This is a genomic window from Catenibacillus scindens (assembly GCF_014202115.1).
Taxonomy (GTDB): domain Bacteria; phylum Bacillota; class Clostridia; order Lachnospirales; family Lachnospiraceae; genus Catenibacillus; species Catenibacillus scindens.
On record NZ_JACHFW010000005.1, the window covers coordinates 1 to 57671 of the forward strand.

At 48.5% G+C, this 57671-nt stretch carries 52 protein-coding genes, 2 pseudogenes and 1 riboswitch (1 of these 55 running past the window's edge); of the genes and pseudogenes, 12 read left to right on the plus strand and 42 right to left on the minus strand.

Features of this window, described 5'->3' with window-relative positions:
- Positions 1-693 (minus strand): ClpP family protease (locus HNP82_RS07460; protein WP_183772957.1); only part of this gene is annotated, 693 nt, incomplete at its 3' end.
- A gap of 175 nt (positions 694-868) precedes the next feature.
- On the opposite strand from HNP82_RS07460, the gene HNP82_RS07465 reads away from it, so the two are divergent.
- Positions 869-1924, plus strand: a complete 1056-nt coding sequence (locus HNP82_RS07465) for an alpha/beta hydrolase (protein ID WP_183772958.1) — start codon at positions 869-871, stop codon at positions 1922-1924.
- A 620-nt stretch (positions 1925-2544) separates the two neighbouring features.
- Here the strand turns inward: HNP82_RS07465 and HNP82_RS07470 are convergent.
- The 10 genes and pseudogenes from HNP82_RS07470 to HNP82_RS07510 form a co-directional block, all read right to left on the minus strand.
- Positions 2545-3525, minus strand: a complete 981-nt coding sequence (locus HNP82_RS07470) for a ketopantoate reductase family protein (protein ID WP_183772960.1) — start codon at positions 3523-3525, stop codon at positions 2545-2547.
- A 213-nt stretch (positions 3526-3738) separates the two neighbouring features.
- The gene (spoIIID, locus tag HNP82_RS07475; RefSeq protein ID WP_183772961.1) at positions 3739-3999 is read right to left on the minus strand and encodes a sporulation transcriptional regulator SpoIIID; all 261 of its coding nucleotides are present in this window, start codon (positions 3997-3999) and stop codon (positions 3739-3741) included.
- A gap of 60 nt (positions 4000-4059) precedes the next feature.
- Positions 4060-5682, minus strand: a complete 1623-nt coding sequence (locus tag HNP82_RS07480) for a GDSL-type esterase/lipase family protein (protein WP_183772962.1) — start codon at positions 5680-5682, stop codon at positions 4060-4062.
- An 8-nt stretch (positions 5683-5690) separates the two neighbouring features.
- Complete coding sequence (locus tag HNP82_RS07485) at positions 5691-6344, minus strand: SDR family NAD(P)-dependent oxidoreductase (protein WP_183772963.1); 654 nt, start codon at positions 6342-6344, stop codon at positions 5691-5693.
- Positions 6344-7123 (minus strand): VUT family protein, encoded by a 780-nt coding sequence (locus tag HNP82_RS07490; protein WP_183772964.1) that lies wholly within the window; start codon positions 7121-7123, stop codon positions 6344-6346. The genes HNP82_RS07485 and HNP82_RS07490 overlap by 1 nt, the downstream gene beginning before the upstream one ends.
- 371 nt (positions 7124-7494) lie before the next feature.
- The gene (locus HNP82_RS07495) at positions 7495-7731 is read right to left on the minus strand and encodes a nucleotidyltransferase family protein (protein WP_243164699.1); all 237 of its coding nucleotides are present in this window, start codon (positions 7729-7731) and stop codon (positions 7495-7497) included.
- 3 nt (positions 7732-7734) lie between these two features.
- A pseudogene (locus tag HNP82_RS18610) lies at positions 7735-7988 on the minus strand (DUF1349 domain-containing protein); the annotation flags it as partial.
- Positions 7989-8008: 20 nt separating this feature from the next.
- Positions 8009-10444 carry a glycoside hydrolase family 2 protein gene (locus tag HNP82_RS07500; RefSeq protein WP_330599487.1) on the minus strand — a complete coding sequence of 812 codons (2436 nt, stop codon included), beginning with the start codon at positions 10442-10444 and terminating at the stop codon, positions 8009-8011.
- A 35-nt stretch (positions 10445-10479) separates the two neighbouring features.
- Positions 10480-11379: a 4-hydroxy-tetrahydrodipicolinate synthase gene (gene dapA, locus HNP82_RS07505; RefSeq protein WP_183772966.1), complete on the minus strand. Its 900-nt coding sequence runs from the start codon at positions 11377-11379 to the stop codon at positions 10480-10482.
- A 127-nt stretch (positions 11380-11506) separates the two neighbouring features.
- A riboswitch (Lysine riboswitch) is annotated at positions 11507-11678 on the minus strand.
- 62 nt (positions 11679-11740) lie between these two features.
- Positions 11741-12367, minus strand: a complete 627-nt coding sequence (locus HNP82_RS07510; protein ID WP_183772967.1) for a single-stranded DNA-binding protein — start codon at positions 12365-12367, stop codon at positions 11741-11743.
- Between the two features lie 545 nt (positions 12368-12912).
- On the opposite strand from HNP82_RS07510, the gene typA reads away from it, so the two are divergent.
- Positions 12913-14739: a translational GTPase TypA gene (gene typA, locus HNP82_RS07515; RefSeq protein WP_183772968.1), complete on the plus strand. Its 1827-nt coding sequence runs from the start codon at positions 12913-12915 to the stop codon at positions 14737-14739.
- Positions 14740-14792: 53 nt separating this feature from the next.
- On the opposite strand, the gene HNP82_RS07520 is transcribed toward typA, so the two are convergent.
- The 17 genes and pseudogenes from HNP82_RS07520 to acpP all read right to left on the minus strand — a co-directional run bounded on the left by HNP82_RS07520 (position 14793) and on the right by acpP (position 33891).
- A complete protein-coding gene (locus HNP82_RS07520; protein WP_183772969.1) occupies positions 14793-16931 on the minus strand; it encodes an RNA degradosome polyphosphate kinase in 2139 nt (712 codons plus the stop codon).
- A 14-nt stretch (positions 16932-16945) separates the two neighbouring features.
- Complete coding sequence (locus HNP82_RS07525) at positions 16946-18484, minus strand: Ppx/GppA phosphatase family protein (RefSeq protein ID WP_183772970.1); 1539 nt, start codon at positions 18482-18484, stop codon at positions 16946-16948.
- Positions 18485-18489: 5 nt separating this feature from the next.
- Complete coding sequence (locus HNP82_RS07530; protein ID WP_330599488.1) at positions 18490-19812, minus strand: ATP-binding protein; 1323 nt, start codon at positions 19810-19812, stop codon at positions 18490-18492.
- A gap of 38 nt (positions 19813-19850) precedes the next feature.
- Positions 19851-21044, minus strand: a complete 1194-nt coding sequence (locus HNP82_RS07535) for a bifunctional chorismate mutase/prephenate dehydratase (protein WP_183772972.1) — start codon at positions 21042-21044, stop codon at positions 19851-19853.
- Entirely contained in the window at positions 21037-22026 is a 990-nt protein-coding gene (add, locus tag HNP82_RS07540; RefSeq protein ID WP_183772973.1) for an adenosine deaminase, read from the minus strand. Before add ends, HNP82_RS07535 begins: the two co-directional genes overlap by 8 nt.
- A 13-nt stretch (positions 22027-22039) precedes the next feature.
- Positions 22040-23242 (minus strand): class I SAM-dependent rRNA methyltransferase, encoded by a 1203-nt coding sequence (locus tag HNP82_RS07545; protein WP_183772974.1) that lies wholly within the window; start codon positions 23240-23242, stop codon positions 22040-22042.
- Positions 23243-23523: 281 nt separating this feature from the next.
- Positions 23524-24444: a magnesium transporter CorA family protein gene (locus HNP82_RS07550; RefSeq protein ID WP_183772976.1), complete on the minus strand. Its 921-nt coding sequence runs from the start codon at positions 24442-24444 to the stop codon at positions 23524-23526.
- Positions 24445-24538: 94 nt separating this feature from the next.
- Positions 24539-25642: an NAD(P)H-dependent flavin oxidoreductase gene (locus HNP82_RS07555; protein WP_183772977.1), complete on the minus strand. Its 1104-nt coding sequence runs from the start codon at positions 25640-25642 to the stop codon at positions 24539-24541.
- Positions 25620-27310, minus strand: a pseudogene (locus tag HNP82_RS18615) (acetyl-CoA carboxylase carboxyltransferase subunit alpha). The gene HNP82_RS07555 and the pseudogene HNP82_RS18615 overlap by 23 nt, the downstream one beginning before the upstream one ends.
- Before the next feature lie 30 nt (positions 27311-27340).
- Complete coding sequence (locus HNP82_RS07570; protein ID WP_183772981.1) at positions 27341-28681, minus strand: acetyl-CoA carboxylase biotin carboxylase subunit; 1341 nt, start codon at positions 28679-28681, stop codon at positions 27341-27343.
- A gap of 16 nt (positions 28682-28697) precedes the next feature.
- Positions 28698-29126 carry a 3-hydroxyacyl-ACP dehydratase FabZ gene (fabZ, locus tag HNP82_RS07575; RefSeq protein WP_183772982.1) on the minus strand — a complete coding sequence of 143 codons (429 nt, stop codon included), beginning with the start codon at positions 29124-29126 and terminating at the stop codon, positions 28698-28700.
- 13 nt (positions 29127-29139) lie between these two features.
- Positions 29140-29643 carry an acetyl-CoA carboxylase biotin carboxyl carrier protein gene (gene accB, locus HNP82_RS07580; protein WP_183772983.1) on the minus strand — a complete coding sequence of 168 codons (504 nt, stop codon included), beginning with the start codon at positions 29641-29643 and terminating at the stop codon, positions 29140-29142.
- Between the two features lie 27 nt (positions 29644-29670).
- A complete protein-coding gene (fabF, locus tag HNP82_RS07585; protein ID WP_183772984.1) occupies positions 29671-30906 on the minus strand; it encodes a beta-ketoacyl-ACP synthase II in 1236 nt (411 codons plus the stop codon).
- Positions 30907-30917: 11 nt separating this feature from the next.
- Positions 30918-31661 (minus strand): 3-oxoacyl-[acyl-carrier-protein] reductase, encoded by a 744-nt coding sequence (gene fabG, locus HNP82_RS07590; protein ID WP_183772985.1) that lies wholly within the window; start codon positions 31659-31661, stop codon positions 30918-30920.
- Entirely contained in the window at positions 31655-32575 is a 921-nt protein-coding gene (fabD, locus tag HNP82_RS07595) for an ACP S-malonyltransferase (RefSeq protein ID WP_183772986.1), read from the minus strand. Before fabD ends, fabG begins: the two co-directional genes overlap by 7 nt.
- 137 nt (positions 32576-32712) lie before the next feature.
- Entirely contained in the window at positions 32713-33654 is a 942-nt protein-coding gene (fabK, locus tag HNP82_RS07600) for an enoyl-[acyl-carrier-protein] reductase FabK (RefSeq protein WP_183772988.1), read from the minus strand.
- Positions 33655-33657: 3 nt separating this feature from the next.
- A complete protein-coding gene (gene acpP / locus HNP82_RS07605; protein ID WP_183772989.1) occupies positions 33658-33891 on the minus strand; it encodes an acyl carrier protein in 234 nt (77 codons plus the stop codon).
- 498 nt (positions 33892-34389) lie between these two features.
- Here acpP and HNP82_RS07610 point away from each other — a divergent pair, with 498 nt between their 5' ends.
- Together HNP82_RS07610 and HNP82_RS07615 are read left to right on the plus strand one after the other, a co-directional pair.
- Positions 34390-34782 carry a hypothetical protein gene (locus HNP82_RS07610; RefSeq protein WP_183772990.1) on the plus strand — a complete coding sequence of 131 codons (393 nt, stop codon included), beginning with the start codon at positions 34390-34392 and terminating at the stop codon, positions 34780-34782.
- A 222-nt stretch (positions 34783-35004) separates the two neighbouring features.
- Positions 35005-35925, plus strand: a complete 921-nt coding sequence (locus HNP82_RS07615) for a S1 RNA-binding domain-containing protein (RefSeq protein ID WP_183772991.1) — start codon at positions 35005-35007, stop codon at positions 35923-35925.
- Positions 35926-36011: 86 nt separating this feature from the next.
- Here HNP82_RS07615 and HNP82_RS07620 read toward each other — a convergent pair whose 3' ends face one another.
- From HNP82_RS07620 to HNP82_RS07660, 9 genes are all read right to left on the minus strand, one after another.
- Entirely contained in the window at positions 36012-36722 is a 711-nt protein-coding gene (locus HNP82_RS07620) for a peptidylprolyl isomerase (RefSeq protein ID WP_183772993.1), read from the minus strand.
- Between the two features lie 49 nt (positions 36723-36771).
- A complete protein-coding gene (locus HNP82_RS07625) occupies positions 36772-37512 on the minus strand; it encodes a phosphatase (protein WP_183772994.1) in 741 nt (246 codons plus the stop codon).
- Positions 37509-39377 carry an ATP-dependent nuclease gene (locus tag HNP82_RS07630; protein ID WP_183772995.1) on the minus strand — a complete coding sequence of 623 codons (1869 nt, stop codon included), beginning with the start codon at positions 39375-39377 and terminating at the stop codon, positions 37509-37511. The genes HNP82_RS07625 and HNP82_RS07630 overlap by 4 nt, the downstream gene beginning before the upstream one ends.
- Before the next feature lie 191 nt (positions 39378-39568).
- On the minus strand, positions 39569-40504 hold the full coding sequence (locus HNP82_RS07635) for a transketolase family protein (protein WP_183772997.1): 936 nt from the start codon (positions 40502-40504) through the stop codon (positions 39569-39571).
- Positions 40492-41328: a transketolase gene (locus tag HNP82_RS07640; protein ID WP_183772999.1), complete on the minus strand. Its 837-nt coding sequence runs from the start codon at positions 41326-41328 to the stop codon at positions 40492-40494. Before HNP82_RS07640 ends, HNP82_RS07635 begins: the two co-directional genes overlap by 13 nt.
- Before the next feature lie 36 nt (positions 41329-41364).
- Positions 41365-42018 carry a fructose-6-phosphate aldolase gene (fsa, locus tag HNP82_RS07645; protein ID WP_183773000.1) on the minus strand — a complete coding sequence of 218 codons (654 nt, stop codon included), beginning with the start codon at positions 42016-42018 and terminating at the stop codon, positions 41365-41367.
- A 96-nt stretch (positions 42019-42114) separates the two neighbouring features.
- Entirely contained in the window at positions 42115-42813 is a 699-nt protein-coding gene (locus HNP82_RS07650) for an L-ribulose-5-phosphate 4-epimerase (RefSeq protein WP_183773002.1), read from the minus strand.
- 93 nt (positions 42814-42906) lie between these two features.
- Positions 42907-44514 carry a xylulokinase gene (locus tag HNP82_RS07655; protein WP_183773004.1) on the minus strand — a complete coding sequence of 536 codons (1608 nt, stop codon included), beginning with the start codon at positions 44512-44514 and terminating at the stop codon, positions 42907-42909.
- Positions 44515-44891: 377 nt separating this feature from the next.
- A complete protein-coding gene (locus HNP82_RS07660) occupies positions 44892-45647 on the minus strand; it encodes a beta-L-arabinofuranosidase domain-containing protein (RefSeq protein ID WP_183773332.1) in 756 nt (251 codons plus the stop codon).
- On the opposite strand from HNP82_RS07660, the gene HNP82_RS07665 reads away from it, so the two are divergent.
- Both HNP82_RS07665 and HNP82_RS07670 read left to right on the plus strand, forming a co-directional pair.
- Positions 45607-46194, plus strand: a complete 588-nt coding sequence (locus HNP82_RS07665; protein WP_207720582.1) for a YesL family protein — start codon at positions 45607-45609, stop codon at positions 46192-46194. The genes HNP82_RS07660 and HNP82_RS07665 overlap by 41 nt on opposite strands.
- Positions 46195-46345: 151 nt before the next feature.
- Positions 46346-47134, plus strand: coding sequence for a MurR/RpiR family transcriptional regulator (locus HNP82_RS07670; RefSeq protein WP_183773008.1), 789 nt, complete (start codon positions 46346-46348; stop codon positions 47132-47134).
- A 53-nt stretch (positions 47135-47187) separates the two neighbouring features.
- Here HNP82_RS07670 and HNP82_RS07675 read toward each other — a convergent pair whose 3' ends face one another.
- Positions 47188-48255: a Gfo/Idh/MocA family protein gene (locus HNP82_RS07675; RefSeq protein ID WP_183773010.1), complete on the minus strand. Its 1068-nt coding sequence runs from the start codon at positions 48253-48255 to the stop codon at positions 47188-47190.
- A 200-nt stretch (positions 48256-48455) separates the two neighbouring features.
- Here HNP82_RS07675 and HNP82_RS07680 point away from each other — a divergent pair, with 200 nt between their 5' ends.
- The 5 genes from HNP82_RS07680 to hydF all read left to right on the plus strand — a co-directional run bounded on the left by HNP82_RS07680 (position 48456) and on the right by hydF (position 53901).
- Positions 48456-49457: an ABC transporter substrate-binding protein gene (locus HNP82_RS07680; protein ID WP_183773012.1), complete on the plus strand. Its 1002-nt coding sequence runs from the start codon at positions 48456-48458 to the stop codon at positions 49455-49457.
- A 330-nt stretch (positions 49458-49787) separates the two neighbouring features.
- Complete coding sequence (locus HNP82_RS07685) at positions 49788-50066, plus strand: TM1266 family iron-only hydrogenase system putative regulator (RefSeq protein ID WP_183773014.1); 279 nt, start codon at positions 49788-49790, stop codon at positions 50064-50066.
- Between the two features lie 2 nt (positions 50067-50068).
- Positions 50069-51169 carry a [FeFe] hydrogenase H-cluster radical SAM maturase HydE gene (gene hydE, locus HNP82_RS07690; protein WP_183773015.1) on the plus strand — a complete coding sequence of 367 codons (1101 nt, stop codon included), beginning with the start codon at positions 50069-50071 and terminating at the stop codon, positions 51167-51169.
- 28 nt (positions 51170-51197) lie between these two features.
- Positions 51198-52622, plus strand: a complete 1425-nt coding sequence (hydG, locus tag HNP82_RS07695; RefSeq protein ID WP_183773016.1) for a [FeFe] hydrogenase H-cluster radical SAM maturase HydG — start codon at positions 51198-51200, stop codon at positions 52620-52622.
- An 85-nt stretch (positions 52623-52707) separates the two neighbouring features.
- The gene (gene hydF, locus HNP82_RS07700; RefSeq protein ID WP_183773017.1) at positions 52708-53901 is read left to right on the plus strand and encodes a [FeFe] hydrogenase H-cluster maturation GTPase HydF; all 1194 of its coding nucleotides are present in this window, start codon (positions 52708-52710) and stop codon (positions 53899-53901) included.
- Positions 53902-54064: 163 nt separating this feature from the next.
- On the opposite strand, the gene nrdR is transcribed toward hydF, so the two are convergent.
- Together nrdR and HNP82_RS07710 are read right to left on the minus strand one after the other, a co-directional pair.
- Positions 54065-54544, minus strand: coding sequence for a transcriptional regulator NrdR (gene nrdR / locus HNP82_RS07705; RefSeq protein WP_183773018.1), 480 nt, complete (start codon positions 54542-54544; stop codon positions 54065-54067).
- A gap of 110 nt (positions 54545-54654) precedes the next feature.
- Positions 54655-54933, minus strand: coding sequence for a YlmC/YmxH family sporulation protein (locus HNP82_RS07710; RefSeq protein WP_183773019.1), 279 nt, complete (start codon positions 54931-54933; stop codon positions 54655-54657).
- 579 nt (positions 54934-55512) lie between these two features.
- Here HNP82_RS07710 and hisA point away from each other — a divergent pair.
- On the plus strand, positions 55513-56307 hold the full coding sequence (gene hisA / locus HNP82_RS07715) for a phosphoribosylformimino-5-aminoimidazole carboxamide ribotide isomerase (protein ID WP_183773020.1): 795 nt from the start codon (positions 55513-55515) through the stop codon (positions 56305-56307).
- Between the two features lie 19 nt (positions 56308-56326).
- On the opposite strand, the gene sigG is transcribed toward hisA, so the two are convergent.
- Both sigG and ptsP read right to left on the minus strand, forming a co-directional pair.
- Positions 56327-57112: an RNA polymerase sporulation sigma factor SigG gene (sigG, locus tag HNP82_RS07720; protein ID WP_183773022.1), complete on the minus strand. Its 786-nt coding sequence runs from the start codon at positions 57110-57112 to the stop codon at positions 56327-56329.
- Positions 57113-57429: 317 nt separating this feature from the next.
- Positions 57430-57671, minus strand: partial view of a phosphoenolpyruvate--protein phosphotransferase gene (gene ptsP, locus HNP82_RS07725; RefSeq protein WP_183773024.1) — the end only. 1414 nt of this gene lie beyond the right edge of the window; 242 of the gene's 1656 nt are visible here — the last part of the coding sequence; its start codon lies off the right edge, out of view; its stop codon occupies positions 57430-57432.

The following is a 57671-nucleotide window of genomic DNA, read 5'->3' on the forward strand; positions in this document are numbered from 1 at the left end:
ATCAATGAGTCCTTCCGCCACCGCCTGCTCACCCACAAGGATCGTTCCCACATCTTTTGTCAGTACCCCTGTCTCCATCATCAGTGTCTCGATCCTCTGAGACGTCATCCTGCTGTGTTCTGTAATAAAACCTACGATCCGGTCCTGGATCTTTTTAAAATAGTCATAAGTCTGGGGAACACCGATAATCATTCCGTTCATCCGGACCGGATGGATAAGCATGGTTCCGGTTTTAACAATAAAAGAATAATCTGTGGATACAGCCAGTGGAACGCCGATGGAATGACTGCCTCCAAGAACCAGGGACACTGTAGGCTTTGTCAGGGAAGCGATCATTTCCGCGATGGCAAGTCCCGCCTCAACATCACCGCCCACAGTATTGAGAAGCACCAAAATCCCGTCAATCTCCTCGCTGTCCTCAATGGCAGCCAGGGCGGGAAGCACATGCTCATACTTTGTCGTTTTTGTCTGAGGAGAGGATATCTCATGCCCCTCAATCTCACCGATAATGCTTAACAGGTGGATTTTATGTTTTTTATTATTCTGATCCAAAAGCACCTGCCCCTGCTTTTCAATGCGCTCATCCTTCGCTTTCTGCTCCTGAGCTTTTTCCTCCGGCCCGCTCTGATCCTGGTTTTGCCCGACGGGGTATTCATTTCCAGTAAACTCTCCCATAGATTTTTTCGTTTTCATATACACATTCCTCACTTTCTATACTGATACCACTATGCGTCAATTCGGCAGAAATATTCATAATCAAACCATAGAAAAATCAGAAGAATGTGCTATACTATATAGAAAGATGATGCCGGAGCAACGTATTCTCCGGAGCAACATAAAAGAAAGTATCCTCAAAGGAGAATCGGTTATGAAAGCAAAAAAAATCTTACAGCGGGCCGGTATGTTAGGTCTAAGTGTTACCGCGCTGATAAACGCGGTGTGTACTTATATTTTTTTCCAGGCTTTTGGCCGTAAAAAGGAACGTTCATTTCGCTTACATTCTAAAAAATCATCCTCTTTGCAGGAAAAGAAATACGACGCCAGGCTTTCCTCACGCAAAACCTGGCTTTCCCACCAGCCTTTCGAGGAAGTGTTTTTAAACGCCTATGACGGGCTTCGCCTTTATGGACGGCTTTACAGTCCCCAGGACCCCCAGGCAAGTGAGAAAGATTGCGCCCAGAGTTCATCTTCCCGGAAGTCATCAAAGGAACCTGCGACAATTTTGCTGTGTATCCACGGCTACCACTCCGATGGCATTAACGATTTTGCCATATTTACACCGTTTTATAAGAAAAAAAACCTGACTTTCTGCCTGGTAGATGACCGGGCCCACGGCCGCAGTGATGGCCACTATATCGGTTTTAGTTTCCACGACCGTTACGATTGTCTCACATGGGCGAACTATCTTGCCAATAGATTCGGCCCGGACTGCCGGATTTTCCTCCACGGTCTTTCCATGGGCGCCGCCACTGTGCTTTCATGCAGCAACTCGGATCATCTCCCCTCTCAGGTGAAAGGGATCATCTCCGACGCCGCCTTTTCCAGCGGCTGGGATCAAGTAGCCCACGTAATGAGAGTCCGGCTCCACATACCTGTATTTCCTATGCTTTTATTCTATGACAAAATATGCCGGGCCATTGGCGGATATAGCCTGAAATATATCCGTCCTGTGGATTGCGTCCGTCATTCCCGTGTTCCCATTCTCTTTATTCACGGGGACGCCGACAATTTTGTTCCAACATCCATGGCCTACAAATTGTACAACGCCTGCAGCGGCCCCAAACAGCTTCTTATCGTCCCTGGCGCCGCCCATATTATGTCTTATATCACTGATCCGAAAGCTTACCAGAGAGCTTTTACTTCCTTTATAAAAAAATGTATCCATAACTCTCCCCACAAGGGCATAGAGTCCGGCGCCAAATAACCGGGGTATAACCTCCCTCTTCATCTGGCCGGACTTTTGCTGCAGTTGCCCAGGTGAACATTCACAGTCTTTTGCGCACCGCAGGAAAAAAATCTGTTGTCCTTGCCATTCCCAGAAAGCTGCGCTATAATAGAAAAGGCAGGTCAGTTCCGGGAGGAGTGCGCCGCAAAAAGCGGGCGTATAGCCGGTGTCTAAGCTCACTTAAAGATTATTCTTAGAAACACGCGGCTGCTGAGCTGTCTTTTTATGTATTTGGAATTTTATAACGATTCATCTCTATTTCAAGCTTCCCATGCAGGAAAAGATGTGTAATCTATGCCATTACCAAAAGATCCATCTTATACGATCAAAGATATTTATAATCTACCTGACGGCCAGCGCTCAGAACTGATCGACGGCGTAATGTATGATATGGGCGCCGCCAAGTTATATGCATCAAAAATTAGTTTCGCAATTAACCAAAGTCATTGGAAACTATATCAATAATCATAATGGTTCTTGTGAGGTGCTTCCGGCGTCCGTGAATACTGCATCGCAGATCTTTTGAACTAAACAGGAAGCCGGCTCCTGGGGCAGCAGGGGCCGGCTTTTTACACTGTAAGATGTACTAACTGCTCTTTTTACTGTTTTTGAAAACGGCAGCGCAGTGTTTCGGCGATCTTTTCGTATATAGGGAGGGTAATTCCCGCCTTTTTCGCCATCTCAGGTACCGCATATACAAGTCCCTGAATCTCACTTGGTTTTTGATTCCACAGATCTCTCTGCATGGAAGCGCAGGCATCGGGAAGGAGACTGTCGATCAGGCCGAGATTGATCTGTACAATATCTTCCGGCAGGGAGATGTCCATCGCTCTGCCAAGAGCGGCGATCTCTTCTACAAGGGCTGAGAAAGTCTCTCTTTCCTTTCCCGGCGTTTGCACAGCGCCAATACGGACATCATAAAAGGCTCCGCAGGCCGCCATGGGAGATATCAAAGAAAACTTCTGCAGTCCATCTTTGGAAATGTTGTCTGACCAAATCCCTTCGATTCCACACTCCACCAAATCACCGGCGACTTTTCCTAATATTGGCCGTTCATCTTTCTTATCCCTGACTCCATAGACAACTCTGAAAATATCCCCTTTCTGCACAACACATCCGGGACTTTCAATTTCCGCAGCGATATAAATGCAGCCATCGGTCACTAGGGGGCCGGGCAGACGCTCAGACAGCAGCCGCCCGGTTCCGTAAACGTTGAGAATAGGGATAATGACCGTGTGTTCATCGGAAATCTTTTGTAAAAAAGGAACCAGCGCCTCCAGTGAATAAAATTTAACGCACACAAATATAATATCCGGTTTTTTCAGAATTCCCCGTTCCGCTTTCCTCAGATATTCTTCTTCATCAAAAACCATGACCGGGGTTATTGTAAAATTTCCCCTGCTTGTGGTTTTCATAGACAATCCGCCGTGCGCCATTGCTTCCTTATGTCTGCCTCTGGCAATAAAGTACACATCTTTGCCTCCATATGCCAGGAAGGCGCCAATACTTCCTCCGCATCCTCCGGCGCCGATGATCATGTACTGAAGATTTGCATCCTCTGATGTTGACTGTTTTATCATCAGTGTCCTTATCCCCTTCCTTGTTTACTTATTTTTTTGTGCTTCTCCCTACGCCAGGTCAAATCCCCCACTGCAAGCAACAGGGCAGCGAACTAGCAGCGCCCCAAGGGGCGGGGTATTTGCTCTTCGCTCTGCTACGGTCAGTGCTAAACATGTGCCACTGGCACACAGCGTCCGCTTGGCTCACTGCCTGCAGGAATAAAAATCTGTTTATTATATTCTTGCCGACTGATGCAGATATTTTTCCCGGGTAGCCAGCCCGCCCCGTATATGCCGCTCGGATTTGTTTACGTCCAGCACGATCCGCACCTGCCTGGCCAAAGATGGATTAATGGTATTTAATCGTTCGGTGACGTCCTTATGTACCGTTGACTTGCTGATCCCGAACTTTTTCGCAGTCTGACGCACTGTGGCATTATGGTCTATAATGTAATTGGCAATATCTACTGCCCGCTCTTCGATATACTCTTTCATTGAGCCGCCTCTGAGAACGTTTTTTACATCATATTAAATGCGCAGGACGATTATGACTTTTTATATTTCTTGAACTTTCCTCCCTATGACCGATATCTCTATCCGGTCCTTTTCCCTGATCATAAATCCGGCCATCCAGCGAACCATCTCAGGCGGCTGAAAATAAAGGGAGGAACAGGATGTGTGAACATCTGATTTCTTTTTCCCGGCGGAAACAAAAACGGATGTAGGGCCATCGGCGCCGCCGATCACAGCGGCAGATGCCGCCGAAGGAGACGCTCCATCCTGCCCCGCCGATCTTATCACCGGGCGGTCGCCATCCTCCATATCCCGGATGATCAGCTCCCCGCCATCCACCTCCGGTTCCACCATATAGGACAACATTTCGTAATATGTGGGATAATTTATGGCTGCCGGAACGGTACCAACCTCTTTATTGAAAGTCCTTTCATCTTCATCTTTGAGAATATTTTCATCCAGCTTTTTGATGTCCCTGCCCCGGATCGTCAGCGAATATACATGACCGGTAGTCGGATGGAGCAGCAAGATTACCTGGCCCTCCTGTGGATTTTCAATAGATGCTGTGGGAACAAACACCGGAGTACATTCCATGGACAGATGAAGAGTCTCTATTTCTTCCACCGGTCCAAACGCCCAGGAAAATGAATGCCGGCAGATGGTCCATCCCCACAGAGGGTCAAGACCATAGTGATCCAGAACCCTCTCTGCCTCCGCTTCTTTTGCCTCCATGCCCTGAAGGCACTGAGACGGTATCCATGATATGCCGCAGCCATGGTCATTTTTCAGCATCTTCCCATTAACAGTCACCTTTGGAAGTATATCTGTCCTCAGGGGATGCTCTCTTTCCATTTGTTCCTGCTCCTGCCGTGAATAAGAGTGTTCCTGTTCATGGATGAGATCCCACCGCTGAATATAATCGGTAATATCCTCCGGGTCCGCCCTTTTGCATAAATCCATGACCAGACCTTCCCGGCAAAGATAAACCGCAGGGATATACCAAAACTCTCCCTCCCAGGAAAAATTCTTTTTCACAGGAATCTCCCGGCCAGCATCCCCTTTTGCTTTCCAGAAGCTGCCGTCAAAAGTAACCTTCCAGAGATCCGGTTCCATGCCGTTTCTCCCTTTCTGATTTTTTAAAAACCTGCAAAGCTGTTCCCCAAAAATCCGGTGTCCGGCTTCCGTAAAATGCACGCCGTCAAAAGCCAAGACAATATTCCAGGCGCCTCCATCGACAAACATGACACCGGTCCGGCGGGCCAAAGTCTCATAATCTTTCCCCAGCTTTTGAGAGTTTCTTATGATTTCCGTGTCATCCACCCATGTTCCCGACTCCATTGGCGGCGGAGCGATCAGCAGTATTTTGTCATGGGGCAGATGGATACTCCCGATAAAACGCTCCATTTTTTCTGTCACCGCCTCATGGGACATCCCGCCTAAAAGATCGTTAGTCCCAAGCATAAGGATCACAAGATCTGTATCCTGTGGGAGGGCTGCTTCCCCCATGGGAATCCTCCGGCCATTGAGTCCCCGGTTTTCCACCTGCCATCCCGTTTTATCCGCCACAATATCCACCCAACGGTTTTTGGGCGTGTACCGGTCCCCCAGATAGGATCTGGGATCATAACCGTATGTATTAGAATCGCCGTAGCATATCACTTTCATTTATATTTTCAGTCTTTCCAGATAAAATTATGTTTAATAGATTCTCCACCGTCCACAATAATGCTTTGTCCGGTACAAAAAGTATTGATCACCGTGAGAAAATAGGCCCACTGGGCAATCTCCTCTGTGGAGGCCCATTTTTTCAGAGGCGTCTCCTCCATGATCTGAGCCCACAGTGTTTCATCATTGATCACGCACTCATTGAGAGGCGTGAGGACGCCGCCGGGGTCTAAACTGTTGCATGTAGCGCCAAATGGGGCGATCCGCATGGCCGTGTTTTTTGTATATGCCAGAACGCCGCCTTTGCTGGCACAGTACATAGGAAATTCCGAGCCTGTATGGGCGCTGGCTGATCCGATGTTTAAAATCGACCGTATCTGACCCTGAATCCCGTACTTTTCAGTAATATAGATCAGGGCTTTCAGGTTAATATCAATATCATCCTCATTTTGAGTCCCGGCATTGTTAATGAGAATCTGAACCCCATCAATATCCGGCAGATGATCGTGATCCCGGATATCCACCTGGTAATGGGTATAACTGCCGTGCTTAATGGACGCTTCCTGCCGGTCAATGCCAATGACCTGATGATCTTCATTGAGGAACTTTTCGGCGATCGCCTGGCCTATACCCTGGGAAGTCCCTGTAATAAGTACTTTCATTAATTATATTCCTCCTCCATATAGGTGAGATATTCCTGTCCCACATGGCGCTCTTTCCACTTTGTGACAACTTTGTAGCCCAAAGGTGAAAATACAATTTCCATGATCAGTTCCGCTGCCGCCCCGGTAATGGCACAGGTCACGCACTGAAGGATTGTCCAGTGAAAACCGTCCCAAAAAACAGGCGCAAAAATAACAAACACAATGACAGAAAAAATAAGATTGTCAATAAACTGTCCGATAAAAGTGGATATATAGGTCCGGACCGCAAAGGCCAGCCTTCCATCGGGATTTTTGTGAAAAGCCCTGCCAATGGTCCAGTTAAGAAAATTGTTGATGACCGCCGATACAAGAAAGGCCACGGTACTACCCAAAAGGATAAACCATGTGCCGCCAAGGATTCCATTGAGAGCGGTATAGTCGTCGGCATCGGATGGGATAATGCTGGCGATGTAAAAAATCAGGCAGGTCATAAGGTTGATAGCTGCCGCCAGAATGGCAATGGTGCTGGAAGCTTTAGGACCGAAATGTTTTGTGATCATATCCATACACATAAATGACAGCCATGATATGAGTATGCCGCCGTCCAGAGCGATCCAGGACGTCTGGACAAGGGTTTTGTTGGCAAGCAGATTCATACAGATAACGCTGACAACAAATAGGGAAACAACTGTTGCCGGAATACATCTGAGCAGAAGGGCTGTTTCTTCTTTTTCTTTTTTCAGCCATATTCTGAAAGTATTGACTGAAGATAATGATGGTGAATACAGGTTGTTCATAATTTTCCTCCAATTAGCAGTTTTTTCACCACCAGCAACTGCCTTTTAATGGAGTAATTTTATTTCATAGGAGCGCAGTTTCCTGCGAAGTCAAATGGACATGCAGGCATGTCCTTGGCTCGTTGTCCGCAAAAATAAAAAGGGCTCTGCAAAACGCAAAGCCGCTATCCTTTCACCATATATGAACAGCAGTCCTGGTTTTGTTTAACGACAGGATGGTACAAACGAACTGTCGGTATCTGAAAAATACTTTGCCATTATACAGCATAATTTTCATAACTGCAATACTTTTTCGCAATGATTATGATACAATAATAAATCATGATGCTGCTGAGGTCAAATTCAAAGCCAGTTTTTATCAATCTCTTCTTTTAAGTCACAGAACATTTGATAAAAATGCTTTTTTGATAAATTACTTTCCCTTCCCGCTGAATCGACGATTTTAGCTCCGGCTGCATATCCTGATCCAGATTTACAATATCACTTGTTTTTCTATAATCTCCCCTGGCCCGTGAACCAAACAGGAGAACCTTTTTCACACGATACTTTTGTGCCAATTCCCGAATTTCCCCCAAAACGTCAGGGCGGATTCCCGTTGTTTTTTCCAATGTTTCATCCGGCTGCTGTCCGTCATGGGCCTTCCACTGGCACTGTGCCAGCTCCATATTTGAAAACACTGCCGTAAATGATGAATTTTCCGGGGAACAGGCATAAATGCCAAACCGGATCTTTCCGCCGGTATGGCCGTGGCAGCCCAGTCTGAGTAGCCGCCGTTAGGCACAACGCTCCCCTGATGACTAAAGCTGTCATTTTCATATTCCACTGAAGCCTTCAGCCAGTTTTCACTGTCCACAAAGGGCAAAATGTGCCGGCATCCGGGTCCACTTAAATCTTGTTAAATCCATCATTGACACCTTCGCCCTTTTTTACTGTAAAAGCCACCAGCTTTTCTTCCATGCCCTCCATCTTCACATAGAGCCTCCCGGTTCCGGCAGCGCCCACAGTGCGGACATAGCATCCGCCCCAACCACCGCACAGGGATGTCTGGGCCGGACCGCACAGCTCAATGGGGCCCTCGGTTCTCAGGGAAATGCCATTCTGGCAGTAATTTAAAACATTGCCGCAGGTATCCCTGGCAGAAAAGTTCACAGTGGCCATATCCCATGCCGGACCGTCTACAAGAACTTTTGTATCCGAATGAATATCCAGGATCATTCCCTCAAACGGCAAGCGTTCACGGACAGCAATAACCTGTCCTCCTCTGACAGCCTCAAAACGCCATGTCCGGTGCTTTTCTCCCCAGCCGCCGATATATTTTCCAAATAGTTCCCTCATTTTCCCCTGGTCGATATGCTTCACTGCCAAAAGCCAGGCCATTTTCAGGCGGAGCTTTTTAGGCAGTCCGTCGGGGCCGTACTTAACCACACCGTAAAGACAGTCCTTGACCATACGGGCAGTTTTTTGATCATAGCCCTCTTTCCGCTCAAGAAGGCTTCCTACAGTATCTTCAATGATCACCGGTGGGTGCTTCATTCCGCCATAAGCGGGGCTCGGACCATAACTTCCAACATACTCATCGTTTTTATAGAGGCGGACAAAATCTCCGTTGGTAAAGACAATCACCTTTCCAAGCTGTCCCGCCGGATGGTCACCGATATCCATAGAGCTGGACACTTCAAGAACCGGCGTCTTATTCTGCTGGGAGGCGTAGACAGCCGCCGCAAGTTTAGGATTGCGGAACATATCCATAACGCCGTGGTAACACACCCGGTCGCCGCTGCCAAAATCCCGGTGAGTATTATAATCAAACATACACCATCCGAAACTTCCGGCAATGTCTCTGTTTTTTCCCACGTCGGCAAGAACCCTGGCGTGACGCAGGGCATGTTCTGTCCGGTGTTCCTCACAGTCATAATTTTTCGTGGGGAACATATGACCGCAATATTCCGTGATCATATACCCTTTGGACATGTCCGAAGTGACATTTTTCTTTGCCTCACATCCGGCATTGTGACCACTGTGGACAAAATCATTATATGTATAAACATCTTCCAGCAAGCGGCTGTTTTTAATACAGCGCACGCCACCGGTGGGCCTTGAGGGGTCAAGACTGCGGGCGATGGCGTTTGTCCTCTCGTAAAACTCATCATCGTCTGCGCTTTCATTTATGCGTACGCCCCACATAAAAATACTGGGGTGGTTGCGGTACTGGGTGACCATCTCCCGGACATTTTCCATCGCCTGATTTTTCCAAGCCTCATCCCCGATATGCTGCCAGCCGGGGATCTCAGTAAAAACAAGAAGGCCCAGTTCATCACACCGGTCAATAAAATCCTGGCTTTGCGGATAATGGCTTGTGCGAACCGCGTTGCATCCCAGCTTTCTCTTTAAAATATCCGCATCCAGGCGCTGACCTCTTGCCGGCACTCCATAGCCCATATAGGGCCAGCTCTGATGACGGTTCAGTCCCCGCAGTTTACACCGCTTACCATTTAAGAAAAATCCCTGATCGGTAAAGGCAACTGTACGAAATCCAAAGCGTACATTCAAAGAGTCCACCACCGCTCCATCTCTAACCATCTCAAGGGACAACGTATAGAGCCATGGCTGAGACAATGTCCATGGTTTAATGTTTTCCGGTTTCAGGACAATTTTATCCGCAAAGGGCCTCTCGCTGATCGCAGCCGCCTCTTTCTTTTCCCGGTCAAGGACGTGTCCCCGGATCACCGTGTTTTCCGTATGGACTCCCCTAATCTGGATTTCCATCATACCGTCCATTTCAGCCCGGACAAATACATCTTTAAAATGGCTGTTTTCCCGGACAAGAAGCCACACCTGCCGATACAGGCCGCCAAAGGTCAGATAGTCGATCTGGCCGCCAAAGGGCGGCACATTCAGACTCTCCCGGCTGTCCAGCCGAACGGCAACTGTGTTTTGGCCGCCAAAAACTACAGCGTCGGTAATATCCGCCTCAAAGGCGGTGTAACCGCAGCCGTGGCGGCAGATTTCCTGGCCGTTGCAGTAAACCGTCGCCTCATGAGCGGCCCCCTCGAAGAAAAGGGTAATATTTTTTCCTTCCCATTCCTTTTTAATATCTAAATGGCGCATATATGTGCTGACCATCTGATAATCGTCCTCATTACAGTAATTTCTTGGAAAAAGCTGTACTGAGTGAGGCAGACGGACTTTTTCAAAATTTTCCCACTGATCTCCGGGAAGGGTCATCAGTTCTGTATCAAAATAGCGGGTAAAAAACCAGTCGTCATTTAATGAATATTTCATGATCATCCCCTCTTTCCAGTAACCGGATAAGGCTGTCACACAAGAAATTTTATCCTCATGCGGCAGCCCATTTTTTATAATGATTTCTTTAATTCAATTCCGAAATCTTCCATTGCTTTAGCAAGTGTCTGAACATGAGCCTCCTCCATAGGCGTCAGCGGCAAACGCAGAGAACCTACTTCCTTGCCCATTAAATTCATGGCGGCTTTCACCGGGATCGGATTCACCTCGCTAAACAGCGCGTTAATGAGAGGGATGGCTCTCAACTGCATCTGGCAGCTCTTTGCCACATCCCCGTTCATGTAGCTCTCAACAATGTCATGGGTATACTGAGGAGCCACATTGGACAACACCGAAATCACTCCAATGCCTCCCAAGGACAGAAGAGGAACGATCTGATCATCATTGCCTGAATACAGATCCACACAGCCATCGGCCAGATGCATCAGCTTTGCAATCTGGGAAATATTTCCTGAGGCTTCCTTCACGGCTACAATATTGTCGCAGGTCTTTGCCAGTGTCACGATGGTTTCCGGGGCAATATTAACCCCTGTGCGGCTCTGGATATTATATAAGATCAGCGGCAGGTCTGTGTTTTTTGCAATCTCTGAATAGTGAGCGATCAGACCTTTCTGTGTAGCTTTATTGTAGTACGGGGAGACAAGCAGCGCCGCGTCAGCGCCGGCAGCCTGAGCTTCCTGTGTGAGATAAACTGCTGTCTTTGTATCATTGGAGCCGGTTCCGGCAATCACTGGAACTCTCTTTTTGGCAGCGGATACAGCCACACGGATACACTCTACATGTTCCGGCTCTGTCAGTGTGGAAGACTCTCCCGTTGTACCGCAGATAATAATGGCATCTGTTCCGTTTTCAATCTGCTCGTCAATAAGCTGTTCAAGCTTTTCATAATTCACACTTAAATCTTCATTCATAGGTGTAATAATCGCTACACCGGCGCCCTTAAAAATAGCCATATGCTTCCTCCTTGTTTATCGCAACTGTTTCCGGCAGTTTAAAATTGGAATGTAAAAAGAAGGGCCGGCAGCGTGCCGACCCTGGAAAGTTACATACTCTCATCCGCTATGGCGGATCACTTTCAATCTGTTAAGCAGCACTCCATCTTGCGATGACAGTCACCCAGCTATTCACTGTGTGCCCAGAAACGCCACCTCAGGCATGTACGTTTCTTCGGCATCGTACCCTTTCACGGAGGTTCATCTATGCCTGCCATATCCGCCCCGCTACTGATGCAAAATGCGCCTCTACTTATTCTTTTTATAAGCTATTTTTAGATTAGCATGTTTCTAAATGTATGTCAACGCCTTTTTGCCATTGTTACTCGGCGCACTCGATCTTGCTCACTGAAATCTCGTAGGCAGTGCGCTTCTCTACGGTGTCCGCGTCAATCTTTTTTTGATAAGTGCGGCTCTGTATCCGTCCCCACAGATGTATATGCTCTCCTACCTTAAATTTTCCGGCAAACCGGGCATTTCTGCCCCAGCAGATACATGGAAGATAATCCGACTTTCCATAGGGGCGGTTCACCGCCAGCAAAAGGTCTGCAATCTCTCTTCCCAAAGGCGTCATACGGTAAACAGGCTGTTTGCATATATAGCCATTGAGATAAACACTGTTTGGTTTTGTGCAGACCGCGTCCTCCTCAAGAACCTCAAACTCCCTTACAAATACAGACAGGATCAGCCGGTTATGCCCTTCCTCATGTTTATTATAGGACCGGAACTGCCCCCTTGCCTGTACAGTTTTGCCTATGTAGCACTGTGTCACATCTACCAGTCTCTCAGAAACCATGAGCGGTATCCGGTCCGCCATATTGCTGAGACGATTCACAACAATCTCCAGCATATAAAATCCTTCGCCAAATACCTCATGGCTGTAAGTAAATTCCGAGTCCACCACACCTGTCACGCTCACCTGATTATTTTCCAGCACCTTATCCGCCATTGCTTTTGTTCCCCTTTCTGATCTTGAAAAATTTTTTGTATTTCTGGCCTGGCATAAATACAACTAGGATACAGAATATATCTATTCGCCAGTCTTGCATTTTAGAACTGAAAGTATTTTTTCCTTTCGGATTCCCTTACTGTCTCAAGCACACTCTAACCTTAGCACAGAACGGCCAAATCAGAAATTATCAACCATCGACGGCTTTTTTCTCACTTCGCCATGATCAAAAAAAGTGCGGGGCGAATCTCTGCTGTCACTTTTCATTCATGTCCTTTTATGTCACAAGTTTGTGTAACACTCAGTCACACATAAAGGCAAAATTAATTTATAGCGGGCAAAAATCTGCTTTAGAAATGGTCAAAGAGGAAATAGTCTCCTCTCGCGGCTGAATAGTTATAAAAACACCTTGAAAAAATCATCCGATATGGTAAAATAAGAGGGTTGCGAGATAAAATGGAATTGGAAATACAAGTCTTGAATCTGAGACCGCCCCGAAAATTCCAGGGCAGCCGGTCTCAGACCTAAAAAGGAAGGATATATAAATGAAAATCAAACGGGAAGATATAAGAAATATAGCCATCATCGCCCACGTTGATCACGGAAAGACAACTCTGGTAGATGAACTCTTAAAACAGAGCGGCGTTTTTCGTTCCAACCAGGTTGTACAGGAACGTGTCATGGACTCCAACGATATTGAGCGGGAGCGGGGCATTACCATACTTTCTAAAAATACCGCTGTTTTCTATAAAGATGTAAAAATCAACATTATTGACACCCCCGGCCATGCGGATTTTGGCGGCGAAGTTGAGCGTGTCCTTAAAATGGTGGACGGTGTTATTCTTGTTGTTGACGCCTTTGAAGGGCCCATGCCCCAGACAAAATTTGTCTTAAAAAAGGCTTTGGAGTTAAATCTGTCAGTAATTGTCTGCATCAACAAAATTGACCGGCCGGAAGCCCGCCCCAATGAAGTAATCGACGAAGTCCTTGAGCTTCTTATTGATCTGGATGCCACCGACGAGCAGTTAGACTGCCCCTTTGTCTTTGCCTCCGCCAAATCCGGTGTAGCTGTCCTTGAAATGTCCGATGAAGCCAAAGACATGCAGCCTTTATTTGAAACCATCATCGAACACATTCCGGCACCGGAGGGTGATCCTGACGCAGATACACAGGTGTTAATCAGCACCATTGACTACAACGAATATGTGGGACGCATCGGCGTGGGCAAGGTGAGCAACGGCACCATCCGTGTCAACCAGGACGCCATTATCGTCAATCACCATGACCCGGACAAGTTTAAGAAAGTAAAAATCAGCAAGCTTTACGAGTTTGACGGGCTGAAAAAAGTGGAAGTCGAAGAAGCCACTGTAGGAGCCATCGTGGCCATCTCAGGTATTTCAGATATCCACATCGGCGATACCCTCTGTTCCGTGGATCATCCGGAGCCGATCCCTTTCCAGAAGATATCTGAACCTACTATTGCCATGCAGTTTATGGTCAACGACAGCCCTCTGGCCGGGCAGGAAGGCAAGTATATTACATCCCGCCACCTTCGGGACCGTCTTTTCAGAGAGTTAAATACAGACGTAAGTCTCCGTGTGGAGGAGACCGATAATACCGACTGCTTTAAAGTTTCCGGCCGCGGCGAACTTCACTTATCGGTACTCATCGAAAATATGCGCCGTGAAGGCTATGAATTTGCCGTCAGCAAAGCGGAGGTTCTGTACAAACATGACGAGAAGGGACATCTTTTGGAGCCTATGGAAATCGCCGTCATTGATGTCCCCGAAGATTTCACGGGAATTGTCATTGAAAAGCTCAGCTACCGCAAAGGAGAGCTTACCGGCATGAGCAAAGCCAGCGGCGGTTATGCCCGCCTGGAATTTAATATTCCGGCCCGTGGACTGATCGGTTACCGGGGCGAGTTTATGACCGATACAAAGGGAAACGGTATTTTAAATACCCTCTTTAACGGCTACGGACCTTACAAGGGAGATATCGCCTACCGCCAGACCGGATCTCTCATCGCCTATGAGACCGGCGAAACCATTACCTATGGCCTCTTTAACGCCCAGGAGCGGGGCATCCTTTTTGTCGGCCCCGGTGAAAAAGTTTATCAGGGCATGGTTGTGGGTGAAAATCCAAAAGGTGACGACATTGAGATCAACGTGTGCAAGCGCAAACAGCTCACTAACACCCGCGCCTCCGGTTCCGATGAGGCTCTGAAACTGACACCTCCTAAGATTTTAAGTCTTGAACAGGCGCTGGATTTTATTGAAAACGACGAACTTGTGGAAGTAACGCCAAAAAATATCCGCATTCGCAAAAAAATCCTTGACCCGAAAATGCGCATGCGTGCCAACCGCAAATAAAAAAGGTACTGGCGCATGAGATGATAAAATTTCTCATGCGCCAGCACCTTTTTTTATTCTTCTTCCACATGATACAGCGGCTCAAACACCCGCTTGGGCTCATCGTCCCCCTCATCGCCGACTGCCTCCTTGATGGCCTGCTGGCAGAAATAATCCTGGGCACAGATCAGAGTCTTGCCCCGCTTATCCACTTTCTCATAGGAGCCGTCAGGCTGGAGAATATGGGCCTTCACATTATCCGCAAGCTGCACTCTGAGGACGTCCATCACCCGTTTTTTGCATGCCTCATCCTCCACAGGGAAGGTGATCTCCGCCCGCTTGTCCAGATTTCTCGGCATCCAGTCCGCGCTGCCCATATAGACTTCCTCCCAGCCGTCATTGTAAAAATAGAAAATACGGGCATGTTCAAGGAAGTTTCCAACAATGGATCGGACTGTGATATTTTCGCTGACTCCGGGGATTCCCGCTTTCAGGCAGCAGATGCCTCTGACAATCAGCTCAATCTTTACCCCTGCGTTGGACGCCTCATAAAGTGCCAGAATGATCTCGGCATCGCACAGGGAATTGACCTTGGCGATAATATGCGCCGGCTTTCCTTCTTTGGCATTGGCGGTCTCCCGGCCGATCAGTTCAAGGAAACGCTTTCTCAACCACAGAGGGGCCACCAAAAGCTTATGCCAGTGGAGAGGCTCAGAATAGCCGGACAGCATATTAAACACTGCTGTGGCGTCCTCACCGATAGGGTCCTGGCATGTTAAAAGTCCAAGGTCTGTGTACTGTTTTGCCGTGGCGTCATTGTAGTTTCCTGTTCCCAGATGGACATAGCGGCGGATGCCATCCTCGTCCCGGCGAACCACCAGGGTGATCTTGCTGTGGGTCTTTAAGCCCACAAGGCCGTAAATCACGTGGCAACCGGCTTTTTCCAGCATTTTCGCCCAGATAATATTATTTTCCTCGTCAAAACGGGCCTTTAACTCCACCAGAACCGTCACCTGTTTCCCATTTTCGGCGGCTTCCGCCAGAGAAGCGATAATCGGTGAATTTCCGCTGACCCTGTAAAGGGTCTGCTTAATGGCCAGGACATTAGGGTCTTTGGACGCCTGACGGACAAAGTCCACCACCGGGTCAAACGTCTGGTAAGGGTGATGAAGGACAATATCCTGACGGCGGATCTGGGTAAAAATATCCTCCTCATGATTAAGCTGAGGCACCGGCTGAGGGATATATTTTTCATATTTTAAATGTTCAAAGCCTTCCAGGCCGCTAACTTTCATGAGAAAAGTCAGATCCAGGGGGCCGTTTACTTTATAAATATAATTTTCCTCGGCGGCAAATTCCTTTTTCAGTATGCGCAGCAGGCGCTTATCCATCCCGTCTTCCACTTCCAGGCGGATCACTTCACCCCACTGGCGCTTTTTAAGCTGCTTCTGTATCTCTTTAAGGAGATCGGCGGCCTCCTCCTCCTCAATGGTCAGATCCGCGTTGCGGATGATCCGGTAAGGGTGGGCGCACATAACTTTATAATTTAAAAACAGCTTGTCAATATTTTTCTCGATGATCTGCTCCAGCAAAATAATGGTGGTGTCCTCTTTATCCTCCGAAGGTATGCGGACGATCCGGGGCAACCCTCCTGGCACTTGAACTGTGGCAAAGTCATAGTTGGCCCGGTCCTTATCGTCGTGGCTGCAGATCAGGGCGCCGATATTTAATGTTTTATTGCGGATTAAAGGAAATGGCCTTGAGGAATCCACTGCCATAGGTGTCAGCACCGGATACACGTCCCTCATAAAGTAGTCGTCCACATATTTGGACTGCTCCTCGTTTAAATCCTCATAGCTGTCTATGATGACTAGATGGCTGGCCTTTAGGGCCGGCACAAAGGAGCGGTTGTATGTGCTGTACTGGACGCCGTACATTTCATGGGTCTTTTCGTAAATTTTTTCAAGCTGAACCTGAGGGGTCATGCCGGCAATATCTTTTTTATTATATTTGGCATGAACCATATCTTTTAAGGACGCCACCCGGATCATAAAAAACTCGTCCAGGTTAGAAGCGGTAATACTTAAAAATTTCAGCCGCTCAAACAGAGGAAGGCTCTTGTCCCTGGCTTCGCTTAACACACGGTAATTAAATTCCAGCCAGCTTAACTCCCGGTTCCAGAAGTTTTCAGGTTTATTTAACGTATCATTCATATCTCCATCCCCTCTCAATTATTGCGTTTCTGCCGCAACACCGGCACAAGTCCGAAAATTTCCTCAAAAGTCTGGCGGCGGGCATGAACCGTTCCCTGCTCAAGAGTCAGGTCATAAAGGGAATCCGCCGTGATCTTTAGTTCATTTCCCTTGACGCTGATGCGTATACCCTCAATCTTCTGCTTGTGACTGCGGTCCATACTATTGCACAGGCGAAGCATGGCCGCCATTTTGATCACCGCAATAAAATCTTCCTTGGTCATCTGAAGATCCTGCTGGTCATAATCAGGAATTTCCGGATAGGAGTTGTACAGGATAATATAAGCCACCATCTCTTTTTCCGTCTCTGACAGTCCGATAATCTCCGTCATCTGGATCAGTTGGAAAGAAGCCTTGATACTCTCTGACATACTGATATACTTGCCGCAGTCATGAAGAAGGGCAGCCAGGCGCAACAGGAGCCGGTGGCGCTGGTTCAGGCCGGAGATCTTTTTCATGCCGTCAAAAAGCTCCATGGCCAGCATTTCCACGTTACTGATATGATCCGTGCTGCTCTCATATTTTTCAGTCATATGGCGCATACAGCTTAAAATATCCCGCTCAAAATCATGGGACAGCACAAACTTTTCCACACGCTCACTGTAATCCACCGCCAGGCCGTCGCACATATCTGCTTGGGGTTCCCACAGCCGGTCCACGCTTGTGGCATCGGCCAGCCGCTTATAAATAATGCTGGATGGCACAATGACCGAGGCCAGCTCATAGGGAATCCCATATTTGTCAGCGATCTCCGATGGCGTGGATTTCAGCAGTTTTCCGTAAATTTTATTAAACTGCTCTCCTGTGAGAAATTCTTTATTTTTTGTCATATTCACATAATTAATGATGGATGAAAACTCCTCACCCACAACAATCATATGGCGGACTTTATGGTTTTTCAGCCGCAGCCTTCGGAACGTGCGCATATCATTGCCGATATAATCTTCCATGACATTGACAAAGCTTGTGGTCTTATCTTCCATCTCTGAGAGGATTTCCCGGATACGCACTGATCCCAGCTTAATATTCTGGGTGGAAGTCAGAACGCCGTCCTCAAAACAGGACACCTGAAGACTTCCCGATCCAAGATCCACAATGGCGGCCCCTTCCTTGATAAGCTGCTCAAAATTCTGCATTTTATAGGCCACCGATTTAAAAATGTAAAAACGCTGCTGGGCATTGCTAATGATCTTTACGGTAAGCCCTGTTTTAATGCGTATCTGATCCACGATCAGATCTCTGTTTTTCGCCTCCCGGAGTGCGCTTCCCCCCACCGCTGTATAGCCGTCTACCTGATACTCTTCCATCTTAAAACGGAACCTTTTTAAAACCTCACAAAGCTCATTGACCTTTTCAAAGCCGATGATCCCTTTGGAATAAGTGTCCACCCCAAGGCTGAGTGTGGATCGGACATGATCCAGCTCACGAAATCCCAGCTTTTTGGAAATCTCATATACTTTCATGGAAAGCTGGCTGGAGCCCACCTCAATGGCAGCAAATGTTTTTATGGCCATTCATTTCACCCCTTATCTGTGTTGTCTGTAGTTAATGCCTGCATCCCCGCCAGATGATTAATAAACTGCTGGGCGGTACGTCCTGACAGACCGCCGTGGCGCATCTCCCACACCACCGCTTCTTTGCCGATCTCTTCCTCATCCATAACAATGCCATAGCGCTTTGCCAGAGCTTTGGCGATAACTACATACTCCTTCTGGCTGGGCGCCCCGTAATAAATGGTCTCCCCGAAGCGGGTGGCCAGTGAAAGCTTCTCCTGCATAGAATCCCCGCCGTGGACATCGTCGCTGTTTTGACGGCGCTCTCCCCATGTCTCACGGATGAGATGGCGGCGATTGGATGTGGCATAGATCAGCACGTTATCCGGCTTTGTCTCAAGTCCGCCCTCGATGACAGCTTTCAGATATTTATATTCAATCTCAAACTCTTCAAAGGACAGATCATCCATGTAGAGGATATACCTGTAATTCCGGTTTTTGATCTGGGCAATCACATTGGGGATATCCTGGAACTGGTGCTTATAGATCTCCACCATGCGCAGCCCGTCTTTATAATATTCATTGAGAATGGCTTTAATGCTTGTAGATTTTCCGGTACCGCTGTCGCCAAAAAGCAGCACATTGTTGGCCCGCTCACCACGGACAAAAGCCTCAGTGTTGTCCACCAGCTTCTTTTTTTGAGTCTCATACCCGATAAGATCGCAAAGGCGGATTTTTTCTGTGCGGGTGATCGGCACTACGATGGCCTCCTCCCCCTTCTTTTCCACCTTAAAGGCCCGGTGAAGGCCATACTTGCCCACGCCGTAATCTTTATAAAAATCCGTCAGCACTTTATACATAGCTACGGCGTCCTCTGCCTGGGACAAAAGCAGGTTCAGCTCCTCGATCCTATCCCGCAAAGCGTGACTGTAGATCACCCCTTTATTCTGGCTGCTTTCATAATTGCTGATCAGACTGAGAAAATGGATGCCAAGGAGCTTCTCCACAGCTCTCCAGTCCATATGATAGGCCTCATAGAAGATCTGAAGATCATGGAGGGCAAAATCGTTTAGACTGCCCTCAATGGCTCCCACCTTCTCGCAGGACATGGAAAAGGCGTTTTCGTTAGTGATAAGAAGCCACGTCAGATAACCTTGCCACAGATTGCCGTTAAATCCGTGATCTCGGGCAATGGTGATCAGCTCGCTAATGCATCTGTAAATATCATCCACAGCTTTATTCCGATCCAGATCGGTCGCGTCAAAAGTATTGGCCACATGGGCCATGGTATGAAATACGGGTTCGTCAAAATTTCTGTATAAGATAAGTTCGTTATTTTTAATGCGCACGTATAAAACCTTCTATCTTCTTTTTTGTATAGTAACAATCATTCCACATGGATATAATTGCCGAGAATGCGGAAATTATCTGTCTCTGAAGCGATACCGGTCAGAGCGTTGCGTACCTGGCGCTGAGACAGGCAGCCGTCAAAATCCACAAAGAAGCGGTACTGCCATTTTTTTCCGGGAATAGGGCGGGATTCAATACGGTTCATATTCAGGCCGTTAAAAATAAAATGGGACAAGATATTGTACAAAGTACCGCTGGCGTGGGGCAGCTCAAAGCAAATACTGATCTGGTTGGCCTCTTTTAAGTATTCCCTACGGTTCTGGATAATAATAAAACGGGTGGAATTATTATTAAGATCATTGATCTTTGAGGCAAGGACTTCCAGCCCATAAAATCCGGCAGCCATCTCGCTGGCAACGGCGGCCTGGGTTTTATCTTTCTCATCTCTAACTTTTTTCGCAGCCGCCGCCGTATTGTTCAGGCTGATCTGCTGCCAGTTCTTCCCTGAAAGAAAGCTCCGGCACTGTAAAAGGCCCTGAGGATGAGAATACACGGTCTTAATATCCTCCATGGAGGCCCCTGGACAGGCAAGGAGGGCGTGGGACACCCGCACCACATATTCTCCTACGATATAATTGTCATAGACGCCCATGAGATCATAGACATCGGTAATAATCCCTGTAGAAGAATTTTCAATAGGCAACACACCATACCGGGCATCCCCATGTTTAATGGCGTCCATACATTCCCGGAATGTAGCTACATTAAAGCAATCCACTTCCGGGCCAAAATACCCAAGCATGGCCTGATGTCCATAAGCGCCCGGAACGCCGCTGTAAACCACCTTTGTCCCTTTATCAAAGGGCATCCGCAAAAACGGCACATCTTCAGCAGCCGCGCCTTCCCGCGCCTTCACCGCCATTCCTGAAACCGGCATGAATCCGCTATATTCGCTGCTCTGTCCGGAAATAAGCATATACTGGCGCATACGGCTGATGGTCATAAGCTGGTTAAACAAAGCCTCAACCCCCTGGGCGTTAAATTCCGAATGGGCCAGTTCACGGACTTTGCCGATCTTTTCCCGCTCTCTGTCAGAGTCTAAAACGTCCTTGCCGATTTTCTCTTTGTAGGCTGCCACAGATTCCGACACAGCCATGCGTTTTTCAAACAGCTCCACAATCTGAGCGTCAATGGCGTCAATGTCATTGCGAAGCTTTAGTAATTCATCCATGATAAATCTCCTTCAGTAAATATCTTAGTCTTTCCTTTTGCATAGCGGGCAAAAACGCCGCGTCAATGGCGTATCCGTTCATCTTTTCAAAATCTGCCGGGCCCCATCCAAAAGTATCTTCCAGAAGCTTATATTCTTTCTGAAGGGTTGTGTCACAGACAACCATATCGTCTGTTCCAACAGTAACCCGGACGCCGGCGTCATAATATTTTTTAATAGGGTGGTCATGGATATCCGCCACCACACCGGTCTGGAGGTTGCTTGTGGGACAGATCTCCAGGGCAATATGCCGCTCCTTAATCAGCTCCACAAGATCCGGGTCCTCAATGGCGTGAATGCCATGGCCGATGCGCAGCGCCCCGTTTTTAATGGCAAGACGGATGCTGTCAGGTCCGGCCTGCTCCCCGGCGTGGACGCAGAAGGGAATACCTTCCTGGTTAAGAACCTGGAACTGATCCACATACATATCTGTGGGGTATCTGGCTTCGTCGCCTACAAGATCCATGCCCGCAACACCTTTTCGCAAATACTGTATAGCCTCCACGATAGTGGCAAAATTATCCTTTTCGTCCGCCCCACGGACGGTACACAGGATAAGATTGGCCCGGATACGCTTCCCATCCTCAATGCCCCGGTTCATTCCCGCCAGGGCCGCCTCCACCACCTGGGACTGGCGCAGCCCCCGAAGGGTGTGGTACTGAGGAATCATCCTTATCTCGGCGTAAAGCACGCCCTGATCGTCCAGATCCCGGACAAGCTCGTATACCGCCCGGCGGATCGCCTTCTTTTCCTGAAGGACAGTAAAGGCCAGGTCAAATCGTTTCAGATATTCTGACAGATCAGTGATCTGATTTGGTACTCTTAAATAACGGGAGAGGGCCTCTACATCATGGGTAGGCATGTACGCTCCCTGCTCCCGGGCCAATTCCAGCAATGTCTGCGGCCGGACAGAACCTTCCAGATGAATGTGCAGTTCGATCATTCTTTAGTCCCCCTTAATATTCATCGCAAACCTGAAAAATATAGAATTTAAGATAATAGGATTCATCTGCGGACCACAAGATGGGATGATCCGGAGCCTGTGTGCGAAATTCCACCTGACGAAGCCGTTTGTGGACATTGGCAGCGGCCTGATGAATCGTCTTTGTAAACAGTTCGTAGGTCATAAAATGGGAGCATGAGCATGTGACCAAAAATCCTCCTGGGCGCACCAGCTTCATGCCCCGAAGATTAATCTCCCTGTAGCCTTTCACCGCGTTCTTCACAGAATTTCTTGATTTTGTAAAGGCCGGCGGGTCTAAAATGACCACATCGAACATTTTATTTTCCTTTTCCAGCTTTGGAAGAAGTTCAAAGACATCGGCACACATAAATTCCACCCTGTCAGACAGACCGTTTAAGTCCGCATTTTCCCTGGCCTGTTCTACAGCCAGGGCTGAAGCGTCCACACCAAGGACATGGCTGGCTCCTGCCACCCCGGCGTTGAGGGCAAAAGATCCGGTGTGAGTAAAACAGTCAAGGACGCTGGCCCCGGCACAAAGCTTCTGAACCGCCAGCCGGTTATATTTCTGATCCAGGAAAAATCCTGTCTTCTGTCCATTTTCCACATCCACAATATAGCGTACCCCGTTTTCTTCAATAGGCACTCTGGTGTCAAAAGGTTGTCCGATAAAACCTTTCACCCGCTCCATTCCTTCATTGAGCCGCACTTTGGCATCGCTGCGCTCATAGACGCCCCGGATCTCAATGTGATCTTTGTCCAGAACCTCTCTGATACAGTCTACGATCATCTCTTTGAGCCGGTCAATACCAAGGGCCAGAGATTCCACCACTAAAACATCGCCAAATTTATCCACGACAATCCCAGGAAGGAAATCCGCTTCCCCGAAAATGAGACGGCAGCTTGACGTGTCCGTCACTTTTTTCCGGTACTCCCAGGCATTTGCCACTCTCTGAAGAATAAAATCCCGGTCGATAACAGCGTCCTTTTTTCGGGTAAGCATGCGCACAGTAATCTTTGACTTTGTATTAATAAAACCCTGTCCAAGGATATATCCGTCAAAATCCTTTACAAGAACAATATCTCCATTTTCAAAACTTCCCATAACTGTGTCAATTTCATTATCAAAAATCCACATTCCGCCGGCTTTTAACGCGCGGCCCTCGCCTTTTTTCAGCGTAACATAAGCATTACTCATGAAATCAATTCTCCTTTTCTACCACTTTATCATCCCTGGAAGAATTTCGCAAGTGCAAGTGACACCAACTGTTCTAAAAAGTAGCAATTCAGCCCGCGCCTGCGCTGCGCCGCGCTTGCGCGCTGATCCGCGGCTTACGCCACTCCTTTGCTCATTATCTGGCGCTCTGCTCATCAGGGATGGGCGGGCTGGTTCTTATGCAAGCATAAACCATCCCGCCCATCCCTGATGGCTGAACTGTTACTTAAAAAAGCTGTCCGCCCTTTAAGGGCCAGACAGCTTCAGAGCATCTTTTTCTTTTTAAATATAATAATACAGATAATGATTACAAGGACACACAGACATATGATCATGGGATAACCGTCAGTAAGCTCAGGCATGTTCTGGAAATTCATTCCATACCAACTTGTGATCAGTGTTAAAGGGAGAAAAATAGTGGAAATAATAGTCAAGAACTGCATATTATTATTCTGCTGGGCGTCCACCTGAGACTGGTAGGCATCGGTCACCTGCTTGGCGTAATCAATCAGGTGCATAGTCCGCCCCATAAGCCGGTCCGCCCGGTCTGTCAGCGTGCCAAAATACTTGAGCTGCTTTTTTGCAAAAAAACGGTTCTCATTTTCCTCAAAAGCCTTTCCCACTTCCACAAGCTGCTCATAATAACTGCGCAGGATGAGAAGCTGGCGCCGTATAGGCATCATCTGGTTCTGGTAACTTTGATAAGTCAGGTTCTTTTCATGGAGGATATTGTCCTCCATATCCATAATACTCCTCTCAAAATTCTCCAGGACTGTATTATCCCTGCTCATAAATTCCCCGAAAAAGTTGTAGAGAAAATGAGCTTTTGTCTCACCCTGGCGAAGCTTTTTGCGCCTGATCCGCTCTAAAATCCGCAGTGAAAAACCCTGATCATCCACAATGACGATGGAATTGCGGTTGACAAAAAGCAGCATCCGGTACCGGTCCCCAAGAACATCCAAAAGTCTTGGTATGGCCAGGGTGCCGTAAAGGCAGTCCTGCTGCGTCTCCAGCTTACAGAAATAAGCGTCATCCAAATTGATCTCGCCCTCATAAGTGATCCCGGCTTTTTGCAGAACCTCATAACAATTGGCTGAGGTTGTAAGATATATAGCAGGAATATTCTCCTCAGCCGCCTGCTCAAGTGTGATCTCATGAAGCTGTTCCCCCAGTGCGAATATCATAACATCCTCTCCTCTCATACTTTAATCCTGCCGGCGCTGCCAGGCAGCCGCCCGTAATTAACATTACGTCAAAGTATGGCATCTGTCAAGAAGATTAGGGAAACAGTTCTTCAATAACTTCATCCACCGTCATGATCCGCTCCGCCTTCCAGGCATTGGCCCCGCAAAACAGCAGGGCGTGATCAACATCCCCTTTCGCCGCGTTGATCAGCGCGTCAGTAATACAGTAGGGGATTTTTGACGGCTGGCATTTTTCAAGGCACTTATGGCAGTGGATGGCTGGACGCTCTCCCCTCTCCACCTTAGCCATAAAATCGTTGTATATGGCCCGGCCGGGCATACCCACCGGACTTTTTACAATGCGTATATCCTCTTTAAAGGCGCGGATATACGCCTGTTTATAAGCCATGGGCGCGTCGCACTCCTGTGTGGTCACAAAACGGGTGGCCACCTGAACGCCATCCACCCCCATATCCAGATAATGGCGGACTTTTTTTGCGCTGTCAATGCCGCCGGCCACAGCTACGGGAATCTTCTGGCCGTATTTCGCCCCGTAAACCCGTGCCGTATCAATGATCTCCAGGATCTCCCTGTCATAATCGTCCATATCAATATGTTCCAGACTTTCCGGTGAAAAGCCAAGATGGCCTCCGGCTAAAGGTCCCTCGATGATCAGAAGGTCGGGGACACGCCTGTATTTTTTATCCCACAGGCGCAGGATGACCCTGGCCGCCTTCAGTGAGGAAATAATGGGCGCGATCTTTGTCTTTGAGCATTTGACAAACTCCGGAAGGGACGCCGGAAGTCCGGCTCCGGAAATGATCAGATCCACTCCGGCCTTCACCGCCTCGCGGACATACTTCTCGTAGAAACGGGTGGCCACCATAATATTGGCGGCGATCATTCCTTTGCGCCCTTTGTATTTTTCCTGTTTCTGTTTTTCTTCCATAATAGCTCTGGCTTTTTGGACGTGAGTCCCGATGGCCTTCAGATTTGTGCCGAGAGGATCCGCCTCCCAGCCCTCCTGATCAAAGCCGATCTGAGCTGTGGAGATTACCCCCACGCCGCCGGCGCCGGCCACGCTTCCTGCCAGGCGGCTCAGGCTGATGCCCACGCCCATGCCTCCCTGGATCAGTGGCAGGGACACCTGCTGTCCTCCGATACATAACCCCTTTTTAATATTTGCGAAATCTGTCATATCGTTCTCCCGCGATTTCTTCCCCTGACTTCCCGTCATAGGATTTTAAGAAACGGATAATGCCTTTTTTCATTTTCGCTACAACCAGGTCACCGGTCTGGGGAGTAAGAAGTTCTTTTTCACCTACAATTTTATCAATAATGCCAAGGCTCTTTAACTCCCTGGCTGTTATTTTCATCGCTGACGCCGCTTCCTTCGCCCGCTTGCTGTCTTTCCACAAAATGGAGGCGAATCCTTCCGGCGATAAAATGGAATACATAGAATTTTCCAGCATCCATACTTCATTGGCTACAGCTAAGGCTAACGCGCCGCCGCTGCCGCCTTCACCAATAATAATGGATAACACAGGCACTTTAAAGGCCGACATTTCCAGGAGATTTCTGGCAATGGCCTCACCCTGGCCCCGCTCCTCCGCGCCGATACCACAGTAGGCGCCGGAAGTATCCACAAAACAAATGATGGGACGGTCAAACTTATTGGCCTGCTCCATGAGCCGCAGTGCCTTACGGTAGCCTTCCGGATAAGGCATACCAAAATTACGGAAAATATTTTCTTTTGTCGACCGGCCCTTCTGCTGTCCGATCACCGTTACCACACGTCCATTGATGGAGGCAAGGCCACCCACAATAGCGCCGTCATCTTTATAATGGCGGTCCCCATGAAGTTCAAAAAAATCGTCAAATATATTTTCAATATAATATAACGCTGTCGGTCTGTTTTTTCCACGGGCAATCTTCACCCGGTCCCACGGCGTAAGACTCATTCCATTCCACCTCCCAATGGAGACTGTTCTTTTTTGCTGTGCCACGAAAGCAGCTTTCCAATAACTTCTTTCTGGTCTTTACGCTCTACAATAGCGTCAATGAGGCCGTGTTCCAGCAAAAACTCCGCTCTCTGAAAACCTTTGGGAAGCTTCTGTCCAATGGTCTGCTCGATCACCCGCGGCCCGGCAAATCCCACTAACGCTCCCGGCTCGGCCAAGATAATATCTCCAAGCATGGCAAAACTTGCGGTAACGCCGCCGGTGGTAGGATCCGTAAGTACCGTCAGATAAAAAAGTCCTGCGTCGGAATGGCGCTTAATGGCTGCGCTTGTTTTAGCCATCTGCATCAGGGAAAACATTCCCTCCTGCATTCTGGCCCCGCCGGAACAACAGTAGATCACCACGGGTAGTTGCTGGCTCGTGGCCCGCTCAATCAGGCGGGTAATCTTTTCGCCTACCACATGGCCCATGCTCCCCATAAAAAAGGAGGCGTCCATAACGGCGATTGCGGTTTCCTGGCCCATAATATTCCCTTTTCCGGAAATAACCGCCTCTTTAAGACCGGTAGATTCCTGGGCTTTTTGGATCTTTTCCGGATATCCTGGAAAATCCAGAGGGTTTCCTGTTTCCAGGGCGTTGTCCCACAAAACAAAAGTTCCCGGATCAACGATCATCTCCATCCGGGTCCGGGCGCCCATGCGCAGGTTATGACCGCATTTTGCGCAGACTAAAAAGTTGTCCTCCAGATCCTTTGTATATACACTCTGCCCGCATTTGGGGCATTTGGTCCAGAGCCCTTCGGGGATCTCCACAGTCTCCTGTGGAGTTCCCGCCCGGTCCATCTCTTTTTTGACTTCGCTTGTGATATTAATATATGTGGTTTTTTTAAACATTCCCTTTAACATAAATCATCACCTGTCTATTTTCTGGCCCCACTAAAAAAACTTATGCTCTTCAATGAAACCCGTGTCAAAGCAGCCCTGGATAAAATCGGTATTGCTCACAATGTCAAACTGAAAATCCAGGTTGGTGTCAATGCCCTGGATAACAAACTCGCCCAGAGCGCTGCGCATTTTCTCAATGGCTTCTTCACGGTCTTTCCCATGAACAATCAGTTTAGCGATCATAGAATCATAGTTTGGAGGAATTCTGTACCCTGGGTAAACTGCCGTATCCACACGGATACCGTTGCCTCCGGGAAAGTGGACCTCTGTAATGGTTCCCGGTGAGGGGCGGAAGTTCTTTTTGGGATTTTCCGCGTTGATCCGGCATTCAATGGCATGCCCCCGGACGGCTACGTCTTTCTGGGTAAAATCCAGTTTAAGCCCGGCCGCGATGCGGATCTGCTCTTTGATCAGGTCAATACCTGTGACCATCTCCGTCACCGGATGTTCTACCTGGATTCGGGTATTCATCTCCATAAAGTAGAAATTTTTGCTGCTATCCAGGAGAAACTCAATAGTACCCGCGTTCTCATAACCTACAGCTTTTGCCGCGGCAACCGCCGTCTCTCCCATGCGGGCCCTCAAAGCCGGGTCAATAGCGCAGGAAGGAGATTCCTCCAGAACTTTCTGGTGGCGGCGCTGAATAGAACAGTCACGCTCTCCAAGATGAACCACATTGCCAAACTTATCTGCCAGTATCTGGAACTCAATATGGCGGGGATGAACAATATATTTTTCAATATACATGGTGTCATCGCCAAAGGCATTGATGGATTCCATCTGGGCAGTGTGGAAGTTGGGTCCAAAACTTTCCTCATCTTCCGCCACCCTCATGCCTTTGCCGCCGCCGCCGCTGGAAGCTTTGATCATCACGGGAAATCCGATCTTTTTAGCGATCTCAAGACCGGACACAGCGTCATAAACCGGCTCTTTAGTGCCGGGAACCACAGGTATCCCCGCCTCCATCATCGTCCGCCGGGCCTCGGATTTATTTCCCATTTTATGGATCAGATCTGATGAGGGCCCGATAAAGGTAATATTGCACTGCTCACACATTTCCACAAAACGGGTGTTTTCCGATAAGAAACCAAATCCCGGATGGATGGCATCGGCGCCGCTGATAACCGTGGCACTGATAATATTTTCCATATTCAGATAGCTGTCCCTGGAAGGTGCCGGCCCGATACACACCGCTTCGTCGGCAAGCTGAGTGTGAAGAGCATCGGCATCGGCTGTGGAATACACAGCCACTGTCTCGATGCCCATCTCACGGCATGCCCGTATAATACGCACCGCGATCTCGCCCCGGTTTGCGATCAATACTTTTTTCATCTCTTCACCTCATCCATCAGCCTACCATAAATGTTAATTCGCCTTCCGCCACGAGGGTATCACCGTCGTAAGCCTTTCCCGCACCGACACCCATAGGGCCTTTCTGGCGGATCAGCTCCACTTCCATGCGCAGCATTGTTCCAGGTACCACTTTTTTGCGGAAACGAGCCTTATTGATACCGCCAAAGAAAGCGATTTTTCCCTGCATCCCTTCCTGAGAGAGGATCACAATGGCGCCTACCTGGGCCATAGCTTCCATGATCAGTACCCCCGGCATCACCGGTTCCTGGGGGAAATGTCCGGCAAAGAAAGGCTCATTGTAAGTCACCGCCTTATAGCCCACAGCTTTTTTCCCCTCTTCCACAATCTCGGCCCGGTCTACGAGCAAAAAGGGCTGTCTGTGGGGAAGGATCTCCATAATATCTTTTATATCCAGTGTTCTCATCGTTTAATCCTCTTTACTTTACTTTGAATAAAGACTGACCGTACTCTACGCTCTGGCCGTTTTCAACGAGGATCTCCTCAATCTCGCCCTCAACGTCGCTCTCGATCTCATTCATCAGCTTCATGGCTTCAACAATACCTACAACCTGACCTTTGGAAACTTTATCTCCGACCTTTACAAAAGGTGCCTCTTCCGGTCCCGGAGCGCTGTAAAAAACACCTACAATGGGAGATGTGATAAATACGGCGTTTTCTTCACCGGCCTGGGAATCATCTGTCTGGTCCGCCCCTGACTCGGCCGCGGGCTGGGACGCTGGAACCGCCGGCGCTGCCACAGTCACAGGAGCTGCAGGGATCTGAGTGACCGGTACACAAACTTCCTGGTTTCCTTCCACGGCCACGGCCTGGCCCTTGCTTTTTTCAATACTGATTTTAAGACAGCCCTCTTCCACAGTGAGATTTGTGATCCCGGAAGCGTCCACCTTGTCAATAAGCTGCATGATCTTATCAATATCCATAGTCAACCATCCTTTCTCCAAAGAATCTTATTTATATTTTCTCACAAGGAGTGTGGCGTTATGGCCGCCAAATCCCAGGGAATTGGTCAGTACCACGTCCACATCCGCCTCGATGCCTTTCTCAGGTACATAGTTGAGATCGCACTCCTCATCGGCGACCTTCAAGCCTGTTGTCGGGTGGATAAATCCATCCTCAATGGACTTAACGCAGGCGATAAATTCCACAGCGCCCGCCGCGCCCAGGAGATGTCCAATCATAGACTTTGTGGAGCTGATGGGCACATGGTAAGCCGCATCACCTAAAGCCCGCTTAATGGCCCGGGTCTCAAACAGGTCATTGTGATGAGTGCTTGTCCCATGGGCATTAATATAGGTCACATCTTCCGGTCCGACGCCGGCCTCAGCCATAGCCTCTGTCATAGCTCTGGCAGCCCCTTCACCATCCTCCGCCGGAGAAGTAATGTGGAAAGCGTCACTGGTAGCGCCATATCCGGAAATTTCCGCGTAAATGTGAGCGCCCCTGGCCAGGGCGTGATCCAGGCTTTCAAGGACAACCACGCCGGCGCCCTCTCCCATAACAAACCCACTGCGCTCCTTATCAAAAGGAATGGAAGCTCTCAGAGGATCTGCAGATGTAGTCAGAGCAGTGAGGGCGCCAAACCCGGCAATACCGATGGGGCAGATAGCGCTCTCTGTGCCGCCGGCCACCATCACATCCGCGTCACCATACTGGATGGAGCGGTATGCCTCACCGATGGAGTGGGTACCTGTGGCGCAGGCAGTGACAATGTTAATACATTTTCCTTTCAGACCAAATTGGATAGATACATTGCCCGCCGCCATGTTAGAGATAAGCAGAGGAACCATCAGAGGGGTGATTCTGGAAGGCCCCTTTGTCACAAGTTTGTGTTCCTCGCTCTCCATGCGCTGGAGGCTTCCCACGCCGCAGCCTATGGATACGCCCACTCTGAACGGGTCTTCTTTTTCCATATCCAGTTTGCTGTCCATAAGCGCTTCTTTTGCGGCTGCCACAGCGAACTGTGAAAAAGCTTCCATTCTTCGGGCAGCTTTAGGATCCATATATTCTTTGGCATTAAAATCTTTAACCTGGGCCGCCAGTTTTGTTTTATAATCTGTAGTGTCAAAATAGGTGATGGGGCCGATCCCTACTTTTCCCTCTTTCAGTGACGCCCAAAAATCGTCCACTGTGTTGCCGATGGGGGTGATCGCTCCCATACCTGTAATAACTACTCTCTTTTTCATAAAGAACCTCCTTAACCCATATACAGGCCGCCGTCCACGCTTAATGTCTGGCCTGTGATATAGCGCGCTTCCTCAGATACAAGGAAAGCCACGGCATTGGCCACGTCCTGTGTGCTGCCAAGTGTCTGAAGAGGAATATTTTTTAAAATCATTTCTTTTTGTTTATCCGATAAAACGTCGGTCATCTCTGTGGCGATAAATCCGGGGGCTACGGCATTGACAGTGATCCCTCTGCTTCCCAGCTCTTTTGCCGCGGACATGGTCAGTCCGATCACTCCGGCTTTGGAAGCAGCGTAGTTGGCCTGTCCGGCGTTGCCCGCCCGGCCGACAACAGAGGAAATATTGACGATGCGGCCGCTCTTTTGGCGCAGCATCTGTCTGGAGGCATGTTTAATACAGTTAAAAGTACCCTTCAGATTAATATTAACCACGGAATCAAAATCATCCTCGCTCATGGCCATCATCAGCGTATCTTTAGTAATTCCCGCGTTGTTGACAAGGATATCCAGGGACTTATAAGTTTTAACAATCCATGTAACCATTTCTTTTACCTGGTCATGGTCGGCCACATTGCACTGATAGCAGGCGGCCGCCCCGCCCTCCCCGGTGATCTCCTCCTGGACTTTTGCTGCCGCGTCAGCGGAACCGTTATAATTAATAATCACTGTGGCGCCAAGACCCGCCAGAGTTTTTGCGATCTGACGCCCGATACCTCTGCTGGCTCCTGTGACCAGAGCTACTTTTCCTGTCAGCATACAATATCCTCCAATTTTTTCAAATCTTCATATTTATCAATGTTTATGGCTTTGACACTGCGGTCAATCCGTTTTAAAAATCCACACAACGTTTTTCCCGGCCCGATTTCCACAAAGACGTCAATGCCTCTGGCAATCATCTCCCGGATACTCTGTTCCCAGCGCACCGAAGAGGACACCTGGCGGATGAGCAGATCTTTGATCTCGCGGCTGTCTGTCACGTAGCGGGCCTGTGTGTTGCACACATAAGGAATGTCTGAATCCTTAAAGTCCACTTCCTCCAAAGCTGCTGCCAGACGCTCCCCGGCTCCGGAAAGCATGGACGAATGGAATGGACCACTGACCTTTAAAAGTGCTACTTTCCGGGCTCCAGCTTCCTTTAAAGCCGCTCCCGCAGCCTCCACTGCCGCAGCTTCACCGGAAATAACAATTTGTCCCGGACAGTTATAATTGGCAAGTTCCACAAGACCCGGCGTTTCTTCGCAGATTTTTTCCACAACAGCCGTATCCAGACCAAGCACCGCAGACATAGCGCCGCCTTCCGGCACAGCTTCCTGCATGTAAAGTCCCCTTTTGCGCACAAGGGACATAGCACAATCCATGTCAAGACGCCCTGCCGCCACTAAAGCCGCATATTCCCCAAGGCTTAACCCTGCCGTCACCTGGGGCTTAAATCCTGCGGCTTCCACAGCCTTTAACATAGCAAGTTCTGTGGTCAGCAGACAGATCTGTGTGTACTCTGTAATTCCAAGCTTATCATTTTCCTCAAAGCACATTTCCTTTACAGGGATGCCTGTAACATGCTGCGCCAGATCAAAGACAGCGGCGCTATCCGGGCAGTTTTCATAAAAATCTTTGCCCATGCCGATATACTGGGCCCCCTGTCCGGGAAAAATCATTGCAATTGCAGCCATAATCTTACCTCATTTATCTTTACTTTGAAATTCAAACTATTTCTTTGAAAAAAGAGTGGGCCAAAGCATTTTCATGCTCCGCACCCACTGCTTTCTACCGAAGTCGTAACGTTCAGTACCTTCACAGTTACCCAAAATCATCCAAAAAGAACAGAACGTTCTCTCATCACCTGTTTTGCTTCATCCACAACCTCACAGATAATCTGCGCGCATGTCTGCTGTTTATCTACAAGACCGGCAATCTGTCCGGCCATGACTGAGCCGTTTTTAACGTCACCGTCCACAACAGCTTTGCGGAGTCCTCCCAGGGTGAGATGTTCCAGTTCCTCGAAACTCGCGCCGTCCTTCTCCAGCTTCAGATACTGCCGTGACATAGCGTTGCGCAGAATACGCACCGGATGTCCAGTTGTACGTCCGGTAACCTGTGTATCAATATCAGAGGCTTTCGCCACCCGATCTTTATAATTCTGATGAATATTTGTCTCTGTGGCAAGAAGGAAGCGTGTACCCATCTGTACACCGGAAGCTCCCAGCATAAATGCCGCAGCCATTCCTCTGCCGTCGCCGATACCTCCGGCAGCGATCACAGGGATATTTACCGCATCCACAACCTGAGGTACGAGGACCATGGTTGTCAGTTCTCCAATATGTCCGCCGGACTCTGTGCCTTCGGCCACAACCGCGTCAGCGCCATAGCGCTCCATGCGCTTAGCCAGAGCCACGCTTGCCACCACAGGGATCACCTTCACTCCGGCTTCCTTCCACATGGACATATATTTCTCAGGACTTCCGGCGCCTGTAGTGACCACCTTGACACCCATATCAACAATGGCCTGTGCAATAGCGTCGGCGTCTGGATTTAAAAGCATAATATTTACGCCAAATGGCTTATCTGTCAGTGCCTTGCACTGCTTGATCTGCTCCCTGACCAGGTCGGCCGGCATTCCCCCGGCGCCGATAAGTCCCAGGCCGCCGGCCTCGGACACGGCTGCTGCCAGATGGTAATCCGCTACCCATGCCATGCCGCCCTGGATCACAGGATAGTCAATTCCTAAAAGTTCCGTAATCCTGGTCTTCATGTATTATTCCTCGATACCGTGTTCTTTAAGATAGTTCATAACATCGCCTACAGTCTTTAATGTCTCAAGTTCTTCTGTAGGGATCTCGATGCCGTACTCTTCCTCAAGATTCATAACAAGTTCAAACAGATCCAGGGAATCTGCTCCAAGATCGCCTTCAAATGTAGCGCTCTCAACAACCTCGCTTGGGTCAACATTTAACTGATCCGCAATAAGTTCTTTCATCTTTTCTAACATAATTTTACAGTCTCCTTTTAATTTTCCTTAATTACTTTGATAATCAAAGTATATCATCTTTTTCTCTGCTGTCAACTGTTTTTTCTCAACAATTGGCCCCGGTCTGTCCGCCGGATAGCTTTGCAAGACTATTATATACAATTTTTTCCCAAAGCTCAACTGTTGAATAAAAAAAGAAAGCGGCGGAATAATAAAATGAAAGGTTACAGTTCAGCCATCAGGGATGGGCGGGATGATTTATGCTTGCATAAGAATCAGCCCGCACCATTCCTGATGAACCCGGCGCCGGATCATGAGCAAGGGAGCGGCGTCAGCCGCGGGTCAGCGCGTTAGCGCGGCGCAGCGCAGGCGCGGGCTGAATAGTTACAATGAGATTAAGAAAGTCTCAGATTAGTCTTTATTTTTTTTTGGAAATGGATTATAATGGTTACATTAAGGCGGGGATGTCCCACCGTCCTGAACTGTTATGTAAAAAAATGAATGGAAGGTGTTTTAAAAATGAAAAAGTTTTTTAAAGTGTTTGTAAAGACCATCGCCATCGCTGCTTCCATCGCGGGCATTGCCTATGTCATCAAACAGATTCTCGATAAAAAAGCTGAAAATGATGATTTCGATGATGACTTTGATGACGATTTCGACGATGACTTTGATGATCTTGACGATGAAGATTCTGAGAGCCAGCGGGAATACATCAATATTCCATCCAGTGAACAGGTGAAAGACGCCGCTAAAGATGTAGCCGATGCCGCTAAAGACGCCGCCAAGGATGCTGCCGACGCTGTAAAGGATGTGGCAGACAGCGTAAAAGACGCTGCCGGTACCATCGCCGGGGGCGCCAAAGACGTAAAAGATGCCGTCAGTGAAGCAGCAGAGGATATGGCGCAGAACTAAAGTGTTGAAATCAAGACTTACTGCCGCATGAAAAACTGACCCATGCGGCAGTTTTTTGTGCGATACTCCCGGAGAGGCGCTGCGTGCCACTGGCACGCGTTTAGCGCCGACCGGAGCCAAGACCATCTCCCGGCATATCCGGGAGATGAGCAAGGTATCGCGGTAATCGGATGGGGAAGAAATCTTCCCTCATCCGGATTTTGAGAAAAGGAGCATACGATCATGAGTGAAGAAAAAGAAACAATGGAAACCTATGAAAAAGAACTGGAACAATCCCTTGCCACAGTAAAAGAAGGGGATATGGTTACCGGCACCGTGGCCGGCGTTTCAGACAGCGAAGTCACTGTGGATCTGGGGATTTACAGCGACGGCATTATTAAATTAAATGAGCTGAGCAATGATCCTAAATTTTCTATTAAAAATGACATTACCGCCGGAGATACAGTTAAAGCCATCGTATTATCTGAGGACGACGGTGAAGGCCATATCCTTCTGTCCAAAAAGAAAGCTGACGATATCCTTGCCTGGGACGGTTTAAAAGAAATGATGGACAATGGCACTGTTCTCACCCAGAAAGTGGGCGGCGTTGTCAAAGGCGGCGTTGTCACTTACGTGGGCGGCGTCAGAGGTTTCATCCCGGCATCCCAGTTATCCTTGGGCTATGTGGAAGATCTGAACACCTACTTAAATCAGACCGTGGAGGCAAAGATCATCACCGTAGATCCCAATAAAAAACGTCTTGTCCTTTCTGTAAAGGAAGTTGAGAAAGAGAAAGCCCGCCAGGAGCATGAAGAATTAATGGCCCGTATCCAGGTCGGCGACGTGATGGACGGCAAAGTGGAGACAATTACCGGCTACGGAGCTTTTGTAGATCTTGGCAATGGTATTTCCGGTCTTGTACATATTTCCCAGATTAGCCCGAAACGGATCCAATCTGTCCATGAAGTTTTAAAAGAAGGGGATCCTGTAAAAGTAAAAGTTATTGCCATTAAAGACGGCAAACTGAGCCTGAGCATGAAAGCTCTCCAGGACAACGCTCCCGCTGAGAACACCTCCAAGGAAGAGTCTTTCCACTACAAAGAGGAAGGCCAGGCCACCACAGGGCTGGGCTCCATTCTCGCCGGACTTAAACTGGATCTGTGATCCGGCTTCCCGGAAAATAAGCGGCATTGCCGAAAAAACGAAAAAGCCTTCCAGTCTCACAAAAGAGACTGGAAGGCTTTTTCGCCTCAGTCGATCACAGTAATGGATGTGATCACCGGCTGATTTTCTGCGGCCACGGTTCCGTTGGTATCCTCAACACGGGTGTCCTCGCAGATCTGATCTACAATATCCATTCCGTCGGTCACCACGCCAAAGGCAGCGTACTGTCCGTCCAGGTAGGTACTGTCCTGTTGGACAATAAAAAACTGGGAGCTGGCGCTGTCGTAATCCTGGGCGCGTGCCATGGATATAACGCCCCGCGTGTGTGACAAAGAGTTGTCCACGCCATTGGCAGAAAACTCCCCTTTAATGGTATTTTCCGAGCCTCCCATACCTGTCCCTGTAGGATCTCCTCCCTGGATCATAAAACCTTCAATGATCCGGTGAAAAGTCAGACCGTCATAAAAACCCTCCTGAGCCAGATTCATAAAATTGGTCACTGTAATGGGGGCGATATCCGCGTCCAGCTCTACGGAAATCACACCGTAATCCTGGACTTCAATCTCCACATGATGCTTTCCAGAAAACATTCCATCCTCGCCGGTCTCCAGGGCCGTATTTTCAGTTTCTCCCTGGGGCTGTGTCTCCCCGGTTCCATTTTCTTCTGAAGCAGCCTGGGAATCTTCCTTCTGAGCAGTATCCTGGCTGCAGGCGGCCACAGACATGGCCAGACACAGACAGGTTCCAACGGTAATCAACATTCTAAAAAGTTTATTCACCACTATCATTCCTTTCATTCATAGTCTCTTGTCAGCCTGGCGTTTGAACACGCACAGCCGGCGGCGGTTAAAACCTGTAAAATCCGGAACGGTTTTTCTTATGGGCAAGAGTATCAAAGAGCAGTTCCTTTTTATGATTGGCCACAAGGTATTCCGGAAAATTCACCTCTTTCAGAACATCCCTGGCAAATGGAAAACGGCCCACATCCCCGGCGAAATGGGCGTCGCTGGAGACAATGACAGGCACCTCCATAGCTTTGCACAGGGTAAGCATCTTTATATCGTTGATCCGGGTATTTTTCCGGAAACCTTTAGGATTTAATGAAGAATTGTTAATCTCAAGGAGCGTTTTCGTCTCCTTCGCCGCTGTGACCACCGCCTCATAATCCAGAGGATACCGCCCGTCATCGGGATGTCCGATGATATTAATATATGGATTTTTCATGACATTAATGACCGCCTGGGTATTCTCCTCCATACCGCCCGGCTCAATACAGGGCGTGTGAAGGCTGGCCACAGTAATGTCCAGACCTGCCAGCACATCCTCCGGCAAATCCACAGCGCCTTCAGGATTGAGAATATTTAGCTCCGCGCCAAACAAAAGCTCAACGCCCTCCATGCGCCGTGGAATCGCTTTAAAATTCTGGAAATAGTAAAGCTGGCATGTCCCCGGCATCTTCGGCGCGTGTTCTGTAATTCCAAGCATATGCAGCCCCGCCATAGCCGCAGCATGAACCATCTCTGTGATGGTGCTGTAGGCGTGACCGCTGGCCAGAGTATGGGTGTGTAGATCCAGTAAAAAATTCATATGTGTTCTCCTCTTTTCTTTCTGCTGTCAAAATAAACAAACCGGTCAATGGCGTCAAGAATATCCGCGAACTCTTCCCGCCCGGCCAGTTCAATATATTTTTCCAAAAGTTCCTGCTCTTTGTCTTTAAACCGTCCGTAAAAAATATCAAACAGGTTATGTCCGCGCATATAAATTTTAAAGGATTCATAGTTTTCCTGCAAGTCTTTTATTGAATCAATATTTTTCCCCAAGATCTGAACCAGATGTTTTCCACTGGTAAGCCGGTGTAAATATTCTGTCCATTTGTCAAAAAGAGTCTCCCAGAAAGCCTCCTCGCTCTCCACAATCCCAAGCCTGACCATGATCTTTGGATTAAGAAAATAATTTTCAAAGGAATAATATTTTAAGATCAGCACATTTTTAGGCGTAACCCTGGGAAGCCGGTCCACATCCTCAAGATTGCGCTCCTCGTAATACTTGCACAACTGGCGGGCAAGCACTTTAGGGTCTTTCCCGTCGCCGTCCCTGATCATGAGAAACTGATCTTTAAGGTAGAGCTTGTTAATATACTTTAAATTGGCATACGTCTTAATATTGGTACAACTGTTGGTGGTAATAATAGCCACCCTTGAAAATGTGCCGTCCTCATTATAAATCTCAGAATAGTATTTTTTCAGCAGCAGGGGCAGCCGGCTTTTATCCTGGCGCCCTTCTACAATAAATACAAAGCTGACGTTCATCAGGTCTGTGGCGGTGTAGCCCAGATCGTCCAGGATCACATCAATATCTTTTGGGATACAGGCCACAGAATAGCAGTCCTTATCCAGCAAAATCTGACGTATCTGGCGGGATGTAAAGTTAAAGATCATATTGGGCGAGTGAGTTGAGAAAAAGACCTGATTTTTCTTTGACAGGCGGTAGAGAATCTCCGCCGCCGATTTCTGAAGCTGTGGGTGGAGAAAAATCTCCGGATCCTCCATAAGGATAATGCAGGCGTTGCGGCTCTTCTCATCAATATAGGCTTCCAGCAGGGAGAGGATATAAATACTGCGCATACCTTCCCCAAGCTTTGTCACCGGCACCCGGCTTTCCCGCTCTTTATTGACAGCGATACCCTGGATTTTCAGCAGCTCGCTGGACTCGATCCCGGCCCGGTATTCGATCCGGTCGGCAAATCCGCCGTTTTTGGCAAAATACTCATTAACCTTTTGGGCAAAGCGGCTCAGGTTAGATGAGTACAATTTATACTCTGTCAGCCGCATAGCCTCCATCACATTCAAATCCCCCGCTTTTTTTTGCTGGATCAGCCCGATACACTGAAAACAGTGGCGGCACTGGTGGCGGCTGTTAAAAATACACTGCTGGTCTTTCAGCCGCTGAAGAGTCTCGTCATCCTGAAACAAGATCAGGTCATCCTCAATCTCATCAAGGTGTCGGAGGCTGTCAATAAAATAAATTTTCGGCAATATTTTAGGAATATCCGTATTATTCTTTTTATGGCCGTCATCATAGCGGATACGTCCCCCGCTGCCGGCAATGAGGGAAAACTCAAGACAGTCCCCACATAGGGAGGGAAATCGGGCCATAAATACCCTCTTCCACGCCTCAAAGCTTTTATACCGGCAGATCACTCCACGGCTGTGAAGTTCCTCATAGTCCTGGACCTCAAAAATAATCTTGGCCCGAATGACGATATTTTGTTCCGGCTGAGAAAAATCCTGGACACTTAAAGGGTACTGGCCGCCAAGGAGGCGGACCGCGTCCAGGACCACCGTCTTTCCGGTATTGTTTTTGCCTACAAGAATAAGGGCGTTTTCAATATTCTCCAGAGTCATATGGCGAATGGACTTAAAGTTGTGGATTTCAAGGCGTCCGATCTTCAAATGGCATTCCTCCCTTCATCAGAGTTCCTTTTGGAGTTTATTCTACCATGCCAATAAACAAAATGAAACATTTTTTATCAGATGGGATATAGGCTCCATAAAGGCAATACCTCCGGCCTATCAGCCAGAGGTATTACCTTGTTACGACTATTTCTCTATTGATAATATAATTGGGGAATACGCCGCTGCGATCAGCCCTTCATAACAACGGCGGCAATGCCTTCCCCGTCCAGCCCGTATTTATGGATCAGTTCCTTGGCCGGACCTGACTCACCGAAAACATCATTGATACCGATGCGTTTTAAAGGTGTCGGGCATTTTTCCCCAAGAACCTCGGCCACAGCGCTTCCAAGACCGCCGATGATAGAATGTTCTTCCACGGTAAATACCCGGCCGGTTTTTTGCGCTGCTTTAATCACCAGTTCCTCATCCAGAGGCTTGATGGTGTGGATGTTGATTACCTGGGCGCTAATTCCCTCCTTTTCAAGGATGCCGGCGGCCTCCAGGGCCCCGGACACACAAAGTCCTGTGGCAATGATAGTGCAGTCGCTGCCCTCCCGCAGTGTAATGCCTTTGCCGATCTCAAATTTGTAGGAAGCCTCATCGTTGATCACCGGCACGGCCAGACGGCCAAAGCGAAGGTACACAGGGCCTTCCCAGGCATAAGCGGCCTCCACCGCGGCTCTCGCTTCCACGTCATCGCAAGGGTTGATGACAACCATTCCGGGGATTGCACGCATAAGAGCGATATCTTCATTGCACTGGTGGGTGGCTCCGTCTTCCCCCACAGAAATTCCAGCATGGGTAGCGCCGATCTTTACGTTGAGATGGGGGTATCCGATGGAGTTTCTCACCTGCTCAAAAGCTCTGCCGGCGGCGAACATGGCAAATGTACTCATAAATGGTACAAAGCCACAGGTAGAAAGCCCTGCCGCAATGCCGGCCATATTGGCCTCGGCAATACCACAGTCGATATGCCGGTCAGGAAATGCCTTTTTAAATACGCCGGTCTTTGTAGCCGCCGCCAGGTCAGCGTCAAGAACAATAAGGTCTTTGTGGGCCTCCCCAAGTTTTACAAGGGCATTGCCGTAACTTTCACGGGTAGCGATAGGTTTTAATTCTGACACAGCGCTTCACCAGCCTTTCTCAACTCTTCCATAGCAATGGCATATTGTTCGTCATTGGGAGCCGTGCCATGCCAGCCTACCTGATCTTCCATGAAGGACACGCCCCTGCCCTTAACTGTGTGGGCAATAATGGCTGTAGGCATACCATTAACAGTTTTCGCTTCGTTCATAGCTTTGCGGATCTCATCGAAGTCATTGCCGTTAATATTAATCACATGAAAATTAAAACTCTCAAACTTTTTGTCAATAGGATATGGGGAACAAACCTCCTCCACAGGGCCGTCAATCTGGAGTTTATTATTATCTACGATGACACACAGGTTGTCCAGCTTTCTGGAACCGGCAAACATAGCCGCTTCCCAGATCTGTCCCTCCTGGATCTCACCGTCGCCGCACAAAGCGTAAACCCGGTAAGATTTCCCCTGAAGTTTTCCGCCCAGAGCCATACCTACGGCACAGGACAATCCCTGACCCAGAGAGCCGGAGGACATATCTACGCCTGGGATATGCTTCATATCCGGATGGCCCTGAAGGTATGATCCTGTATGGCGCAGTGTCTTTAAATCTTCCACCGGGAAATATCCACGGTTAGCCAGGGTTGAGTAAAGGCCCGGCGCCGTGTGGCCTTTTGAAAGGACAAAACGGTCCCTGTCAGGATTTTTCGGGTTTGCCGGATCAATATTCATTTCTTCAAAATACAAAAATGTAAAAATATCGGCCGCGGAAAGGGAGCCGCCCGGATGACCGGACTTGGCGCTGTGAACAGCGGTGACAATTCCTTTGCGTACTTCTACAGCCGTCTGCATCAGTTTTAAATTATCCATTTCTTCTCCTGTCTGCCGGCACTTGACCGGCCTAAATCAATCACCGAAAACAGCTCTGTAATCTTTCTGGAATTTTTCAATACCCTGATCTGTGAGAGGATGTTTTGTCATCTGCTCAATAACCTTATATGGGATTGTGGCAATATCCGCTCCCGCCAGAGCGCAGTCCGTTACATGGATAGGATTGCGGATGGAAGCAGCGATAATCTCTGTCTCATAGCCATAGATATCAAAAATATCAGCGATGGTGCGGATCAGGTCAATCCCCGGCTGGTTGATATCGTCCAGTCTTCCGAGAAACGGAGATACATAGGTTGCCCCTGCTTGGGCTGCCAGCATGGCCTGGTTTGCCGTAAAGATCAGCGTCACATTTGTTTTAATGCCCTCCGCAGATAAAACTTTCACCGCTTTGAGCCCCTCAACAGTCATAGGAATCTTTACAACCATATTGGGATGGATGGCGGCAATCTGACGTCCCTCCTGGATCATGCCTTGTGCATCAGTAGTTGTGGCTTTAACCTCGCCACTGATAGGGCCGTCTACGATGGAAGCGATCTCTTTAATTACTTCATTAAAATCTCTGCCTTCTTTTGCGATGAGGGATGGGTTGGTGGTCACGCCGCAGATCACACCCATATCATTGGCCTTGCGGATATCCTCTACATTTGCTGTGTCAATAAAAAATTTCATATTTTTTTCTTCCTTTCCTAATTTATAAACTCCTCCCAAAACAGGGGTAGCCTCACAGATTTTGTCCCGCTCCGGGGAACTTGGCGCCGCTTTGGATCAGTGTTCCTGACCGTAATAAGCATTGGCGCCGTGTTTACGGTAGTAATGCTTATCCTGAAGAGACTGAGGCGCAGGCATGACCCGTGGATTGATCTGTTCACAGCGGGCCGCCATTTTAGCCACTTCCTCAAGGACAACAGCGTTATGTACAGCCTCTTTGGCATCCTTTCCCCATGTAAAAGGGCCGTGATTTTTACACAGGACCGCCGGCATAGCTATATAATCCAGCCCTTTTTCCTCAAAGGCGTCAGCGATAAGAATACCTGTATTTTTCTCGTAGGCTTCCTCAATCTCTTCTCTCGTCAGATTCCGGACACAGGGCACTTCCCCGTAGAGATAGTCCGCGTGGGTGGTGCCATAGCAAGGAATCCCCCGTCCCGCCTGAGCCCAGCTTGTGGCCCATGACGAGTGGGTGTGAACAACACCACCGATCTTTGGAAAACGCTGATATAACACCGCGTGGGTCGCCGTGTCGGAAGAAGGATTATACCGGCCCTCTACTTTATTTCCATTAAGGTCCACAACAACCATATCCTCCGGAGACAGCTTTTCATACTCCACGCCGCTGGGCTTAATGACGAAGAGCCCAGACTCACGGTCAATACCGCTGACATTGCCCCAGGTAAAGGTTACAAGTCCGTACCTGGGCAAAAGCATATTCATCTCGTAAACTTCTTTTTTCAGTGCTTCAAGCATATCTATCCGCTCCTTTACTGCCGCTTATTCCCGCAGCAGCAAGCCAAAGGAACGCGCCTGCGCCTACATCCGGTTTGCTGCTGCGAAATCTTTTTAATCCTCAAGATCCATCAAAGCCGCTGCTGCCGCAGCCTCAGCGCCAAGCCCTTCTTTGTAATGCCGGATAAAGGTTTCAAAACCTCTCACGCCTTCCGGGTCAGGGGCAAGACTTGTTCCTCTGTCGCTTCCGAATACTTTTTCAGACAGATAGTGTTCCAGACTTTCTCCATCCTCTTTGTAAAGCATATAGGATGCCAGGAGAGCCATTCCCCAGGGACCTCCCTCACCGGCGGTCTCCATAACTGAAACCGGTGTGTTGATAGCGTCCGCCAAAATCTGCTGGCCCACACCTTTTGTTTTAAATAATCCTCCATGGCCAAGAATGGAGTCAATGGCTACCTGTTCTTCCTTGATGAGGATGTCCATTCCAATCTTCAACGCTCCAAGGGCTGAGTAAAGATGGGTTCGCATGAAGTTTGACAGAGAAAAAAGGCTTTTCGGGGAGCGCATAAACATAGGCCGTCCGTTTTCAATACCTGTAATATTTTCTCCGGACAAATATCCGTAGGATATCAGCCCTCCGCAGTCACAGTCCCCCTCCATGGCCTTATTGTACAGCATGCCGTACAGCCGGTTCATATCCACATCAATGCCAAAGCCTTCGGCAAATTCTTTAAACAATCCAACCCACGCATTGAGATCAGATGTACAATTGTTGGCATGAACCATGGCTACAGGGCTGCCGTCAGGTGTAGTCACCATGTCAATCTCCGGGTGAACCTTCTTTAAAGGCTTCTCCAAAACGACCATGGCAAATACTGACGTTCCCGCAGATACATTTCCTGTCCGGACAGCAACGCTGTTTGTAGCTGCCATACCTGTCCCGGCGTCGCCCTCCGGCGGGCAAAGAGGGATGCCCGCTTCAAGCTTTCCGCTCTCGTCAAGGAGGGCCGCCCCTTCCTTTGAGAGATATCCGGCATTTTCCCCGGAAATGAGGACACGGGGAAGGATATCTTCCAGCTTCCACGGATAATGACGATCCGCCACAAGAGCGTTAAACTTTTCTGCCATAGCCCCGTTATAGGTTTTCTTTTCTGAATTAATGGGGAACATTCCTGCGGCATCGCCAATACCGATGACCTTTTCCCCGGTAAGCTTCCAGTGGATATAGCCCGCCAGGGTCGTTATATAGTCAATATCTTTTACATGATCCTCGCCGTTTAAAATCGCCTGATACAGATGAGCGATACTCCAGCGCTCAGGAATATTATATTCAAACAAATCTGTCAGGCTGCGGGCCGCCGGCCCTGTTGTGCTGTTGCGCCATGTGCGGAAAGGTACAAGAAGCTCTCCGGAGGCGTCAAAGGCCATATAACCGTGCATCATAGCACTGAACCCAATGGCGCCTGCCCGATGAAGTTCCTCACCGTACTTTTCCATCACATTTTTGGTCAGAGCGCTGTAGCTTGCCCGAAGTCCCTGCCATATATCTTTCAGGGAATAGGTCCAATAGCCATTTTCCAGACGATTTTCCCACACATAATCTCCTGAAGCCACAGGACTGTGGTCTTCCCCCACAAGCACTGCCTTAATCCGGGTTGAACCCAGCTCAATACCTAAAACAGTCCGCCCCTGACGGATCATTTCTTTTATAGAACGCACTTAAATCCCCCTATTCTTATCTTTCATATATTATGAGTTGCCAGACAAATGGGCATGAGACACGGATTGCTCCGCACTCTCGAAATCCTGCCCTATATATTTATAGGAAACGTCATAATAATTTTTATTATGACGTTTCCCGCGCCGATTTTTGCTGCACAAAGCGCAGATCTTTCCTTGCAAAAATCGTGCGCATCCTCCCGGAGGTTTTATAGTAAACGACAAATATATTTGTCGTTTACTATAGAATAATACGCCTCAATCGGTGTGTCAATAGCTGAGAGCAATATTTTGTTTATTGATTAAACTATTTTGTCCGGCAAATTGTCAGTTGCCCGAAAAAAACCGGTAATAAATTCCGTAGCGTTCCTCATCTCTCAGGAAATGAGGGCTAAACACAAGGCTCTGGCCATCCGCTCCGGTAAAAATAAATCTTCCATCGCCGGCAGGCCATGAACCATGAGAGCCCGCTCAAAGGAAATTCTAAAGGTCAGCCCATCGAACCAGCAGCCATAAAAGACCACATAGCCGGATCTGAGGAGGTTTGCCTGCAATGAAAGCTCCGTCTCCTGCTCCTTCCATAGAAAACGGGCGTCTTCAAAGCGATTGATCCACAGCCTGTGTTCATCCTCGAAGGCAATGCCCGCCCAGGGCTTTGAAAAATTCTCCATGCCCGTTCCGGTACAACACCAGAACTGATCAAAGGGCCGGGAGTAGACTTTAAAATATTCTGTGGCCATCGGCTGAAAATAGGTTGTCATACCGCTCTTATGGTTTTGGGATGACAAAATAGCGTTAATATAGGTCTGTTCATCATAGTCGGCATACTTTTTCTCTCCGGTAAGAGAAAATAAAAGCCGTGACAATTTCAGCATATTATATGTATTACATGTTTCACAATTACACTGGGTCCGCTCCCCGTTCAGAATATCCGGCGCCCCTAAATGTTCCCACTCACTATTGCCACCGGTAATATATGTGTGGTGTCTTGTCACGATCATCCAGAAGTTGGCCGCCGCCTTCAGATAAAAATCCTCTTTCCTTCCGGATACGATATACCGCTTCAGTGCCCCGGTCATTTTAGGAATGGTGGTGTTTGCGTGTTTTCTGTGGCTTGTGTGCAGCCTTCCCATTGTGACTATCGGCGCATCCACAACAGCCCTCTACTATTCATGTATGAAGCGTATCCGCACAAATGAAGGGTATGTGAGCCGGAATTTCTTCAATGCCTTTAAATCCAATTTCCGCCAGTCTACACTGATCTGGCTGGGTCTGGCGGCCCTGGGACTTATCCTGTTTTTTGATATGCGCATCGCCATAGAGGCTAAAGGCATCATCGGCCAGTTTATGGTGGTAAGCTGTTCTGTGCTGATTATTCCCTTTGTCCTTGTCGCTTTATATATTTTCCCAGTCCAGACAAAATTTGAGAACCGCATTCGGGATAACCTGAAAAACGCGCTGCTCATGTCCCTTCAGAACTTCCATCTGTCCCTGCTCATTATTCTCATCATCGGGACTTTTGTCTGCCTGACATTATTTTTCCGTCCATTTATCGGCCTGATCCTTGTCTGCGGCGTTGGTCTGGCGGCCTACCTCACCTCCGGTATCTTTGTTTTCATTTTCCGCAAATACATTCCCAAAGAGCTTAACGAGGCCAGGCGCAGCGTAGATGCGGGCTGAACTGTTACCGTTTAAACGATATCTTTCATGGAAGATTTTGACCATAAGAGGATTTTATGCTATACTCTTTGTTAGAAACGCAGACCCGTGGGATTGTCCCGCCTAAACGTCTGTAAAGCACTTTTTGAACAATAATGAGGAGATGCATCCGATGAACGTCTTACAAAATCTGACCACTTTTTATGACCAGCTTCCCATAGACAGTACTTACCGGAATGTTGCCGGGAAGATTCTTGAAAACCTTGCGGAGGCTTCCAACGCCACAATTTTTGAACTGGCAGCCATCACCGATTCATCCCGGACGACCATCTACCGTATGCTGCAGAAAATGGGCTACGCCAATTATCTTGATTTTCACCACGATTTAAAACAGGCGGTCAACAATTATACTTATTATAACCGGATCATCCCGCCGTCGGATATTCTGGACAGCAGCGATATTCCCTCCTACTGCAGCAGGCAGGTTAATATTACATCTGAGGCAATTGAAGAACTGTTAAACTGGGGGCGTATGGAAAAGATTGTCCACGAGGTTATGAAAGCGCCTGTGGTTTATTTTTTTCTCAGCCATCAGAGCGCTGCGGTCAACTCCTTCCAGCAAAATCTTGCCCTGGCTGGAAAGCCGAACGGGATTTACTGTCTCTACCCGGATCAGTTGACGGCCGCGAAAGAGATGCCGGAAAAAAGCATTGTTTTCATGAATACTATTGAATTTGCCGAATCCCAGGATGTAACTGAGATTTTTAAAGAAATGAAAAGCAGAAAAGCTAAAATTATTTTAATGTCCACGTCAGAATCCCGATATGAAAAATACGCGGATTCCTACTTTGTCCCACTCCATGACGGACTGTCCATTCTCACTTCCCTTTTGCTTGAGGAAAGTTTTTTCTTAGTGGTCAGCGAACTGCTCCGGTATCATTATATCGAAAATAAATCCTGAAAAGAGGCGCGGCTTTGGGCCGCGCCTCTTATGTTTCGTCTGATCAGCCGGAATTAATCAAAGTAAACAACTTCGCCGGTTTCAGCAGATTTGTAGATAGCTTCGATAACCCTTGTCACAACAGCGCCCTGCTCCGGCAATACAGCGGGATCTGTGTTGTTTTCAATAGCCTCAACCCAGCGGTGCAGGTCATACTCAAACATGTTGACTTTATCTGTGCATTCGATAGTCTCATTTCCAAATTTACCGTCTTTTACGCCGATCACTCTCACATGATTTTCAAATCCGGGGCCAACCATGTCAGCGCCGGCCTTTGTTCCCACAACAGCCGCTGTGATGCCAGGAGCCGGCTGAAGCATGTTGATAGCCCATGCAGTTTCCATATGGATAAGCATACCGTTCTTCATTGTGATCTCAGCGATGGCTGTATCCTCAACATCAAAATTGTCGGGATCCCATGGGCCAAGGTCGTTGCCTTCCGGATGATTTTTCATCTTATCGAAAGTTTTTCCGTAAACGCATTTTACATCATAGTTATCTGTCAGCCACATCGGAAGGTCGATGGAGTGAGGGCCGCCGTCCATTAACACGCCGCCGCCGTTTAATTCTTTGTTTGTGTAAACGCCGTAAGCAGGAAGTCTTCTCGGACGGAGCTGCTGGGAATTAATGTAGTAGATATCTCCGAAAACGCCTTCTTTGATCATTTCTTTCATCTTCATAGGCGCCGGATTATATCTCCACTGTGTACCTGTCGTCAGCTTCTTTCCAACTTTCTTTGCCTGCTCGATCATCTCAAGGCAGTCACTGTATTTTAATGCCATAGGTTTCTCGCAGTATACATGTTTGTTCGCTTTGAGAGCTTCCATTGTCATTTCATAGTGCAGTGGGTTCGGTGTTAATACATGAATCACATCAACATCCGGATCTGCTGTAACTTCATGCCAGTCAGTCGTTACTTTGGCATTTTCCAGACCGTAGTCTGCCTTTACTTTCTCAGCCTTTTCCTTGTCGATATCACATAAAACAGTGATCTCTACATTGTCCATCTTGGTTAATACCGGAAGATGTTTGTCTCTTGAAATAACACCAGTGCCAATAAGTCCAACTCTTAATTTACTCATTTTTACTTCTCCCCTTTGTTTTAAATAATTTGTTTATCGTTTCATTTGATGATTTGATTATATAGCTTTCACAAAAATCCGGGGCGCTTATAGAGCGACTTTTGTCTCATCTGACAGTAATAATTCTTTTCCCTGGCGCATTTGTTTCATTTTTGGTACTTCACGCATATGATAAACCAGTAGAAATCAGGAGGATGTTCATGAAAAAAAGATTATGCGCCCTGCTGTGCCTTTTGGCACTGTGTTTCGGTGTTCTTTCCGGCTGTGGGCAGGATGAGAGCGGGCTCACAAAAGTCACACTCAACGAAGTGGCCCACTCTATTTTTTACGCCCCTATGTATGTAGCCATAGAAAAAGGCTATTTTGAGGATGAAGGCATTGACCTGACCCTTGTCAACGGCAATGGCGCCGACAATGTTATGACCGCTCTCATCGCCGGCGAGGCGGATATTGGCTTTATGGGGTCCGAGGCCAGTATTTATGTGTATCAGGAAGGATCCAAAAACTACGCCGTCAATTTTGCACAGCTTACCCAGCGTGCCGGAAACTTTCTTGTAGGCCGGGAAGCCAATGAGGATTTCACTTGGGATGATCTTAAAGGAACCACCGTCCTTGGCGGCCGGGCCGGCGGGATGCCCCAGATGATCTTTGAGTATATTCTCAAAGAAAACGGCATTGACCCCCAGACGGACCTTGAAATCATCCAGAATATTGACTTTGGCGTCACCGCAGAAGCTTTCGCTTCGGGAACCGCGGACTACACTGTGGAATTTGAACCCTTCGCCACGTCCCTGGAACAGTCCGGCAACGGCTATGTCCTGGCCTCTCTGGGGGTGGACAGCGGCTATGTGCCCTACACCTGCTTTAGCGCCCTTGAAAGCTATATGGAAGACCATCCGGACGTTATCCAGGGCTTTACCAACGCCATACAAAAAGGTATGAATTATGTGGCCGGACACACACCCCAGGAGATCGCCCAGGTCATCGCTCCTCAGTTTGAGGAGACGGATTTTGACGCTCTTGTCACCATTGTGGAGCGCTATTACGCTCAGGACACATGGAAGACCGACGCCATTTTTACTAAGGAAGCCTTTGAGCTTCTCCAGGATATTTTAGATCAGGCCGGGGAGCTTTCCCAGCGGGTGGACTACAATGTTCTTGTGAACACCGAATTTGCCGAAAAAGCCAGGGAAGCTAATTAAATCGTTGACAACGCGCCCGCCCTCATATAAGATTAAGATGTACTGAGCTTAAAGGTTATTCCTGAGAGTAAAGGCGCGAAAACAACAACTCAATCGGATAGTGGGAGATTCCTTTCCCTATCCGATTACCACAATATTCCGCCCATCTTGCGGCTTTGCCGCTGGCGGTAGCCTTGGGGCTTTTACTTACGCTGCGCCTGTACCCTATTTGCCGGTACAGGCGTTTTTTCATATCACAGGAAATCCCGTTTCCATGATGTGAAAACGCTGCGCAAGAACCGCGCCGCGGCCAAGCGGCATAAACGTTTACAAAGCAGGAGGTAGATTATTTTGGAAGCACAGCCATCCAGAATCGCAGTCATCGGCATTATCGTGGAGGATCCCGGATCTGTGGAGAAATTAAACGCCACGCTCCATCAGTACAGCGCCTACATTCTTGGCCGCATGGGTATCCCTTACCGAGAAAAAAATATTTCCATTATCAGTATTGTCATGGACGCCCCGGCCAATGAGATCAGCGCCCTGTCGGGGAAACTGGGAATGATGCCCGGTGTCAGCACGAAAACCGTATACTCAAAAATTTCTTCCGATCCGGGGAAAGGAGCATAAATATGACATTATCCCCAGGGGATACATCCACAGAGTTTTCAAAACATATTCCCGGCCTGATCCGACGTCTGGCCGACACGGGGGACCTCCCCGATGAGGAGCTTTGCCGGCTTCTGGAACAGCTCTTTTGTCATGAGGCCGAAGAATATAGAGACATCCTTTATAAGACGGCCCGGAAAGTGAGCGTCCAAACTTTCGGAAACAAAGTCTATGTCCGGGGACTGATCGAATTTACCAATTACTGCCGGAACAACTGCTACTACTGCGGCATCCGGGCCGGCAACAAGAAGGCGTCCCGCTACCGCCTCACAAAAGAGGAGATTCTTTTATGCTGCCGGGAAGGCTGCGCTTTAGGACTGCGCACCTTTGTCCTCCAGGGCGGCGAGGACATGGCTTACTCTCCCCAGGATATTGGAGATATTGTGGCGGCCATAAAACAAACCTGGCCGGACTGCGCCGTCACCCTCTCCATCGGTGAACACAGCCGGGAAGATTACCTTTTATGGCGCCAGGCCGGGGCCGACCGCTATCTTTTGCGCCATGAAACCGCTGACAACGCTCATTATGGAAAACTTCACCCGCCAAAGCTTTCATTAAAGCACCGCGTCCAGTGTCTTTACAGTTTAAAAGAGCTGGGCTACCAGACCGGTGCAGGATTCATGGTGGGCTCGCCGGGACAGACCATTGAGTGTCTTGTAAAAGATCTGCGATTTTTAAAAAAATTACAGCCGGAAATGATCGGCATCGGGCCTTTTATCCCCCACCGGGATACCCCCTTTGCCAGTGAATCTCCCGGCTCTCTGACACAGACGCTTGTCCTTTTGTCCATAGTCCGCCTTATGCACCCCAAGGCGCTGCTTCCCTCCACGACAGCTTTAAGCACCATCGACGAAAAAGGACGGGAGCTTGGGATTTTAGCCGGGGCCAATGTGGTCATGCCCAACCTCTCCCCGGACGGCGTCCGGAAAAAGTACATGCTTTACGACAACAAACGCTCTGAGGGCAGCGAGGCGGCCCAGCATCTGGATCAGCTCGCCTCCCGCTTTGCCGCCATCGGATACACCATTGACTTCGGGCGGGGCGATGCCCCCTCCTTCCGGTAAACAATCAAATCAAAAAGGAGTGAACCTTATGTATACTTACAACCCTAAATCTATGATCGCCGAAGAATTTATTAATGATGAAGAAATCCAGGAGACACTGGAGTACGCGAAAAAAAATAAGAATAACCGGGAACTGATCCACCAGATTCTTGAAAAAGCCAGAGCCATGAAAGGGATCTCCCACAGGGAAGCTGCGGTTTTGCTGGAATGCGAGCTGGATGATGAAATACAAAAAATGTTTACTCTGGCAAAAGAGATCAAACAGCGCTTTTACGGCAACCGCATTGTTATGTTTGCCCCCTTATATCTTTCCAATTACTGTGTCAACGGATGTACCTACTGTCCATATCACATGAAAAATAAACATATCGCCCGCAAAAAGCTGACCCAGGAGGAAATCCGCCAGGAAGTCATCGCCCTCCAGGATATGGGACACAAGCGCCTGGCCCTGGAATCCGGCGAGGATCCGAAAATGAATCCTATCGAATACATCCTGGAAAGTATTCAGACCATCTACTCTATCAAGCATAAAAACGGAGCTATCCGCCGGGTAAATGTGAACATTGCCGCCACCACTGTTGAAAACTATAGAAAACTTAAAGAAGCCGGCATCGGTACATATATTCTTTTCCAGGAAACCTACAATAAAAAGAGCTACCTGGAACTCCACCCCACCGGGCCAAAGCACGACTACGCCTACCACACAGAGGCCATGGACCGGGCTATGGAAGGCGGCATTGACGATGTGGGATGCGGCGTCCTTTTCGGTCTGAACATGTACAAATATGATTTTGTTGGACTTCTTATGCACGCCGAGCATCTTGAAGCCGTGTGGAACGTGGGCCCTCACACCATCAGCGTCCCAAGAATCTGCCCAGCGGATGACATTGACCCCACCACATTCTCCAACGCGGTACCCGACGCCCTCTTTGAAAAGATCGTCGCCCTGATCCGCATTGCCGTTCCCTATACCGGCATGATCATCTCCACAAGGGAATCTCAGCGGATGAGAGAGAAAGTGCTGGCCCTTGGTATTTCCCAGATCAGCGGCGGATCCCGCACAAGCGTGGGCGGATATGTAGACCCTGAGCCGGAAGAAGAAAATTCCGCTCAGTTTGACATTTCCGATTCCAGAACTCTGGATGAGGTTGTCCGCTGGCTGGCCCAGATGGGACATATTCCAAGCTTCTGCACCGCCTGCTACCGGGAAGGCCGCACCGGCGACCGCTTTATGAGCCTGTTAAAGTCCGGCCAGATCGTCAACTGCTGCCAGCCCAACGCCCTTTTAACTTTCAAAGAATATCTGGAAGATTACGCTTCCCCCCAGACAAAAGCGGTGGGCGAAAAACTTATTGAAGACGAACTGCTGCATATCGGCAGCGATAAAGTCCGCCAGATCACCAGAGAACGGCTGGGACTTATCGCCCAGGGGCAGCGGGATTTCCGCTTCTGAGATATAACAGTTTTGTCATCAGGGATGGGCCCCTTTTCTGATGAGGGAAGCGCCAGAACATAAGCAAAGGAGTGAGATAAATTTTATGAGCTTAAATGATACACCAAGAGCCAACCGTCTCCACATCGGCATTTTCGGCAGCACAAACAGCGGAAAGTCCTCCCTGGTCAACGCCCTCACCGGGCAGGACACCGCCCTTGTATCAGATATCGCGGGGACAACTACCGACCCGGTGTATAAATCTATGGAAATCCATGGCATCGGCCCATGTGTGTTCATTGATACTGCCGGATTCGACGACACCGGCGCTCTGGGTGAGCTTAGGATCCTGCGGACCAAGGAAGCCCTCAAAAAGACAGACATCGCTCTGATGGTCTTTTCAAAAGCCCCGGACGTCCGGGAAATTTCTTGGCTGAAAGAGATCAGGGACAACAACATTCCTGTGATCCCGGTATTAAACAAATGGGACGACGAGAAAGTCCGGGAAAGTGAAAAAGCCATTGAGGAAGTCTGTTCTATGGCCCCTGTCAGAGTCAGCGCCCGGACAGGAGAAGGCATACCAAAACTTCGTCAGGCCATGATCCGGGCTCTGCCCGCCGACTATGAGGCTGAAAGTATTACCGGAAAACTGGCCAAAGCCGGGGATGTGGTTTTGCTTGTCATGCCCCAGGACATCCAGGCGCCAAAGGGCCGCCTGATCCTCCCTCAGGTTCAGACTCTCAGGGAGCTTTTAGACAAAAAATGCTCTGTTTTAAGCTGTACCACAGACCAGCTTGACCGGGCGCTGTCCAGCCTTAAAGAGGCGCCGGATCTGATTATTACCGATTCCCAGGTTTTTAAAACCGTATATGAAAAAAAGCCGGCAAAAAGCCGGCTCACCTCCTTCTCCGTCCTCTTTGCCGGATATAAAGGAGATATTCACTATTTCGTCCAGAGCGTCCGGGCCATCGACCGCCTTACTCCCCAGTCCAAAGTCCTGATCGCCGAGGCGTGTACCCACGCGCCCCTGGCGGAAGATATCGGCCGGGAAAAAATTCCAGCCATGCTGAGAAAAAAAATAGGCAGCCAGCTCACAGTGGACGTGGTTTCCGGCCCGGACTTTCCCAAAGATCTGTCCGGCTATGACCTGATCATCCACTGCGGCGCCTGTATGTTTAACCGGAAATACGTCCTCTCCCGGATGGAGGAGGCCAGGGCAGGCCATGTGCCCATGACCAACTACGGCGTTACCATCGCCTATCTTTCCGGTATCCTGGATAAAATTGACCTTGAAGCATGAGAGCGCCCCGCCAAATCAAATATCCGCCGCAAGCAACGGGCCTAAGCTGCACGTTCTGCTCGGACTTATATCCTCTGCAACAGCTCCCGACAGGAGCTATTGCAGAGGTTAAAGCAGATCCTGGCATGCTCGTCCGGCTTCGCTTTTTTCCGGGCCTTTAAATTTACACGGATTCGTCACTGTGTTCTTCGTTATGATCCAGAATCTTCTTTAACTCATCCATGAATGTATTCACATCTTTAAACTCACGGTATACTGAAGCGAAACGCACATAAGCCACCGGATCAAAATTTTTCAGCTTGTTCATGACGATCTCCCCGATAACATTGACGCTGATCTCACGCTCCTCCCGGTTAAAGATCTCCGTCTCGATCTCGTCCACAAGCCGGCGGATCTGATCCGCGGAAATCGGACGCTTATGGCAGGAGCGTACAATTCCGGCTTCTATTTTCTGACGGTTATAGGGTTCCCGGTTATTATCCTTTTTGATTACAATCAGCGGGATCGTCTCTACTTTCTCATAGGTAGTAAATCGTTTGCCGCAAACTTCACATTGGCGTCTTCTGCGGATGGCGCTGTTATCATCTGCAGGCCTTGAATCAATCACTTTCGTATCATCCGCGCTGCAAAACGGGCATTTCATATGGATGATGTCCTCCTCATTCACATTTATCATTGTCGATACAGCCGGATCTTCTGCTTTTTCGGCGTGTATTGTTAACATAAGTATTATAAACAATTCCCCTGAAATGGTCAACCGTTTTTGCAGATCCCCTCGCCGCAGCGCCGCTGAGCCATCTCCCCGTCCACATCTACAAGAATGATGTCCGTTCCGATCTGCCGGACACAGTTCCACCCGATGACGCACTCGCTTTCCCGCCCAAACAGACCGCACAGTTTTCCCGGCCCCGGAATGATCAATTGGCAGATTTTTCCGCAGGCGGGATCAAACTCAATATCCGCCACAAATCCTAGCCTCTGGCAGTCACGGACGTTAATGACTTCCTTCTGTCTCAGCTCACAAAATCGCATAAGCTCCCCCACAGCCTGGCCGGCAGAACTTTCATTCCGGCCTTTTGGCAGCCCTTTTTATATAGTCTATGCGCTCCATTGAAAAATGTTCGCCCCCATAAAAATCCTCTGTGCCGGTGACTTTTCTCTGTTCCTGAATCATCTTCTTACCGCCTAATTAACAAATGCTGGGCCTGTAGTCAACTCCCCCGCAGCAAGCTGACGGGATATGAAAATAGTTAACGCAGCGTAAGCTGCGGGGTATTGACCCTCGCGGCGTTCGCCAAATGGACGCGCAAGCGTGTCCGCTTGGCTCACTGCCCGCGGAAATAAACCATCAGCGAAAATCTCTAATTGCATAAAAAAGGCAGGCGGATGGGCATATTTTTTATGCACATCAATCTGCCTGCTCTATCAGTAACCTTCTCCAATTTGTACTGCTTATACAGCATAACACAATTTATGGTATTTTTCTATAGTGAATATGTAAAAAAAGAGGCTCATAATTGTACAATATGACTATGCATTTTCTTATATTTCCGGTATAATAAAAGTATACGATAATTTTTTCCGGTCTTACATCACCAAAAGGAGGATTTTATGAAGTTCAGACCATGTATTGATATTCACAACGGACAGGTAAAACAGATCGTGGGCAGCAGTCTGAGGGATGAGGGCGACCAGGCCAAGGAAAATTTTATTTCCCAGAAAGACGCGGTCTGGTACGCGGCTTTATATAAAGAGCGCTGCCTCACCGGCGGACATATGATCCTTTTAAATCCCCCAGACTCCCCCCACTATGAGGCAGATGTGGCCCAGGCCCGTCAGGCCCTTTTGGCCTATCCGGGCGGTCTCCAGGCAGGCGGCGGCATGAATGAGGACAATGCCGGACAATTTCTTGACTGGGGAGCTTCCCACATCATTGTGACGTCCTACTGCTTTAAAGACGGCAAAATCCATATGGACCGGCTCCGCCGCCTCAGTCAAAAGATCGGCGCCCGCCGCCTTGTCCTTGATTTAAGCTGCCGGAAGCGCCCGGCCAAAGCTCCGGGTGAACATCGGGATGACAACTACTATATTGTCACTGACCGCTGGCAGAAATTCACCAACGTCACTATCTGTGAAAAAACCTTCGCAATGCTGGAACCCTGGTGCGATGAGTTTCTTATCCACGCTGTGGACGTTGAGGGAAAAAACACCGGTATCGAAACAGAACTCATCGCCTCTATAAGTTCTATGACCAGCCGTCCCCTGACCTACGCCGGGGGCATCCATACCATGGAAGATATCTGCGCCATTGACCAGCTTGGAAAAGGCCGCATAGACTTTACTGTAGGAAGCGCTCTGGATCTTTTCGGCGGTTCACTCTCCTTTGACATGCTGTGTTCCTTATAACTTTGACAGACTTTTGTATCTATCTTTCCGGGCTCAGATAATTTCTCATAGACTTGAGGGCATTTTTTTCTATCCTCGAAATCTGAGCCTGGGAGATTCCCAGTTCCCGGGCCACCTCCATCTGAGTCTTGCCCTCAAAAAAACGCATATTAATAATGCTGCTCTCCCTATGAGACAGCCTTTTCATAGCTTCCCTCAGGGCAATGCTCTCCACCCAGCACTCCTCGTCATTTTTCCGGTCGCTGACCTGATCCATAATACACAGGGTGTCGCCCCCTTCTGTGTACACCGGCTCGTAGAGGGACACCGGGCTTTGAATGGCGTCCATGGCAAAGACAATATCCTCTTTGCTGATCCCGATCTCCCCGGCAATTTCCATGATGGTAGGTTCTTTATTATTTTTCTTAATATAGGCTTCCTTGGCGTAAATAGCTTTATAGGCTGTATCCCGGAGGGAACGGCTGACACGGATACTGTTGTTATCCCGCAAATATCGCCGGATCTCCCCAATGATCATAGGGCAGGCATAAGTTGAAAACATGACCTGCTGGCTCAGATCAAAATTGTCAATAGCTTTGATCAGTCCTATACAGCCCACCTGGAACAGATCGTCCACATTTTCGCTGCTTCCTGAAAACCGGCCGATCACGCTTAACACAAGCCTTAAATTTCCCTTGATAAATGTCTCCCGTGCGGCTTCATCTCCTGCCTTAATGCGTTTCATCAGTTCATCTTTTTCTTCCTTTTTCAGCAGCGGAAGCCTGGAGGTATTGACGCCGCAAATTTCAACTTTATATCCTGCCATAGAAATATCACCGACCCATCCTGTAAATTTTTTGTGCTACATAAATCATGCTCATTTCAGGAATGGTTTATACGAAAATCCCTATGGTTTCATTTACCAAAAAAGCCGCCGGTTTTTCGTTTTCACGAAAAACCGGCGGCTTTTTTTACTCCCATGATACCACGGATTTCTCCGCGCTTTGCGCTCTCGAAATCCTAAAAACATTCGAAATCGCTCATTTTTCTCTGAAAAATGGCTCTTTCTCATGTTTTTTCGGGTCAAGTAGACATGCTTTTTCATGCAAGCATGAAACGCATGTCTATTTGACCCTGGTATCATTACAAATATTTTTTCAACATCTCTTCCCGGCACTGGGACATATCTGTCTCAAGGATGATCTTACGCAGACCAAGAATCCGTCCCGGTGAAACAGAAAGCTCATCCACCCCCATGGCCAGGAACAGTTTTGTCAGTTCAGGGTCCGCCCCAAGCTCACCGCAGATACCTGTCCAAATGCCTTCCTTATGGGAATTTTCCACCACTTTGGCGATCAACCGCAGGACCGCTTTGTGATGAGGAT

Coding starts and splice junctions, on each gene's coding strand:
- HNP82_RS07620 (WP_183772993.1), bottom strand. CDS start 36,722: ATGAAAGGAATGATAGTGGTGAATAAACTTTTTAGAATGTTGATTACC.
- HNP82_RS07470 (WP_183772960.1), bottom strand. CDS start 3,525: ATGATAAAACAGTCAACATCAGAGGATGCAAATCTTCAGTACATGATC.
- HNP82_RS07675 (WP_183773010.1), bottom strand. CDS start 48,255: ATGAGTAAATTAAGAGTTGGACTTATTGGCACTGGTGTTATTTCAAGA.
- HNP82_RS07520 (WP_183772969.1), bottom strand. CDS start 16,931: ATGAATGATACGTTAAATAAACCTGAAAACTTCTGGAACCGGGAGTTA.
- add (WP_183772973.1), bottom strand. CDS start 22,026: ATGATCGAACTGCACATTCATCTGGAAGGTTCTGTCCGGCCGCAGACA.
- fabK (WP_183772988.1), bottom strand. CDS start 33,654: ATGAAGACCAGGATTACGGAACTTTTAGGAATTGACTATCCTGTGATC.
- HNP82_RS07480 (WP_183772962.1), bottom strand. CDS start 5,682: ATGAAAGTGATATGCTACGGCGATTCTAATACATACGGTTATGATCCC.
- HNP82_RS07710 (WP_183773019.1), bottom strand. CDS start 54,933: ATGCGATTTTGTGAGCTGAGACAGAAGGAAGTCATTAACGTCCGTGAC.
- HNP82_RS07525 (WP_183772970.1), bottom strand. CDS start 18,484: ATGGCCATAAAAACATTTGCTGCCATTGAGGTGGGCTCCAGCCAGCTT.
- HNP82_RS07555 (WP_183772977.1), bottom strand. CDS start 25,642: ATGACAGATTTCGCAAATATTAAAAAGGGGTTATGTATCGGAGGACAG.
- HNP82_RS07535 (WP_183772972.1), bottom strand. CDS start 21,044: ATGGATGAATTACTAAAGCTTCGCAATGACATTGACGCCATTGACGCT.
- acpP (WP_183772989.1), bottom strand. CDS start 33,891: ATGTTAGAAAAGATGAAAGAACTTATTGCGGATCAGTTAAATGTTGAC.
- fabD (WP_183772986.1), bottom strand. CDS start 32,575: ATGGCTGCAATTGCAATGATTTTTCCCGGACAGGGGGCCCAGTATATC.
- HNP82_RS07615 (WP_183772991.1), top strand. CDS start 35,005: ATGAGTGAAGAAAAAGAAACAATGGAAACCTATGAAAAAGAACTGGAA.
- HNP82_RS07670 (WP_183773008.1), top strand. CDS start 46,346: ATGAACGTCTTACAAAATCTGACCACTTTTTATGACCAGCTTCCCATA.
- HNP82_RS07625 (WP_183772994.1), bottom strand. CDS start 37,512: ATGAATTTTTTACTGGATCTACACACCCATACTCTGGCCAGCGGTCAC.
- hisA (WP_183773020.1), top strand. CDS start 55,513: ATGAAGTTCAGACCATGTATTGATATTCACAACGGACAGGTAAAACAG.
- HNP82_RS07490 (WP_183772964.1), bottom strand. CDS start 7,123: ATGAACAACCTGTATTCACCATCATTATCTTCAGTCAATACTTTCAGA.
- dapA (WP_183772966.1), bottom strand. CDS start 11,379: ATGGCTATTTTTAAGGGCGCCGGTGTAGCGATTATTACACCTATGAAT.
- HNP82_RS07465 (WP_183772958.1), top strand. CDS start 869: ATGAAAGCAAAAAAAATCTTACAGCGGGCCGGTATGTTAGGTCTAAGT.
- HNP82_RS07640 (WP_183772999.1), bottom strand. CDS start 41,328: ATGGATAATTTAAAACTGATGCAGACGGCTGTAGAAGTACGCAAAGGA.
- HNP82_RS07570 (WP_183772981.1), bottom strand. CDS start 28,681: ATGAAAAAAGTATTGATCGCAAACCGGGGCGAGATCGCGGTGCGTATT.
- typA (WP_183772968.1), top strand. CDS start 12,913: ATGAAAATCAAACGGGAAGATATAAGAAATATAGCCATCATCGCCCAC.
- spoIIID (WP_183772961.1), bottom strand. CDS start 3,999: ATGAAAGAGTATATCGAAGAGCGGGCAGTAGATATTGCCAATTACATT.
- fabG (WP_183772985.1), bottom strand. CDS start 31,661: ATGCTGACAGGAAAAGTAGCTCTGGTCACAGGAGCCAGCAGAGGTATC.
- HNP82_RS07680 (WP_183773012.1), top strand. CDS start 48,456: ATGAAAAAAAGATTATGCGCCCTGCTGTGCCTTTTGGCACTGTGTTTC.
- HNP82_RS07650 (WP_183773002.1), bottom strand. CDS start 42,813: ATGCTTGAAGCACTGAAAAAAGAAGTTTACGAGATGAATATGCTTTTG.
- HNP82_RS07550 (WP_183772976.1), bottom strand. CDS start 24,444: ATGATATTCGCACTGGGGGAACAGCTTCATGAGATCACACTTGAGCAG.
- nrdR (WP_183773018.1), bottom strand. CDS start 54,544: ATGAAATGCCCGTTTTGCAGCGCGGATGATACGAAAGTGATTGATTCA.
- HNP82_RS07545 (WP_183772974.1), bottom strand. CDS start 23,242: ATGAGTAATGCTTATGTTACGCTGAAAAAAGGCGAGGGCCGCGCGTTA.
- HNP82_RS07510 (WP_183772967.1), bottom strand. CDS start 12,367: ATGGCGGATAAGGTGCTGGAAAATAATCAGGTGAGCGTGACAGGTGTG.
- HNP82_RS07660 (WP_183773332.1), bottom strand. CDS start 45,647: ATGGGAAGGCTGCACACAAGCCACAGAAAACACGCAAACACCACCATT.
- hydG (WP_183773016.1), top strand. CDS start 51,198: ATGTATACTTACAACCCTAAATCTATGATCGCCGAAGAATTTATTAAT.
- hydF (WP_183773017.1), top strand. CDS start 52,708: ATGAGCTTAAATGATACACCAAGAGCCAACCGTCTCCACATCGGCATT.
- fsa (WP_183773000.1), bottom strand. CDS start 42,018: ATGAAATTTTTTATTGACACAGCAAATGTAGAGGATATCCGCAAGGCC.
- fabZ (WP_183772982.1), bottom strand. CDS start 29,126: ATGAGAACACTGGATATAAAAGATATTATGGAGATCCTTCCCCACAGA.
- sigG (WP_183773022.1), bottom strand. CDS start 57,112: ATGGCAGGATATAAAGTTGAAATTTGCGGCGTCAATACCTCCAGGCTT.
- accB (WP_183772983.1), bottom strand. CDS start 29,643: ATGGATATTGATAAGATCATGCAGCTTATTGACAAGGTGGACGCTTCC.
- HNP82_RS07485 (WP_183772963.1), bottom strand. CDS start 6,344: ATGAAAGTACTTATTACAGGGACTTCCCAGGGTATAGGCCAGGCGATC.
- fabF (WP_183772984.1), bottom strand. CDS start 30,906: ATGAAAAAGAGAGTAGTTATTACAGGTATGGGAGCGATCACCCCCATC.
- HNP82_RS07610 (WP_183772990.1), top strand. CDS start 34,390: ATGAAAAAGTTTTTTAAAGTGTTTGTAAAGACCATCGCCATCGCTGCT.
- hydE (WP_183773015.1), top strand. CDS start 50,069: ATGACATTATCCCCAGGGGATACATCCACAGAGTTTTCAAAACATATT.